The organism is Actinokineospora terrae, assembly GCF_900111175.1.
Classification (GTDB): Bacteria; Actinomycetota; Actinomycetes; order Mycobacteriales; family Pseudonocardiaceae; genus Actinokineospora; species Actinokineospora terrae.
This window is the reverse complement of sequence record NZ_FOGI01000022.1, coordinates 1-50,960: the sequence shown is the minus strand read 5'-3', so window position 1 is coordinate 50,960 and position 50,960 is coordinate 1. Positions and strand designations below refer to the sequence as shown.

Sequence of the window (50,960 nt, the reverse complement as noted above, 5' to 3'; positions counted from 1 at the left end):
GAGTAGTGGTAGAGCCCCGGCGGGACACCATCGACGTTGTAGACCGCCAGGTACGCCTCGACCTCGTGCCTGCCGCCCGCCGAGGCACTGACCCTGGCCTGCTGCGGACCGAACACACCGCCGTCGAGGAACCGCTGGGGACCGAACGCGTAGAACAGCAGGGTCCCGAGCTGGTCGAGGCTCACCGGCTCCGCGCTGAAACGGCGATGCGTACGCCGGGAGGTGAAAACAGTCTCGACCGGCATGCGCAACGGCAACGGCGCCCGAGGCAGCATCACCACCCTCGCGCCGGGGTAGTCCTTGAACACCGGCGGCGGCGCACCGTCAGCGGCGATCGCACTGGCCTCGGCATCGCGCTCAGGCGAATCGACCAGATAGTTCGCATCCCGCGCGTCAGTATGGAACCGGCGCGCCACCGCACCCCAATACCGCCACAACACCGGGGTCTCGACCTCCTCGGTGACCAGGATCCCGAGGTCGACCATCTTGTCCAAGGCCGCGCGCGCTTGGGAGGCGTCGGCGGCGGGCACCTTTGCACACACCGCGTCCAGGTCGGTCCACTCACCCGCACTGTCCAGCAGTCCGAACAGGGCAGGCGGGATCCGCACCCACTGGTGCCGGTCCGGCAACCCCACCTGCAACCCCTCCGGCTGCCACCGGCACACCAACCCCTCCTGGCGACGAACCTTCACCGCACCCCTTGAGTAGTCGCGCCGAGAGTCGGCGATAACAGCCGATGAGCCGTAGAACCGGGAGCCGGTCGCGGGGCGCCACATACACCCCGCGACCGGCTCGCCACTAGCGGGGCTTGTGGTGGAGCAGCATGGCTGCGTCCTCCACGATCTCGATGTCGTACATGGTTACCTCCCCCCGGGGGTTCCGTGTCGCCGTTACGCGAACAGGCTCATCAAAACACCGACCACCAGAGCTGTAAATCGTCCGGACGGCGTACTGAACCCCGTTCCGGGATCCGACCTATTGCGACGTCCGCAACCTGCGAGAACCCGAATCCATGACCTGATCGGCCGATATTCCCGCAGCTCCGAACATGTTCGCAGTGGACGTCGACAATCTCCGCCGAGCGGACGAGAAATCCGCAAATGGCGGGGAACTTCTCGCGCCCGCCAGCCGACGGAACCACCTTCTCGTCACCCGGAAACCCACCTCGACCTGGCGGGGCCACTTCGCGCGCATTGACCTCGACCTCGACCTCCTGATCGTCGATGAAGTCGACGCCAGCGCCGCGCGCTGACCCTCCACAGCGGACACATCAACCCCGGTCCCAGCAGGCCCGTGCGACTACTCCACCAGCGACGCCATGACCTCGGGCGGCAGCGACGGGTTGGCGGCCGCTGCCTGAGCCGTCCACTCGTCGTCGTCGGTGAGGAGTTCGGAGATGGTCTTGGGTGGCAGGGCGGGGTGGGCGGCGGCGAGCGGCCTTGCTCTGTCGTCAGCCAGGCAGGCCAGCAGTGCGGGTGCGGTGGCGTTGGGGTGTTCGGCGATCGCGCGGAGCGCCTTGCGCGACGGGGGCTGGTGCCGGGCCACGTCCTCCAGCAAGGCCGAGGACGCAGTCGGGTTGCGCACCACCGCGCCGAGGACCTGCGTGCCGTGGCGGTCGATCATCGCGCGGAGTTGAGCCTCGGACAGGCCGGGGTGCGGTGCGATGGACTTGGCCACCGTCGCGTCGTGGTCGGTGGCGAGGGCGTCCCGCACCTGGGCAGGCAGATCACGCCGTTGCGCCAGCAGCACCCGCAGCGCCGCGGTCGGGGACGCGGCCATATCCCGGGCCTCGGCGGGTGTCGCGGCGGCTATCCGGGGCACCAGGGTCGGCCCGATCCTGGTGGTCACGGCCAGGTCGGCGAGCACGTCGAGCGGGACACGGGGGTTGTGGGCGACCTGGTGCCGGACGTAGGTGTCGTCCCGGGCGAGTTGGCGGATCAGGGCGTCGCCGATCGCGGGGTTCTCGGCTAGGACCGACCGGACGCCCGGGATGGGGTCGTCGGCGAGTCGCCGGTACGCCTCAAGGGGCAGGTCGGGGCGGGCGGCCAGCCGTTCGCGGAACAGCCACGTGGGATGGTCGAGGAAGCCGATGGCGGCGTCGAGCGGCGTGGCCGGGTTCCCCAGCGCGAGCAGGTGCGTCTCCCAGACCGTGGACTCGTGCGAGCCGTCGCAGGAGGCGCCCGCCCGCAGGTCGCAATCGGTGCGCGGACACTCCCTGTCGTGCACGAACGGAACCGTCTCCCGATCGCACACCAGACACCCCGTCAACGGCGGGAGACCCTCGCCCGTGATCACCGCCGCCAACACCGCGGGAGGCGTCACCTCGTTGCCCGCCAACGCTTTGCGCACCTCGGCATGCGGATGTCCAGCGAGCCGCGTCACCACCTCCACCGAGGTCGTCGCCTCCGCCAGCCCCGCCACGACCGCAGCCTCGACGTCGCCCGCGAGCACCTCCACGACATCCTCGGGAAGTCCCGGGCAGGCCGCCAACCTCACCCTGTGCTCGACCGCGAGCCGCCGTGTCCACTCAGGATCGCCCACCCCCCTCCCCGGCAGGGCGAGCGCCACCGAATCGACACCGTCCACAGTGAGCACCCCAGCCCCGACAAGCGCGGCCTCCGGCTGCCTCTCGACCAACCTCAGCGCCTGCTCCGCAGTCAGGTCCCCGCGCTCCGCCAACGCCACAGCCATCTCGGCGTCCGCGATATCGATCAGCCGGTCGACCAGCGCGGCAGGCAGGGCAGGGTTGACGGCAAGCCCGTAGAGGAGGTGGTCCACGCCAACACCATGCCCCCGCTCCCCCGCGTCTGCCACTCAATAACGTCGCGCCCCCGTGGGAGACTCGGTGCCATGACAATCCTCGAAACCAGCCGCCTACTGCTCAGGCCGTGGCGGGTATCCGAGGCCGCCATCCAACGCGAACTGTGGACCGAACGCGACCCCCGAGTCCCACCACACCGCCGGATCGACGCCGCCGGTCACCCGACGATCGCCGAACTCGAGGACGCCATCCGCACCTCGTCCACCGACTTGCTGGCCATCGAGCGAAAAGCCACCGCCGACGTCATCGGCTACTGCGGCCTGATCGGCAGCGGATCCACAGAGGACCCCGAACTCGCCTTCGAACTCCTGCGCCGGACCTGGAACCAGGGCTACGCCACCGAAGCCGCCCGGGCGGTCCTCGACTGGGCCAGATCCTCCGGCCACCAAGGCCTCCGAGCCACAGTCTGGCCCTGGAACACCCCCTCCCGCCGCGTCCTGGCCAAACTCGGCTTCACCGAGACCGCCCCAACCCCGTCGGACCCCACCCGAACCCTGCTGACCACACTTCGCCTCTGAGCGTCGCGTGACGCCACCCTTCGTCGCATCCGGGGTGAGCAACAGCGCTGGCCGGACCGTGACGGGTCAGCGGAGGGTGTAGGCGTCGATGATGGTCAGGTCAAGCGGGTGGCCCGCGGGGTCGGTCGTCTTGGCGCGCAGGGAGACCGTGCCGGGGGTATCGGGGTGGCAGAGCAGGGCGGTGCCCGCCAGCACCAGCGCTCGGCTCCAGGTCTTGCCGCTGTCGTAGGAGACCTCGACCGTCGTCGACCTGTTCGCGCCGGCGATCGGGACCGGGAAGACGCGGCCGCGGGGGGCTGTGTTGTCGCCTGCCAAGCGGGGGGTGAATCGGATGGTCGGCAAGGGGATCGGCTGGGTCGAGTCCTGGTGGGTCGAGGTGAAGGTCCACGAGGCGGTGACGTGGGTGGAGAGCGTGGCGTCGGGGGTGCGGACCGCGTCGGCGACCAACCGGTAGGTGGACCGCCCGGCGGGGATGGTGAAGGTGGCGGTGGGGTCGGTCGACTCACCCACCTTCACGTCATCGCGGTAGAGGGTGGTGACGCGGCTCGACAGGGGGACGTCGCCCGCGTTGCCGTCCGCGTCGCCGAACAGGGGTAGAGCCGCGCTCAGGGTGTCCTTGGTGCGGCTGACGAACGACTGGCCCTTGGGCAGTGACGGGAAGGCGGGGCCGAAGACGCCGCGGTTGTACGTCTCGGTGTAGTCCCGACCGGGGCGGTAGTGGCGGACCGGGCTCAGCGCGGTGCCGTCCGGTTGTCCTGTCGCAGAACGTTGTACCAAGAGGGACGTCCACAAGGCGCCGTCGGCTTCCGTTGTGTAGTACTCGTCGCGTACCCGCGGCAGGACCGCGGTGTCGTAGCCGGGGCTGGAGTCGAGCACGCCGCCGGTTGTCGGGAACGGCACGGCGGCGCGCGAGCCGAGGCGGTCAGGGCCGGTGGCACGGAGGTCTGCCCGGACGTGCGCGAGGTCGCGGACGCTGGGCCGCTTGGTGAGCCCGTCCGGTAGGCCGCCGTGCCCGAAGTAGGCCAGTCCGTAGAAGGCGCCGTTCTCGGCCAACCACTGGGTGTGGACCTTTGTGGTCAACGCCGTGCCCGGCACGCGGGCGCCGGCCGTGCCGGTCGCGGTCCGCGTGATGTCAGTGCCGGCGATGCCGGTGGAGTAATCGCCGTAGGACAGGGCAACGTCCGCGAAGCGGCTGGTAGCCCGCACTGGCGGGGTGATGCTCAACGGCTTGGTGCGCCGGTAGTCGATAACGAGCTCGGAGTCCCCGCTGACCGTGAACGACGGTTGGAACAGCCAGTTCAGGTTGTCCCCGACCAACAACGAGTCGACCGAGTACTCGCCCTTCGGCAACCGGAGCCGTCCCGTGCTCGGCACCTGGTACTGCCGCGCGCCCGCCGCCCGCGACACGATCCGGGCGTACCCGCCGATCGCGGGGGTGCCGTCGAGGCCGAGTTGGCTGACCGTGATCTCGAAGGTCGGCTCGGACCGGGCGAACACGATCGGCGTGCGCACCCCACCCGCGACGACCATCCCCGCGTACAGACCCTGCGGCCCGGTCGCCGGGGCGGCCACGGAGTAGGTGGCGACGGCGGTGCCGCCCGCCGGGACGGTCATCCGGGCCGGTGACACGGTGACCAGGTTCGCCTGCTTGCCGTCCGGGCCGTAGAGCACCGCCTTGGGTTCGACGGTCGCCTCGGTGGTCCCGGTGTTGCGGTAGGTGACTTCACGGGTGAGGGTGCGGCCGGGGTCGGGGAGCCGCTGGGTGCCCAGGTGCACGGACGCGGGTTCGGTGGACAGGGTCTGGGTCATCGCGGCGGCGACGTCGACCCGGCCGGTGCCCTCCTCGAAGATGGTCTGGCCGGTGCCGGGGTGGGCGCCGGCCATCAGCACGTCCTTGAGCCGCTCCCCCGGCCAGTCCGGGTGCTGCTGGGCCAGCAGCGCGGCGGCCCCGGTCACGTGCGCGGCGGCCATCGAGGTGCCGAAGTCGGCGACGTACGGACCCTCGCCGGGCGAGGTGGACGAGCGGGCGGCGACGATCGCCATGCCCGGGGCGGTGATGTCCGGCTTGACGGCGCCGTCACCGACGCGGGGGCCGTGCCCGGAGAACGGCAGGATCTTGTCGGCGCGGTCCACCGCGCCCACGGTGAGGGCCGCGTCGGCGCTGCCGGGCGAGCCCACGGTGCCGCCGGTCGGGCCGTCGTTGCCCGCGGCGACCACGAACAGGGTGCCGTGCTGGGCGGAGAGGGTGTCGACGGCCTGCTCCAGCGGGTCGCTGCCCGGCAGGTCGGGTCGGGCCAGGCTCAGGTTCACCACCGCGGCGCCCGCCCCGGCCGCCCACTGCATGCCCGCGATGATCCACGAGTCGCGGGCCGACCCGCTGTCGTCGAACACCTTGCCGTCGAGCAGCCGTGCGCCGGGTGCGACGCCGCGGTACCGCTCGCCGTTGCCCGCGATGATCGACGCGATGTGGGTGCCGTGCCCGATCCGGTCCAGGCCGTCCGGGGCGTCGGAGAAGGTCCGCGCCTCGGCCACCCGCGACACCAGGTCGGGGTGGGTGCGGTCGATGCCGGTGTCGAGGACGGCGACGGTCACGCCGGTGCCGGTGTACCCGGCCTTCCAGGCGGCGGGGGCGCCGATCTGGGCGGTGCTCTTGTCGAGTTGGGGTTTGCGGACGCCGTCGAGCCAGATCTTGCGGACACCGGGGTCGGCCAGGGCGCGCATGCCGTCGCCGCGGACCGCGGTCGCGTAGCCGTTGACGGCGGGCAGGCTCGCCGCGCCCGCGGGCTCGACGGCGGCCACGCCGGGTTGGCGGGTGACGATCACCGGTACGGTGGCGCCGTCGTGGGCCGCGGCGAGCAGCGCGTCGACGTCGAAGAGCCGCTCGTCGAGGCGGTCGTCGGCCAGCGGGCGCAGCGCGTCGACCGGGACGACGAAGTGGTGGCCGTCGCGTTCGTAGTAGGAGAACGCGGTGCGCTCGCGGTCCGGTCCCGGGTGGATGGTGCGGTGCCCGAGGGTGTCGACCTCGACCCGGTCGCCGGTGAGCAGGACGACCGTGCGGGAGCCGGGCGGCACGGGGGTGGCGGCCGCGGTGGTCAGGTGCGTGCCGCTGAGCACGACGCCGAGCACGGCGGCGGTGGTGGTGGCGCTGCGCCACGGGGTTGTCCGCATCGTTCCTCCTACGCGAGTTCCGCGCGGAGGCACTCGGCCACGGCGGCGGGGGTGGGGTGGTCGAACACGAGGGTGGGTGGCAGGGCGACGCCGGTGGCGACGCTGAGCCGGTTGCGCAGTTCCACGGCGGTCAGCGAGTCGAACCCGAGGTCGCGCAGCGGGGTGCCGGGGGCGATGTCGCCGCGGTGGCCCAGTACGGCGGCGACGTGCGCGCGCACCAGGTCGAGCAGGTTCTCCGCGCGGACCTCGACCGGCGCGACGTGGGGCAGCAGGTGCCGCAGCGGGACCGGCACGGTGGGCCACACGCGCAGCGCGGCGGTGTCCCACTCGACGGCGACCTGGACCGGCTCGGGGATCCGCGCCGCGGCGACCACCAGCGCCCGCTTGTCCTCTGTAGACAGTCGGGTGATACCGAGGTGGCCGTCCTCATCCGGTCCCCACGCGATCGAGAGGGCGGGCAGGCCGAGGTCGGCGCGGCGGCGGGCGAGGGCGTCGAACGCGGCGGCGGGCACGGCGCCCGGGCCGCCCAGGACCCCGGCGGCGGAGCCGGAGAGCACGAACAGGCCGAGGTCGGCGGTGAGGTCGTGCAGCGCCAGCGCCTCGTCGTAGCGGTCTCCGGCGTAGACGACCCCGGCCAGCGGGTGCGCCTCGGCGACCGCGCCGGGCAGGTCCAGGTCGGCGAAGCGCACCGCGGGGACGTCGGCGAGGTCCGGCAGCGGGGCGCCGAGGACGAGGACGGCCTTCGCGCCGAGGTCGAGCACGGCGTTGGCGAACAGCGCCCGGTCGGCGTCGGTGCCGCCCGCGACCAGGACGGTGCCCGCCGCCAGGTCGGGCGCGGGGCTCGCACCCGTGGCGGGCACCAGCCTCGGCTCGAACACGCCGTCCTGGCCGACCACCAGCTGGTGTCCGGCGCCGACGACGGCGGCCACGGTCGCGACGGGCTCATCAGGTCCGATGTGGACGATGCGGATCCGGTCCGGGTGCGCGAGTTGCGCCGAGCGCACGTAACCCCAGACGGCGGCGCAGGCGGGGTCCGACGGCGAGGCGCCGCGCGTGACGACCACCGGGCAGGCGTTCGCCCAGTCGGGGTCGGTGCGCCACCGCGACAGCAGCGCCGAGACCTCGCGCAGCGCGGCCACCGTGTCGCGCCCGGTCACCGGCAGGGCGAGCGGCCCGGTCGGGGTCTCGCCGGGTGCCAGGTCGTCGAGCAGCCGCAGGTCGGCCGGGACCGGGTCCAGCCTCTTCCACCGCGGACACCACAGCTGACCGCGGGTCGCGCGCTCGGCGGGGATCCAGTACCGCGCGCGGTCGAACGGGTAGCCGGGCACCGGCACCGGGTCGTCGGGCAGGTGGGCGAGCAGGGCGGGCCAGTCGACGCCGACGCCGTGCGCGTGCGCGGTCGCGAGGTTGGTGAGCAGGCGCGTCGGCGAACCGTCGTCGCGCTGGATGCTGGGGATCACCGCCGAGCGCCCGGCGGCGCCGTGCAGGTTCTGGTGCAGGGCCGAGATCAGGATGGGGTGCGGGCTGCAGTCGACGAAGGTGGTGTGCCCGAGGCCGAGCAGCGTGGTGACGGCGCGGTCGAGCCGGACCGGTGCGCGCAGGTTGCGGTACCAGTACGCGGCGTCGAGCAGGTCGATCTCGTTCCCGGTGACCGTGGAGACCATGGGTGTGCGGGGCGGCAGCGGGGTGATGTCGCGCAGGGCGTCGAGCAGGTCGTTCTCGACGGCGGCGACGTGCGGGCTGTGCGAGGCGTACCCGATGGGGGTTCGGCCCGCGCGGACGCCTTGGGCGTCGCAGTGCGCCAGCAGGCCCTCGACCACTTCGGGCGTGCCCGAGACGACCACCGACTCCGGCGCGTTGACCGCGGCCAGCCACACCCCCGCGCACCCGTCCGGCGCGCAGTCCGACCCGGTGCCGTGCACCGCCGCGTGCACCCATCCCCACGACGCGTGCACCCACGCCATGGCGCCGCCGGTCAGCCCGGCGACGAGGCGGGAGCGGGTCACCACGACCCGCGTCGCGTCCGCCAGGGACAGTGCCCCGGCGACGACCGCGGCCGCCACCTCGCCCTGGGACTGCCCGGCGACCGCGTCCACCCGCACCCCGCACGCCTGCCACAGCGCGGCCAGCGAGACCATCACCGCGAACAGGGCGGGTTGGAGCACGTCGACGCGGTGCAGCGCGACCGGGTCGGACAACGCCGCGCGCACGTCCCAGCCCACGAGCCCGGACAGTTCCCCGGCGCACTCGGCCATCCGGTCGGCGAACACCCGGGACGCGCCGAGCAACCGCTCCCCCATGCCGACCCACTCCGAGCCCTGGCCGCCGAACACGAGCACCACGCCCGTGCCGCCGCGACCGACATCTCCGGGACCGCGGACCACCGCCGGGCCGTCGAGGGTGTCCAGTCCGTCCAGTGCGGACTCCGGGGAGTCCGCGAGCACCACCGCGCGGTGTCCCAGGACCGCCTGACGCGACAACGACACCGCGCATCCGCCGATGCCGTCGGACAGGTGCTCGCGGAGCAGGTTAGCCCGCGCGCGCAGGCGATGGGCCGACGCGGCGGACAGCAGCAGCGGCACCGTCGAGCCCACCAGACCCAGCCCGGGGTCGACCGGGGTGGGGCGCGGCACGGGTGGGGGTGCCTGTTGCAGCACCACGTGCGCGTTGGTGCCGCTGATCCCGAACGCCGACACCGCGATGCGCCGCGGTCCACCTGTCCGCGGCCACGGCACCGGCTCCCGCAGCACCGCCACCGGTCCCCACCGCACGCCCTGGCACAACTCGTCGACGTGCAGCGTGCGCGCGAGCACGCCCCGCCGCAGGCAGCCGATGGCCTTGATCACGCCTGCCACGCCGGCGGCGGCCTGGGTGTGGCCGATGCCCGACTTGACCGACCCGACCCACAGCGGCCGGTCCCTGCCGGGGCCGTACGCTGCGGCCAGCGCCCGCACCTCCACCGGGTCACCCAGCGGCGTCCCGGTCCCGTGCGCCTCCACGGCGTCCACATCGGACGGTGCGAGGCCCGCGTCGGCGAGCGCGGCGGCGATCACCGCGGCCTGCGCGCCCGCGTCCGGGGCGGTGAGCCAGCCCGACGCCCCGTCCGAGTTCACCGCGCTGCCGCGCACCAGCGCCAGCACGCGGTGCCCGAGCCGCCTCGCCCGCGAGAGCCGCTCCAGCAGCAGCGCGCCCGCGCCCTCCGAGGGGCCGAACCCGTCGGCGCCCGCGCCGAACGCCCGGCACCGGCCATCCGCCGACAGCGCGCCGAGACGGGCGAACTCGGTGAACGTGGTCGGCGTGGACATCACCGTCACCCCGCAGGCCAGGGCGAGCTCCGACTCCCCCCGCAGCACCGACTGCGCGGCCAGGTGCAGCGCCACCAGCGACGACGAACAGGCCGTGTCCACGGTCAGTGCCGGTCCGGAGAGCCCGAAGGTGTGCGCGACCCGACCCGACACGACGCTGGTGGCGCTGCCGAGGCCGAGGTGGCCCGCGAGCTCCGGCGGCACGGTGCGCAGCCGGGTGGCGTGGTCGTGGTGCGCCACGCCGACGAACACCCCGACCGACCCGCCCGGCGCGATCCCGGCGTCCTCGAACGCCGACCAGCACACCTCCAGCAGCACCCGCTGCTGCGGGTCCATGCCCAGCGCCGCGCGCGGGCTCACCCCGAACACCGCGGCGTCGAACTCCAGCGCGTGGCGCAGGAACCCGCCGCCGGTGACCCCGGCCAGGTCCCAGCCCCGGTCGGTCGGCGGGCCGGTGACGAGGTCGCGCCCGGCGGCCACGACGTCCCACAGGTCGTCGGCCGAGGCCACGCCACCGGCGAACCGGCACCCGGTTCCCACCACCGCGATCGGATCGTGCACGGTCTCCCCCACGGTCAGGCCGACAGCATCCGCTCGACAACCGACTGGAACGAGGCGGTGTCGTTGAGGTGCGGGAACGGGTCGTCCGGCACGGGCACGTCGAGGAACTCGCACAGCGGTTCCCAGCCCTGGCCGACCTGGTAGACCAGCAGCCGGTCGGCCGGGACGGCGGCGCGCACGACCGCGTTGTGCGCCTCGAACGCGGCGAGCACGTGGTCGCGGTCATCGATGCGGCCGTCGAAGGAGTGCTGGGCGATGGCGGCGACCAGGCGGCCGTACCACTCGAAGCCGGGTCGGGTGGACGCCGCGGCCATCCGCCACACCGGCAGCAGGGTGCGCGCCATGCTGGTGTACCAGCTCTGCGGGTCGCGCACGGTCAGCACAACCTTGGCCGCCGGGTACCTCTCCACCAGCTCCGGCCAGAACGAGCAGGCGGGCCAGTCCATCGTGGAGTCGAAGCCCGCGAACAACCGGTCCCAGTCGACCGGGTCGCCCGCGAACGCGGCCAGCCAGCGCTCGCCGTGCTCGGGCTGGGCGGTGACCTCGAACATGTGGTAGCAGGGGCCGAAGCCCAGCTGCTGCACCGCGGCCTTGACCGAGGCGGTCCCGGTGCGACCGAGTCCGGCGCCGATGAGCCTCATGCCCGTCCTTCCCTGGTTCCGGTGTGGGTGACCGAGACCGCGCGGACGGCGGCGAGCACCCGGTCTGCGTCGTCGGGCCTGCACACCAGCAGGTCCGGCAGCCAGGCGTCGGGGCGGCCGTAGACCAGCGGGGTGCCGTCGAGCCTGCTGGCGTGCAGGCCCGCGGCGAGCGCGACCGCGACCGGGGCGGCGGAGTCCCACTCGTGCTGCCCGCCGCCGTGCACGTACAGGTCGGTCTCGCCGAGCAGCACCGAGACGATCTTGACCCCGGCCGAGCCCATCGGCACCAGGTCGGCGTCGAGTTCCCCGGCGAGTGCCCCGGCCAGCGCGGGCGGCCGGGTTCGGCTGACCGCGATCCGGAACCGGCCGGGTTCGCGCGGGCGCGCGACCGCGTCGCGGGTGGTCAGCAGCAGGTCGCGTCCGGGTACCGCCACCGCGCCCGCGGCGAGCCTGCCCTCGCGCCACAGCGCCACGTGCACGGCCCAGTCGACGCGGTCGGGCTCGCCGAACTCGCGGGTGCCGTCGAGCGGGTCGACGATCCACAGCCGCGCGCCGGTCCCGTCGCCGGGGGCCTCCTCGGAGCGCAGCGCGTCACCGGGGCGGTGTTCGGCGACGCGGTCGGCCAGGAAGCGGTGCGCCAGCACGTCCCCGGCCGCGCGCAGCTCGTCGGGCGCGGCGAACCCGTGTTCGGCGCGCAGGTCGAGCAGTCGCCTGCCCGCGGCGGCGGCGAGGTCACCGGCGAGGATGTGGTCGCTGTCGGTGTCGGCGGGCGCGCGCAGCAGCGCGAGGAGCCTGGCCACGGCGGCGTCGGGGGTGCACCGGTCGGTGTCGATGACGAGGTCGGGGTGCAGCGGCGCCTCGTAAGGGTCGCTGATGCCGGTGAACCCGCTGATCTCGCCCGCGAGCGCCCGCCGGTAGAGCCCCTTGGGGTCGCGGTCGATCAGGTCCTCCAGCGGGGCGCGGACGTGGACTTCCAGGAACGGCGCGAGCCGGGCGCGCATCGCGTCGCGCGCCTCCCGGTACGGGGAGATCAGGGCGACGACGACGGTGACGCCGTGGCGGGCGAGCAGTCCGGCGAGGTAGCCGACGCGGCGCACCTGGGTGTCGCGGTCGCGTTTGGCGAAGCCGAGTTCGGTCGAGAGCGCGGCGCGGACCTCGTCGCCGTCGAGCACCTCGGTGGGGACGCCCTGGCGGTCGAGTTCGGCGGCGAGCAGCCGGGCGATGGTCGACTTCCCGACCCCGGACAGGCCGGTGAGCCAGATGACGGTTCCGGGGGCGTTCACCCGGCACGCACCTGGGTGACGGGCGAGGTGCCCAGCACGGCGCCGGTGGCCGACAACGCCCGCACGGCCGCGTACCCCGCGTCGCCGGGAGCGGTCAGCACGGTCTCGAACCCGCTGCGGGCCGCGTCGGCGGCCACCGCGAGGTGGGTGCGGTCGGGGCCGGTGAGCAGTTGCCAGCGGCTGACCTCGGTGGCACCGTTCCAACTCGCGTAGGCGGTGACGCCGCCGCTCGTGCGGCGGGCGAGGAGGGCGGGGGGTTCGGTGGGGGTGGCGTGCCAGTCGACCCGGTTGGCGACGTAGGTGTCGACGGTGGGGCTGGTGAAGCGCGCGTCGTAGATCATCGTGCCGTCGGCGTCGAACTCGCTGAAGCGGCCGCGGTCGCCCCAGCTGACGAAGGCGTGGCCGTCGGGCAGGGTCTGGTTGCTGCCCTGGGCGCCGGTGCCGAGTCCGTCGGGGGTGCTCAGCGAGCGGGTCATGGTCGCGGTGCGGGTGGCGGCGTCGGGGTGCAGCACGATCGCGCGGGACGCGGGGCGGGTGGGTGGGGTCGGCGGGAAGGTGGCGCCCTGTTCGTTGTCGAACATGCTGATGTCGCCGTTGGGGAGCACGCGGACGTTGTGCTGCCAGGCGAACACCGCTGCCGGGGGCAGGGTGTAGTCGGAGCGCTTGCCGCCCAGCCGCGACAGGACCCGGCCGGTGCCGCGGTCGAGGGTGTAGACGGTGTGGGTGTTGCGGCCGCTGACCACGATGTTGCCCGCCTGGTCGAGGTCGACGGCGTTCACGTGCAGGTAGTCCCAGGCGACGATGTCGTTGGAGCGCAGGTAGGACTCAGACACCGGGATGTGCTCAAGGCTCGACCAGGTCATCAGCACCCGGCCGGTGCCGATGTCGATCTCCCGCAGGACGTTCTCCACCACCGGGCGCAACGTGACCTGGCCGGGGACCGCGGTGGTGGTGCGGTAGGAGACGACGATGATGGTGTTCTGCGGGGTGATCCGGATGGCGTGCAGGTCGACGCCGCGGTCGAGGCCGACCTGGGCGATGGTGCGGTAGCCCTGATCGGCGATGGTCACGGTGCCCTGGCCCCACCCCAGCGGCACGAACGCGCCCTCCCACCAGACCAGCACCGGGCGGTCCCGGTAGGTCTGGACCTGGGCGTTCATCACCAGCCGCAGCTTGTCGCCGCGCGGGGCGAACCACACCGGGCTGCCGGTGTCGTCGACCAGCAGCGGGCCGATCTGCTCGTCGGCGGTGTCCTTGGGGGTCAGCAGGATCCGGCCGGGCGAGGTGGGCGCCGCGGCGAGGTCGACGGTGATCGCGGGCGGTACCAGGTCCGGGCGCGACAGGTAGCGCACCGGGGCTGCCGGGGCGGCGGTCGCCGCCGGTACCGGGATACCGGATAAAACGAAGGCAATAGCCAGGAAAACAATGCGGGAAGGACGCTTCGACTGCACACGCGTCACATTACTGACAAATTCAGGCAACATGGTCATTCCGACATCCATACGGCCGGGGGTGGCTGCCGACGGCGCCACCGGTGGGGACGGAATCCCAGTCAGGGTCGCACATGCCGAGACCGGGGCCAAGGTTGGGACATTCCCGGAGTTCATTACCAACCGACGTTATAGCGATTTCTTATAACGTCATCCGGGGCGCGGTGTGGCCATTTGCGCGACGTGCGGCTTATGGTCGGGCGGTGGACAACGGAACGCGGTTCGACCCGGTCGCGGTGATCGGCATCGGGTGCCGCTACCCCGGCGGCATCGGCTCGGCGACCGACCTGTGGACCGCGGTGGTCACCGGCGCCGACGGCATCGGGCCCTTCCCCGCCGATCGCGGGTGGGACCTCGCGGGGTTGCACGACCCACGACCGCGCCGCCCCGGGAAGACCTACACGCGCGAGGCCGGTTTCCTGCACGACCTGCCGCTGTTCGACGCGGACCTGTTCGGCATCAACCCCCGCGAGGCACTGGCGATGGAGCCGCAGCAGCGGCTGTTGCTGGAGGTGACCCGGTCGGCGCTGGCGCACGCCGGTGTCGACGCGATGTCGTTGTCCGGCAGCGAGACCGGGGTGTTCGCGGGAGTCGCCTACCAGGACTACGGGATGCCGCTGCACCTGAGCCCGCCCGCGGTGAGCGGCAGGCGCATCACCGGCGGCGTCGCCAGCGTGCTGTCCGGGCGCGTCGCGCACGTGCTCGACCTCGCCGGTCCGGCCATCACCGTCGACACCGCCTGCTCGTCGTCGCTGGTGGCCCTGCACCTGGCCTGCCAGTCACTGCGGACCGGGGAGTCGGAGCTGGCGCTGGCGTGCGGGGTGAGCGCCATGTGCACGCCCGGCGCGATCGTCGACTTCGCCCAGTTGCGCGGCCTGGCCCCGGACGGCCGCTGCAAGGCGTTCGACAGCCGCGCGGACGGCACGGTGTGGGCGGAGGGCGCCGGGGTGCTGGTGCTGCGGCGGTTGACCGACGCCCGCGCGCGCGGCGAACGGGTGCTCGCGGTCGTGCGGGGCAGCGCGGTGAACTCCGACGGCGCCACCGAGGGCCTGCGCACGCCCAGTGGTCCCGCGCAGGAACGGGTGATCGGCCGTGCCCTCGCCGCCGCCGGGCTCACCCCGGACGAGGTCGACCTGGTGGAGGCGCACGGCACCGGGACCCCGGTCGGCGACCGGGTCGAGGGCCGGGCCGTGGTGTCGGCCTACGGGCGGGACCGGACCGCGCCGTTGTGGCTGGGGTCGGTCAAGTCGAACATCGGCCACTCCGGCGCCGCGGCGGGCGCGGCCGGGGTGATCAAGGTGGTCGCCGCGATGGCGCACGGCGTCCTGCCGCGCACGCTGCACGTCGGCGCGGTGTGCGACGGGGTCGACTGGTCGGCGGGCCGCGTGGAGGTGTTGCGGGAGAACGTGCCGTGGCCGGATCGCGGCCGCCCGCGCCGGGCCGGGGTGTCGGCGTTCGGCATCAGCGGTACCAACGCGCACGTGGTGCTGGAGCAGGGCGACGCGTCCTGGCCCGCGGAGCCCCTGATCCCGGCAGGCCGCCGGACCCGGTACTGGCTGCCCGACCACGCGCCGCTGAGCACCGGGACCCGTCCCCTGGTGACCGGCGACGGCGCGGAGTTCACCGCCGCCCTCGACGCCCACCCGTGGCTGGCGGAGCACCGGGTCGCGGGGATCGCGATCCTGCCCGCGGCGGCGCTGGTGGAGTGCGCGCTGCGCGTTGGCAGGCACACCGGTCACCCGGTCGTCGCGGAACTGGTGCTGCACAGGCCCATCGCGGTGGGCGACCAGGTCCGGCTGACCGCCGGGCAGCCGGTCGGCGGCGCGCGCGAACTGCGGGTCGAGTCCCAGGACGACAGTTCACAGTGGAGTCTCCGGGCCACTGGCGTGCTCCGCGCCGACGAGGAGGAGCCGGGCGAGTCGCCGTGGGCCACCGCGTGGCCACCGCGCGGCAGGTCGATCGACCTCGGCGAGCTCTACCGGGCACTGGAGGACCGCGGTTACCACCACGGACCGGCTTTCCGCGCTCTTCGGCGCGCGTGGCGCGGAGCCGATGGGTGCCTCTACGCCGAGACCTCCGCGGACGAGACCCCCGTCCACAGGACGGACGAGGCCTTCTGCGTGCACCCGGCCCTGCTCGACGCGGCGCTGCACGTACTGGGTGACGGCGATCTGAACGGGGGCCTGCCGCACACCTTCGCCGACGTCCGGTGTCCACTCCCCGGCGCGCGGGCACTCCGGGTCCGGATCACGCCGCGCCCGGACGCCGCGGTCGCCGTCGAGGCGGCTGACAGCGGGGGGCGAACCGTGCTGGTCATCGGGTCACTCGGCCTTCGCCCGGTGGACAACGGGGTCGCGGGCCTGTTCCGTCCCGGATGGACACCCGCGGTGCCGCTGACCACACCGGACCGGGTCGCGGCACTGGGTGGCCCCGCCTGGGTCGGTGGCCCGACGCACCAGGACCTGGCCGCCCTGGGGCGCGCCGTCGACGCGGGCGACCCGGTGCCGGACCTCGTGCTCGTCGGCTGCCACGGGTCCACCGCGACAACGGCCGTGCTCCGGGCACTGGAGTCGATCCGCTCGTGGCTGGCGGACCCGCGGTGGCGGTCCAGCACCCTCGTCGTGGTCACCGGGCGGGACGACCTGGCCGGTGCCGCGGTGGCCGGGTTGGTCCGCTCCGCGCGGGCCGAGCACCCCGGCCGGTTCGCCCTCGTGCAGCGCGACGGCCCGCTCGAGGTCGCCGTGGTGGCGGCCGCCGCTGTCGGTGAGTCGAGGTCGAGTGGGGACACGGTCCTGGTACCGACGATGCGACCGCACACGGCAGGCGGGTTCACCCTGCCGGACGGACCGTGGCGACTGGCGCCCGGCGTGATCGGGTCGGTCGACGACGTCGCGCCCCGGCGGGCCGAGCGGCCCGCGCCGGGTCCCGGCCAGGTGGAGGTCCTGGTCCGCGCGGCCGGGATCAACTTCCGCGACGTGCTGCTCGCCCTGGGCGACTACCCGGGACCGGGGCTGCTCGGCGCCGAGGCGGCAGGCGTGGTCAGCCGGATCGGGCAGGGCGTGTCCGGGTACGCGCCGGGCGACCGGGTCTTCGGCCTGGTCCCCGGCGCGTTCGGCGGGCACGCGGTGACCGACCGGCGACTCCTGGCGCCGATGCCCCGCGGCTGGTCGTTCGCCACCGCCGCGTCGGTCCCGGTCGCGTACCTGACCGCCCGGCACGGCCTGTTCGACCTCGGTGGGTTGCGCGCCGGGGAGACCGTCGTCGTGCACGCGGCGGCGGGCGGTGTGGGTTCGGCCGCGGTGCGGTTGGCGCTGCGCGCGGGCGCCCGGGTGCTGGCCACGGCGGCACCGGACAAGCACGGGTTCGTGCGGTCCCTCGGCGTCGACGCGGTCGCCTCGTCGCGCGACACCGGGTTCGCCGACAGCTTCCGCGGCGCCGACCTGGTGTTCAACTCGCTGACCGGTCCCCTGCTCGACGCCTCGCTCGACCTGCTCGCGCCCGGCGGCAGGCTCGTCGACCTCGGCAAACTGGACGTGCGCGACCCCGAGCGGGTGGCGGCCGAGCGCGGCGTCACCTACCGGGCGTTCGACCTGCTCGACTCGGCCGGGCCCGACCGGATCGCCGAGATGCTCGCCGACGCCGCACTGCTCGACCCGCTGCCGCCGCGGGTGTGGGACATCCGCGAGATCGCCGAACCGCTGCGCCGCATGCGGGCGGGCGCGCACACGGGCAGGCTCGTCGTGTCGCTGCCCGGGTCCAGACCGGGCACGTGGCTGATCACCGGCGGGCTGGGGGCGCTGGGCCGGGTCCTGGCGCGGCACCTCGTCCGCGCACACGGGGTGCGGCACCTGGTGCTGCTCGCCCGGCACGCCCGTGCCGACGACCCGCTGGTCGGCGAACTCCGCGCGGACGGCGCCGAATCGGTGCTGGTGCGCGCTTGCGACGTCGCCGACCGGGCCGCGCTGGCCACCGTGCTCGACGACATCGACACCGCGCACCCGCTCGTCGGTGTGGTGCACGCGGCCGGGGTGCGCGCCGACGGCCTGGTCGACTCCCTCACCGACGAGCAGGTCGAGCGGGTGCTGCGGCCCAAGGTGACCGGGGCGTGGAACCTGCACGAGCTGACCGGCGACCTGGACCGGTTCGTGCTGTTCTCCTCCGCGGCCGGGGTGCTGGGCGCGGCGGGTCAGGGCAACTACGCCGCGGCGAACGCGTACCTCGACGCCCTCGCCCGACACCGCGCGGCGTTGGGCCTGCCCGCGACGGCCCTCGCGTGGGGCGTGTGGGAGCGGCGCGGCGCGATGACCGCCGACCTCGACGCCGCCGACCTGGCCAGGATCGCCCGCTCCGGCGTCCTGCCGCTGTCCACTGTGGACGCGCTGGCGTTGTTCGACCTGGCGCTGGGCGATCCGGAGCCGGTGCTGGTCCCGATGCGGCGCGGCGCTGTCCCCGTCGCCGCCGTCGAGTCGCCGTCGGCGCCGCACGGGGCGCTCGCCCTGGTGTGCCGGGAGGTCGCCACGGTGCTCGGGCACCGCGACGCGGGCGCGGTCGACCCGACCCGCCCGTTCCGGGAACTCGGTTTCGACTCGCTGGCCGCGGTGGAACTGCGCAACCGGCTGGGCGCGGCCACCGGTCGGGCGCTGCCGCCCACCCTCGTGTTCGACCACCCCAGCCCGGCCGCCCTCGCCTGCCACCTCGACGTCCCGGCCGGTGTCGAGGTGGTGGGTACCGGGTCGGCCACTGTGCGGGTGACCACGCCGGGGGTGGACCCGGTCGGGACGGACGCGGCGAGGGCGGGCACGGGCTCGGTGGTGGAGGCCGACATCACCAGCGGATGGGACTACCCCTTCCCGTGACCCCGGCCCACCGCGAAGGAGGACCCGTGCCGACACCACGCCCGACCGCACCGGACCGCTCGCCGTCCGGCCCAGGCGCGCCGCCGGGGTCGGCGCGCGTCGAGGTCGTGGACCTCGGGAAGAGCTACGGGCCGGTGACCGCGCTGGCCGGGGTGAACCTGCGGGTGGCCGCGGGGACGGTGGTGGCGGTGCTCGGGCACAACGGGGCGGGGAAGACGACGCTGGTCGACATCCTCGCCACCCGCACCAGGCCGACCACCGGGACCGCGGCGGTGTGCGGGTTCGACGTGCGCGCCGACGGCCACGAGGTGCGCAGGCGGATCGCGCTCACCGGCCAGTCCGCGTCCGTCGACGAGACGCTCTCCGCGCGCGGCAACCTCGTGCTGGTCGCCCGGCTGCTCGGCGCCCCGGCGCGCGCGGCCAGGGCCAGGGCCGAGGAACTGCTCGCCGCCTTCGGCCTCACCGACGCCGCGGACCGCCCCGCGATGACCTACTCCGGCGGCATGCGGCGCAGGCTCGACCTGGCCGCCTGCCTGGTCGGGGCACCCCAGGTGCTCTTCCTCGACGAACCGACCACCGGCCTGGACCCGGTCAGCCGCACCGGCCTGTGGGACACCATCCGGTACCTGGCGAGCACCGGGACCACCGTCGTGCTGACCACCCAGTACCTGGCGGAGGCCGACCACCTCGCCGACCGGGTGGTCGTCCTGGCGGGCGGCACCGTCGTGGCCGACGGCACCCCGCGCGACCTCAAGGCCCAGGTCGGCGCCCGCACCGCCGCCATCACCTTCCCGGACACCTGGTCCGCCCACTGGGCCGTCGGGCAGTTCCACCGGATCGGCCTGCCCCCCACCCTGACCGCGGACGCGCGCACCGTGACCGCGCCGCTGCCGAACGCGGCGCTGGTGGTCGACCTGGTGCGCGCCATCGACGGCCACGGCCTGTCCATAGTGGACCTCACAGTCACCGAACCCACCCTCGACGAGGTCTACCTCGCCCTGCACGACACCGGCTGGACCCCCCGATGACCCTCCCCCCGGACCACCCGCCGGTGGCGGGAGGTGGTGTGCCGGGTCACCGCGCCTCCGATGGGGAGCGGGCCCGGTGGTCGGGGAGTCCGCTGCGCACCCAGGTCTGGGTGTTGACCACCCGGTCGTTGCGGGCCGCGTTCGGCGACTACCGGCTCGTCTGCCTCGGACTGCTGCAGCCGGTGGTGCTGCTGGTGCTGTTCAGCCAGGTGTTCGCGGGCGTCGGCGCGCTGCCCGGGATGGTCGGCTACGACGGGTACGTCAACTACCTGATGCCCGCCACGCTGGTGAACATCGCCATGATCACGGCGATGGGCGCGGGCGCCGGGTTGCTCGCCGAGACCTACACCGGGGTGGTGGGGCGGCTGCGGACCCTGCCGATCAGCCCGGTGTCGGTGCTGGTGGCGCGGACCCTGGCCGACACCGCGCGGTTGGCGGTGCAACTGGTCGCGATCGTGGTGGCCGCGGTGCTGGTGCTGGGGTTCGACCCGGACGGCGGCGTGGTCGGGTTGACCGCGGCCGTCGCGCTGACCCTGGTGGTGGGCTGGGGGTTGAGCTGGGTGTTCGTCGCCATCGCCACGTGGGGCCGCGACATCGAGCTCATGCAGGCGGTGTCGTTCATCGCCGTGTACCCGCTGATGTTCACCAGCAGCGCCTACATGCCGCTCGAGCACATGCCGCTGTGGGTGCGGGCGGTGGCCGCCGCCAACCCGCTCACCTACGCCATCGACGCCACCCGCGCGCTCGCGCTGGGCAGGTCACCCGGGTGGGCGCTGCCGTGCGCGGTCCTGCTCGCCGGGGTCGCCGCGCTCGCCGGGAGCGCCGTCGCCGCCCGCAACTTCCGCCGGTCGGCCTGAACGGGGAACACCATGACCATCCGGATCGAGATCGTCGGCGCGCTGCGCGCCCACCTGCACGGCACCCCGGTCACCCCGTCGCAGCCCAAGCTGCGCGCCCTGCTCGCGCTGCTGGCGGCCACCCCGGACGCGGTGGTGCGGCACGAGACGATCGCCGAGGAGCTGTGGTCGGAGCCGCCGTCGACCAAGCGCGCCCGGATCGTGCAGACCTACGTCTCGCAGCTGCGCAAGCTGCTCGGCGCCGCGGGGGTGTGCGCGCACACCCCCAAGGTCGGCTACCGGCTCGACCTCGGCGCGGCCGACTACCTCGACACCGCGCACCTGCTGCGCCTTCGCGACACCGCCGAGGCGCACCTGCGCGCCGGAGACCCGGCCACCGCCGCCGAGGTGCTGGGCGCCGCGGTGGACCTGTGCCGCGGCGAGGTCCTCTCGGACGTGTCGCTCGGTACGGTGCTGCGCCTGGCGAAGGCCCGCCTGGACCTGGTGCGGGTGGGGGTGCTGGAGCGGTACCTGCGGGTGCAGCTCGACCTCGGTCGCCCGGACGCGGTGCTCGCGCAGGTCGACCGCGTCGTGCGCGAGGACCCCCGGCACGAGCAGCTCTACGCGTCGCTGCTGTTGGGTTTCGCGGTCGCGGGGCAGCGCGCGCGGGCCACGGACCTGTTCCACGACGTGCGCGCCAGGCTGGCCAGGGAGTCCGGGCTGGAACCCGGGCTGGCCCTGCGGTCGGCGTTCGAACGGGCGCTGAGCGACGACCCCACCGCCGGGCGGGCACCGGTGGCGGCCGTGCGGCGGTTGCGGGAGCACCAGCGGCCGGAGCAGGTCCTGCCGGTCGGCACCGTCGTCGGGTACGGCCCGCAGGCGGAGTTCGCGCGGGTCGAGCTCACGCGGCGGCCCCGCGCGACACCCGCCGTGCTCGCCGTCGTCGGGGCACCCGGCGCGGGCACCACCACGTTCTGCGCCCGGCTGGCCGACGAGACCCGGGCCGCGTACCCCGACGGGCGGGTGCTGGCCGACCTGGCGCGCCTGGACACCGCCGAGGCGTTGGCCGGTTTCCTGCGCGCGGTGCGCCCGGGTGCGGCGGTGCCGGACGGGCTGGCCGAACGGGCGCGGTTGTGGCACCGGCACACCGGTGACGCGCGGCTGCTGGTGGTGCTGGACAACGTGACCAGCGCGACGGACCTGGCGGCGTTGTCCCCCGCCTCGACGGGGAGCGCGGTGCTGCTCGGCTGCGCGGAGCGGCTCACGACCCCGGTCGCGGCGGTGTCGCTGCCGGGGTTGGCGACGGAGGACCTGGTGGCGCTGCTCGCCGCCCGCGTCGGCCGGACCCGGGTGGATCGCGAACCCCGGGCGGCGGACGCGCTGATGTCGCGCTGCGCGGGACTGCCCCTGGTCGCGGCGATCCTGTCGGAACTGGTCCGGCTCCGCCCCCACTGGTCCCTCGGCCGCCTGGCCACCCGGCTGGGCACGGACCTGCCCATGGCGGCGGGCGGACTCGACCTCGCGCGCAGCGTCTCCCGCGCCGCGGCCGGACTGGACCCGGTGCAGTGGGCCGCCCTGGTGGGCCTGGCCCACCGCGACGACCGCCCGGACATCCTCACGGCCGAGTGGACGACCCGGACCCTCTCCCTGCCCCGCGCCGAGTCCTTCCTCTGGCGCCTCACCACCCTGCGCCTGGCCGAACCCGCCCCCCGAACCCGCCAAGGCGGCCCACCGCGCTACCGCGTCGCCCCGCTGTACCTGCGCGCGGTCCGCGCGCTCGCCGCCAGACCCCGCCCCACCCTCGGCTGGCACGCCCCCGAACCCCACCCCCGCAGAGCCGTGTCCACCTAGGTGGATCACCCGGCGGCTCGCTCGGTGGTCCGGGTCGCGCCCTCGTGGCCGCTCGCCAGTCGTGCGCCACCCGCGTGCTAGCGGGCGGGCGAGCGGTGGCGGTGGCGGGCGCCGCCCGCTGGTCGAGCGCGTGGGCGTGGTGCGGGCTAGCGGGATGGGGCGATCAGGTCTTCCAGGCGGGAGACGACGGCGTGGGCGCCACCCGCCTGGTGGAAAGAGGTTCGCACCCGGGTCGCGCCCCGGGTGAAGGCCGGGTCGGTGAGGACGGTGCGCAGGGCGGCGGTGATGTCCTCGGCGCGGGCGTGGTCGAAGCGCAGGCGCAGGCCCGCGCCCGCGGCGACCACCTGGTCGGCCAGGGCGGGCTGGTCGTCGCGGATCGGGGCGACCACCAGGGGGACGCCGTGGGCCAGGGTCTCGCACACCGTGTTGTGCCCGCCGTGGCAGATCACCGCGGCGGTCAGCGGGAGCAGGTCGAGCACGGGCGCCGAGGCCACCACCACGACATCCCCCGAGGCCGCCAGGCACCCCCCGGGATCGACGACCACCCCCTGCACCGCGGGGAAGTCCCCGAGGGCCAGCGCGCACTCGGCGAGGAACCGCCCGCCCGCCTCGGAGTTGGTGGTGCCCAACGTGACCAGCACGACCGGTGTGTCCGGCCGCAACCGCGCCCACGGGAACTCCACCGGGCGCCGCGCCGCCAACGACGGTCCCACGTACCGCGGGTCCGCCACCGCGACCACCGGCTCACCCGCCAACTCCACGGTGCTGAACACCACCACCGAGTAGGGCGAGAACCGCAGGTCGTCATCTCCCTCGACGCCGTGGCGCACCCGCAACCCGCGCTGCTGCTCCCGCACCCACGCCGCCACCCGCGGCATCCCCGCCAACGGATCGGCCAACTCCGCCGACGTGCTCGCCGACGTCACCCACGGCAGCCCCACCTCCTGCGCCACCAACGCCCCCGCGAACGCCTGCTGGTCGACGACCACCACATCCGGGTCGAAGTCCGCCACCGCCGCCCGAACCCCCGGCACCATCGCGTCCGCCAACGGCACCAGGAAACCCGCCCACAGGAACCGCAACGCCGCGAACGCCCGCAACCCACCCGGCCTGCGCCACGCAGTGGACCCGGCCGGGTACACCCTGCCCCCCACCAGGTCCCGCACCACCGGGCACGGCCCGACCCAGGCCACCTCGTGCCCCCGCTCCCCCGCCACGGCGGCGACCCCCACCAACGGGTGCACATGCCCCGCCAACGGCGGCACCACGAACAACACCCTGCTCATCGCACCCGACCACCCGTCCTCATCGCCGCGGCCCACCCGATCCGCTCATCCCGACCCACCCACCCGATCCGCTCATCCCGACCCACCCACCCGTCCTCAACACCCCCGCGACGTTCGCCCCCCGCGTCCGTCCTCAACACCCCCCGCCACCGTCACCCACCCCCATGCCGCCGAACCCACTCGACCAGCAGCCCCCGCACCGCCCGGTGCCGCTCCACCAGCACCGAGTGCCCCTGGTCGTCGAACACGAACGCCTCCCCACCCGGCAGCGACGCCGTGACCGCGCCCAGGTCGTCGGCCTGGTAGCCGTGGCGGCCGAGGATGGACAGGACCGGGCAGGTGATGGCGGCCACCTCGCGGGCGGTCATCATCGGGCCGGTGGCGACCTCGTCGGCCATGGTGGTGGCGGTGAAGCGGGCGGCGGCGAGGCGGGCGAGGCGGCGGTGGTGGGCACCGAAGGTGGCCTCGATCCACTCGTAGTTCTCCTCGACACCCAGCATCCGGGTGGTGGCGGCGAGGATGCCCGCCATCTTCGCCGCCCAGACCTCGGTCGGGGGTTCCGACTCGATGGCCACCACGCTGCGGACGCGGTGGGGGTGGGCGGCGGCGTACGCGTAGGCGATGGTGCCGCCGAAGCTGTTGCCGACCAGGTGCACCGGGTGGGTGACGGTCAGCGCGCACAGCAGTTCGTCGAGGTCCGCGACGAAGTCGGCCAGTGCGTAGCCGCTCACCGGGCGCTCGGACCGGCCGTGGCCGCGCAGGTCGTAGCTGATCACGTCGATGCCCGCGGCGGCGACCGGCGGTGCCAGGGTCAGGTAGAAGCTGGCGAGGCTGTCGGTGCCCATGCCGTGGATGAACACGACCGTCTCGTTGGCCCGCCACGGGTCCGGGCCGACCGCGCCGGGCAGCAGCTGGTAGTTGGTGCGCAGGCCGTTGACCTTCAGCTCCGGCACGTCACCGCTCCCCGAGGGCGGCGGCGACGTAGTCGGCGATCCGGCCGACGGTCAGGCCGATCACGTCGTCGAGCTCGAACTCGGCGAGGTGCTCGGCGAGGTTGACCCGCGGGCCGTACCGGTCGGCCAGCAGCCCGCCGAGGGTCACCAGGTCGACGCTCTCCAGGCCGAGGTCCTCGTGGAAGGCGGTGTCGCGGCGCACCTCGACACCGAGCAGGGCCAGGTCGTCGCCGACCAGGGCGCCGATGAGGTCGACGACCTCGTCGAACACGCTGTCCGGTGCGGTGGTCGTGTCAGACATCTCCAGTGGTCCTCTCCACTCGAGCGGACACCGCCGCCGCGCCGCGCGCGAGCTCGACCCGCAACCGCGGCAACGACGGGGTGTGGTGGCCGCGAACCAGAAGTCGGTCGCCGTCCCCGGTCACCCGGATCTGGGCGGGGAAGAGCCGGTCGGGCAGCAGGTCGCGCACCGCGTCCTTGGCCGCGATCCGCCCGAGCAGCCAGGTCCGCCGCTCTCGTGGCGGTACCTCCGCGTACTCGGCGCGTTCCGGCGCGTTCAGGTACACACCGGCGAAGACGTCGCGGGAGGCGACCGTCGTCCACCGGTCCTGGGCCGACCACCAGCCGTCGGCGAGCGGCCGCGACAACGCGTTGTCCCTGGGGAAGGCGTACACGGCGTGGTCGGCGTGGTCGCAGTCGAGCCGGATGTCGTGCCAGCCGGTGATCCGCGCCCACACCCGATCGCCGTGGCGGACCTCGGCGTCCATCTCGACGGCGGTGTCGTCGGGGACGCGCGGTCGCACCACGCAGTCCACCTCGGCGCCCACCGGCGGGGGCGGGCCGTGGAAGGTGATCGCCGCGACGCGCACCGGGAACGCGAGCACCCGGCGGTCGGCGCGGGTCTGCAACCAGCACCCCAGCAGTTGGCCGACGTTGTCCAGGACGGCTCCCGGCGCCGGGAGCACGGTGACGCGACCGCTGGCGAGCCCACCGTCGTGCGAGGCAATCCCCGTCAGACCCTGGAAGCGCGGACCGTGGAACATCTGCCTACCGCCGTAGATCGTCGACGGGGTCAGCACCTGGCCCACGACGGGCCCCGGCTCCAGCGGCGACCCGGTGGCGCGCGGGTAGCTCGCGGCCACCTCGACCGACATCGTGGCGAACTCGCCGATGCGCACCGAGATCGAACCCCCGGCGACCGCCCGCTCCAACCGGATCTCCACCTCCCGCGCGGGGGCGGCGACCAGCCACCGGGTGAACCTGATGTCGCGCACCGCGATCACGACCTCCGCGGGCCACTCCCGCTCGGCCGCCTGCCGCGCCCACTCGACCAACGTCGTCGCGGGCACCACCGGCCGGTAGTCGCTCTCGTCGGGCCAGTCGGGGCGCTGCCGGAAGAACCGGTGGCCGCGCAGGTACGGCATGTCCCGCACCGACACCCGCGTCCGACCCACTCGCGCGTCAGGACCAGCCCCAGCCGCAGCGCCGGTGCCGGTGCCGGTGACCGCGGCAACGGCGGGCGGCGCGGTCGTGGCGGCGACCACCGCGCGCACCGCGCCCTCGGTCTCGGCGACCAGCGCCGACAGCTCGGCGGCGACTCCCCCAGGCGCCGCCGGAACGGCCCGCCGGTCGAGCAGACCCCGCGCGGACTCCGCCACCGTCAGCACCGGCGCGCTCACCCGGACCGGAACCCCGGACCGCGCCGGTGAAACGTCCACAACGGACTCGTCGGGGTGCGCGCCGTGGACCCACAACGCCGTGGTCAGCCTGCGCAGCTGGGCGATGCCGGGGCGGGTGGCCGACGCGGCGTTGATCACCAGGTGCGGCCGGTCGCCCAGGGTGTCGGCGACGAAGGACCCGAGCTGACCCGCTCCCATGTGGACGAACACCCGGTAGCCCTCGGCGTACATCCGCTCGACGAGCTCCCGGAAGCGGACCGGGCGCACCAGGAAGTCCTCGGCCAGCGCGAGCAGCGCGGCCGGGTCGTCCGGGTAGCGGTCGACCGTGGTGGCCGACCACACCGGCAGCGCGCCGGGGCGGGTCCCCGCCTCGGCGATGGCGGTCAGGTACGGCGCCAGGTAGGGCCGCATCATCGGGGTGTGGAACCCGGTCGCGAACGGCAGCGGACGGGCGATGACACCCGCGGCGCGGAACCTGGTGGCGAGTCGACCGAGCGCGGCCCGGGGCCCGCACAGCACGGTCTGGCGGGGCGCGTTGTCGTGCGAGACGACGACGTGCGGCTCGTCGGCGATCCCGGCGGTGGCGTCGTCGATCGAGCACCCCAGCGCGAGGTAGTCCACCTCGGGCATGGGGAAGCCGTCCAGGCCGATCACCGGCCGCGCACCGGCCCGGGTGTCGGAGGCGACGGCCGCGGTCCACTCGCCGATGCTGTGCCCGGCGACGCCGTCCGGTCGCACCCCCAGCGCGGTCAGCGCGCGGTGCAGCAGCATCCCGACGTCAGCCACCGCGGCGACGTGCCGGGCGACCGTCGCGGTGTCGGTCGACGGGGCCGTCTCGCCGAGCAGCGCCGCGATGTCGTCGACCTTCGGCGCGAACCCGGCCTCCAGCCCCGGGTACACGAACGCGGTCTTGGCGCCCGGCTCCCGCAGCAGCGGTGTCCCGGTGAACCAGACGTCGCCGGTTCCCCAACTCCACCCCGGTCGACCCGCGCGGGTCAGCAACCGCCTGGCCAACGAGATCCGCCGCTCGGTCGGCCCGACGAGCCCCAGCCGGAAGCGGCCCCCGGTCGGCGCGACCCGTTCGCCGCGCTCGACCGCGTCGAGGAGCCGGGTGAGCTCGGCCGGATCGTCGGCGGCGAGGCGCAGCACCGGCTCCGAGGTGTCCACCCGCACGGCCCCGGCCACCCGGGCCGGGGCCGCTCGACGGGGTGGGACGTGCTGCTCGAGCACGACGTGGGCGTTGATGCCGCCGAAGCCGAAGGCGTTGACCGCCGCGCGGCGGGGCTCGACGCCCTCCCAGGGTTTCGCGGTGTCGATGGTGTGGAAGCGGGTGCGCTCCAGCAGGGGGTTGGGGTCGGCGCAGTGCAGGGTGGGGAGCAGGACGCCGTGGTGGATCGCGAGAACCGCCTTCACCAGGCCCGCGATGCCCGCCGCGGGCATGGTGTGGCCGATCATCGACTTGACCGAGCCGATCACGGCGCAAGCGCCCGGGGGTGCGCCGAAGACCTCGGCGAGCGCGGTCAGTTCGGCGGCGTCCCCGACTGGGGTGCCGGTGCTGTGCGCCTCGACCATGCCGACCGCGTCCGGCGCCGTGGGGTCCAGTCCCGCCGCGGACCATGCCCGCAACAGCGCGGTCCGCTGGCCCGCGGTGTCGGGGTTGAACAGGCTCTGCGTGCGGCCGTCGCTGGCCGAGCCGACGCCGCGGATGACGGCGTAGACGCGGTTGCCGTCGCGTTGGGCGTCGGCGAGCCTGCGCAGGACGACGACACCGGCGCCCTCGCCGATCAGCAGTCCGTCCGCGGTGGCCGACAGCGGCCGGATCCGCTGGGACGGCGACAGCGCCCGCAGTTGGCTGAACACGGCCCAGAAGGTGTCGTCGTGGCCGTGGTAGACCCCGCCCGCGAGGACCGCGTCGCAGCGGTTCGCGGCCAACTCCCCCACCGCCTGGTCCACGGCCAGCAGCGAGGACGCGCACGCGGCGTCGACGGTGTAGGCGGGGCCGCGCAGGTCGAGCCGGTTGGCGATGCGGGACGCGGCCAGGTTGGGCACCAGGTTGATCATGGACTCCGGCCGCACCGGCCCGAGCGGCTCCAGCAGCGCCGCGCGCACCACCTCGAGTTCCGCCGCGCCAAGGCCGGGGCTGAGTTCGGCGAGCACCCGCAGTACCGTGCGGACGGTGCGGACGCGGTGCTCGAGGCCGACCATGCGTGGCCCGATGTAGCCGCCACGGCCCAGGATGACCCCGACGCGGTTCCGGTCGCCCAGTGCGCGCGCGCCGCCCGCGTCGGCCACCGCCGCGGCCGCGACCCGCAGCGACAGCAACTGGTCGGGTTCCACGGTGTCGACCGCGTTGGGCACGATGCCCAGCCCGGCGGCGTCGATGGTGAACGGGGCGAGGAACCCGCCGCGGTGGCAGTAGGTCCGGTCCGGCGGCGGTGTCGCGGTGGGGTCGGGCACGCCCGCGTGGAAGTGGGGGTCGCGGCGATCGGCCGGGACGTCGGTGATGGCGTCGTACCCGGTGCGCAGGTTGTGCCAGTAGGTGTCGAGGTCGGGGGCGCCGGGCAGCATCACCGCCATCCCGACGACCGCGACCGGCTCGCGTTCGGCCTCGGTGACGGGCATCCCGGTCACACCCACGCCGTGTACACGACCGCGCGGGAGCCGCCGTCGGCGAGTTCGCGCAGCAGGCAGTCGGTGGCCGCGTCCGGGTCGATCAGGCCGATGCCGCGCCGGTCGAGGTCGCGGGCCAGTTCGCCGGACACCATGCCGCCGTGCTCGCCGACCGGCGCCCACGGTCCCCAGTGGACGGTCAGGACCCGGCACCCGGTGTCGGTGGCGAACGCGGTGCCGAGGGTCTCCAGCGCGTCGTTGGCGGCGGCGTAGTCGACCTGGCCGCGGTTGCCGAACACGCCTGCCACACTGCCGAACAACACGGTGACCGCCGGTCGGATCCCGGCCCCGGCCAGCCCGTCGAGCAGGGCCCGCGCCCCGTCGACCTTGGTGGCGAACACGCGCTGGAACGAGGCGTCGTCCTTCTCGAGCATGAGCCGGTCGTCGAGGACCCCGGCGGCGTGGACGACGCCGTCGAGCCTGCCGTGCCTGGTGTGGACGTCCTTGACCAGGCTGCGCACCGCGGCGCCGTCGCGCACGTCGACCTGCCGGTACTCCACCCGCCCGCCCGCCGCGCGGACCTGGGCGACGGTCGAGGAGATCTCCCGCTGGGCCAGCAGGAGCCGGGCTGTGCGGTCGACGTCGGCGAGTGACCGACCGTCGGCGGCGAGCGCGGCCCTGAGCCCTGTCTCGTCCAGGTTCGCGAACTCCGGCGGCGGCGCCGACTCCGGGGGCCACGGTGTGCGACCCGCGAGTTCCAGGTGGCAACCCGAGGCGGCGGCCAGCGCCGCGCTGCACCAGGCGGTGATCCCCCGGGCTCCGCCGATGACCAGGACGACGGAGTCCCGGTCGAAGCCGAGCGCGCCGCCCCCGGCCAGTTCCGCGGCCACGACGTCGAAGCCGAGCCGGTCACCGCGGGCGTACCGGACGACGGGCAGTTCGGCGTCGTCGGACAGTTCGACGGCGAGGGTGTCCGCGAGCGCGGCCGGTGTGGTGTCCGGCGCGAGCTCGACCAGCCGGACCTGGCGCTCCGGGTGTTCCTGGCACACCGCGCGGACCAGGCCGCGCAGCCCGGCCGCGTGCGCGGGTGCCTGGCCGTCCTCGTGCGGGGACACGACCAGGACGGTGCGCACCCCGGCGGCCACCGCGTCGCGCACGGCGGAGAACACCCGGGGCGCGACCGGTTCGTCGGCGGGGGTGAGCGGGGTGAGCAGGACCAGGGTGTCGGCGGGTTCGTCCGCTCCGGCAGCGTCGGCGCCGTGGCTGGTCACCATGGCCAGCACGGCGTCCGCGTGCCGGGTGCCCGCCGGGTCGTGCACCACGCGGACCAGCCTGCCGGTGAGGTCCGGGACCCCACCGACCGGTGCCGCGGGGACGGTCCGCGCCAGGAACCGCCGCGGCCGCGTGCCCGCGACACCGCCGGTCGGGACCGGCGCGGGATCGGTGCCGACGCCCAGGCGTTCCCGCAACCAGTCGGCCATGCCCCGGGCGCTGCGCCTGCGGTGCAGTTCGTCGTGGACGGTGCCCTCGGCGCTGACACCGAGCCGCGCGATCAGGGTCCCGGCGATCTCGGTGCGCTTGATGGAGTCGATGGACAGGTCGGCTTCCAGGTCGAGGTCGCCGTCGATCATCTCCGGCGGGTAGCCGGTGCGGGTGCTGATCACCTCGACCACGGCGGCCAGCACGTCGGTCGGCCGGTCGATCGACACCTCGGCCGGGGGTCGCGGTTCGTCGGCCACCGGCAGCCGCACCACGACCGGCTCGGGGGCGGCGGGGGCGACGGCAGGGACGGGCGCGGGCGCGGCGTGCCCGAGGTAGCCGAGCAGCACGTCGCGCTGGGCGGCGACGATCTCGCGGTTGGTCCGCAGGAACACGGAGACGACCTCGTCGCGCGCGGTCTGCGGCGGGCCGGGCGGGTGCGGTGACATGGAAGACCTCGTGATTCGTCTGGCGGGGACCAGCGCCCCGCGGGGGATGGTGCCGTCGGCCAGCCGGACCAACTGCCCGTCGACCGTCCACGGCGCGGCCGCCGACCGGGTCCCGGCCCGCCCGCGCACCAGCCAGTCGGTGTCGACCGGCACCCCGGCGACGGCCAGTCGCGCGAGAGCGGTGAGCACGCCGCGCACCCCAGGTGCCCCGGGGTCGCACGCCACGGCGGTGTGCGACCGCCCACCGGCGCCCGCGGTGCCGGGGTCGGGGCCGAGGATCGCGTCGACGAGGCCGGTGAGGACCGATCCGGGGCCGATCTCGACGAAGGTCCTGGCACCCGCGGCGTGCATGGCGCGGATCTGGTCGACGAAGCGGACCGGGGCGGCGAGCTGGGCGGCCAGTTCCGCCCGGACGTCCGATGTGGACGTGTAGGCGGTGGCGGTCCGGTTGGCGTACACCGGGAGCCGGGGTGGCCGGATGTCCTCGGCCGCCAGTGCGGTGGCGAACAGCCGGGCCGCGGGTGCGACGACGCTGCTGTGGAAGGCGCAGGCGACCGGGATGCGCTTGGCCGACACCCCGGCCGCGCGCAGCCGGTCCACCGCGGCGAGCACCTGGCCGGTCGGCCCGGAGAGCACTACCTGGTCGGGCGCGTTGTGGTTGGCGACGACCACGTCGGTGTCGCCGAGCAGACCCGCGACCCGGTCGGCGTCCGCGCGCACCGCCGCCATCGCGCCGGGATCACCCGCGGCCGCGGTCATGATCGCGTCGGCCCGGCAGGCACTGAGCCGCGCCAGGGTCGCGCGGTCGAACGCCCCGGCCAGTGCCAGTGCGGGCAGTTCGCCGTAGCTGTGGCCGCCCAACAGGTCCGGCCGCACGCCGACGCGGTCGAGCAGGTCCGCCACGGCGACGGCCGCCATGCCCAGGGCCGGTTGCGCCACCCGGGTGTCGCGCAGCGCCGCGTCGTCGGCCACCACCGCGTCGGGGTGCCACGCCGCGGGTGGGAACACCGCGGCGGCGACCGGGGAGTCCAGGCCCGAGCGCAGGTCGGGGAAGGTGACGAACAGGTCGGCGAGCATGCCGGTGCGCTGGCTGCCCTGGCCGGGGACGAGGAACGCGATCCTGCCGGGGTCCGCGTCCGGATCGGCGGTGAACAGCGCCCGGTGTGCCGTGCCGTCGAGGGCCGCGCGCAGCGCGTCGGCGAGTTCGTCGTGATCGCGCGCGACGACGGCGTGCCGGACGGGACCCGTGTCGGGCCACCCCGAGACGTCGGCGGCGAGGTCGACCAAGGTGTCCCCGCCGTGGGCGGCCGCGAGCAGGTCCCGGACCGCGTCGGTGGAGCGCAGCAGGAACAGCTCGGCGTCCCAGTCGCGCAGCGTGTGCCGTCCCAGGGGCGCGCCGGGGCCGGTGGTCAGCACGGCGTGGTAGTTCGTGCCGCCGAACCCGAACGCGCTGACCCCGGCCACCCGCTCGCGGCGGGGCGTGAGCCACGGCCGCGCGGTGGTGTCGAAGGTGAACGGGCTGCTCGGGTCCCATGCGGCGATCGGCTCGGACAGGTGCAGCGTGGGCGGCAGGACGCCGTGCCACAGCGACAACGCGGCCTTGATCACCCCCGCGAGACCGGCGGCGCACTTGGTGTGCCCGATCTGGCTCTTGACCGACCCGAGCGCGCACCTGCCCGCTCGGGCGCCCGCCGCGGTGAAGAACTCGGTGAGGCTGGCCAGTTCGGTGCTGTCGCCGACGACCGTCCCCGTGCCGTGCGCCTCGACCATCCCCACGGCGGACGGGGAGATCCCGGCGGCCGCGTAGGCGCGCTCGAGCGCGCGCCGCTGGCCCTCGGGGCGGGGGGCGGTGAGGCCGAGCGACCGGCCGTCGCTGGAGGCGCCGACGCCGCGCACCACCGCGTACACCCGGTCGCCGTCGCGTTCGGCGTCGGCGAGGCGTTTGAGGGCCACGCAGGCCACCCCCTCGCCGAGGGCGATCCCGTCGCCGTCGCGGGCGAAGGGCCTGCACCGGCCGGTCGGCGAGAGCGCGCCCGCCGAGGCGAACATCAGGTAGTCGTTGATGCCGTTGTGCAGGTCCACCGCGCCGCACAACACCATGTCGGCGCCGCCGTGCGCGAGGTCGCGGCAGGCCAGGTCCAGCGCGGCCAGCGACGACGCGCAGGCGGCGTCGACGGTGAAGTTGGCGCCGCCGAGGTCGAGCCGGTTGGCGACCCGACCGGAGATGACGTTGGTGAGGGTGCCGGGGAACGAGTCCTCGGTCAGGCTCGGCAGCAGGTCCAGCAACTCCTCGGGCACCTCACCGAGCCACGACGGCAGCAGCGATCGCACGACGGTCGCGTTCGCCAGGTCACCGCCCGCCTCGGCGCCGAAGACCACCCCGGTCCGCTCGCGGTCGAACTCCCGGTCGAGGTAGCCCGCGTCGGCCAGCGCCCGCCTGGCCACCTCGAGCGAGAGCAACTGCGCCGGGTCGATGCTGCCCATCGACGCGGGCGGGATGCCGAAGGACACCGGGTCGAACCCGACCTCGGGCAGGAACCCGCCCCACTTCGACGGTGTGGTGCCCGGTCCGCCCCCGCCGGCGCGGAAGTACACCGACGGGTCCCAACGCCCCGGGGGCACCTCGGTGACCTCGTCGCGGCCGCGCAGGACGCCGGACCAGAACCCGTCGAGGTCGTCGGAGCCGGGGAACACGCAGGCCATGCCCACGATCGCCACGTCGACCGGTGCGGGCCGGAGCCGGGGCGCGGTGCCTGCCGGGCGGCGGCCGCGCGACAGCGCCGCGGCGCCGTCGGTGACCGCGTGGTGCAGGGTCGCGATGTCGGTGCGGTCGTCGCGCAGCACGGCGGCCTGGCCGACCATGTACATGCCGTCGGCGAACTGGCCGTCCTCGTCGACGGCCACCAGGTCGGGGCCCTCGCGGCGCAGCCCCTTGCTGGCCACCCGCAGCCTGCCGACGTTGAGCGCCTCCAACGCCTGCCAGCGGTCGCGGGCCACGACGCCGCGCGCGGTGAGGTCCTCGGCGGCGGCCTCGAACTGGGTGACGAACGGCGTGGGCAGGCACCGGGTCTCGTGGCCGGGTGCGGTGCGGACGGTGACGGTGCGGACGGCGGACATGACCTCGCGCTGGTACCGGTCGGTGATCGCACCGTGCCGCACGGCCTCCTCGGTGAACAGGTACGCCGTGCCCATCACCACCCCGACCCCGACGCCGCGCCCGGCTTGCGGCGCCGCCATCGCCGCGACGGCCGCCGCGGACACCTCGTCGTGCACGCCGCCCGCGAACAGGACCTGCACGCCGTCGACGTCGGGCCGCTCGGCGAGCACGCCCAACTGGGCCTCCCACAGGGAGAAGCTGGTGCGCGGACCGATGTGGCCGCCGCACTCGGCGCCCTCGAAGACGAACCGGCGGGCACCCTGGTCGAGGTACTGGGCGAGCAGGGTCGGCGACGGCACGTGCAGGAAGGTCGCCACGCCCTCGGCCTCCAGGGCGGCGGCCAGCGCCGGGGTCCCGCCCGCGATGAGGACGCTGCGGGGGCGCACGGCGCGGATCGCCGCCAGCTGCGCGGCGCGCAGGTCGTCGGGGACGAAGCCGAGGATGCCCGCGCCCCACGGGCGCTCACCGAGCAGGTCGGCGGTGCGGCGCAGCATGTCCTCGGTGCGGGGGCCGTCCGCGAGGGCCACCGCCACGTACGGCATGGCGCCCTGCTCGGCCACGGCCAGCGCGAAACCCGGCTGGTCGCTGACCCGGGTCATCGGGCCCTGGGCGATGGCGTGCCGCACGCCGAGGGTGCGGCGCACCGGCGCGCCCTGGGGGCGGGGATCGGCACCCGCGTCGGCGTCGACCAGGGCCCGGACCAGCGCTGTCGCGGACGGGTAGCGCCGTGCCACCGTCGCGGCCAGGTGCGCGTCCTCGCCGAGCGGCAGGTCCGTGCCGCGCAGCAGTCGCCGCCCCGCGTGGGGCCCGGTGTCGGTGCCGTCGGCGACGGCCAGCCGGGACCGCAGCGCGGCGGGCAGGTCGGACTCGGGGAACAGGCCGAGTTGGCTGTCGAGCACGACGCCCGCCGCGCCCGCGGCGAGGGCGCCGAGCGCGGTGTGCGGGCCGATGCCGCCGCGCACCCAGACCGGGGCGCCGAGCCGCAGGAGCCGCTGCAGCAGGACGAACGAGGACAGCTCGCCGACCGTCCCCGCTGCCTCGCTGCCGACGGCGACGACCCCCAGCGCGCCCGCGTCGAGAGCGGCCCGTGCCTGCTCGACCCCGGTGACCTCGACCAGGCACGGCAGGTGTGCGGCGGTCTCGCGGATCGGCGCGTCCGGCCCGAGCAGGGCCAGTTCCACTCCGTGCGCGGCCAGGTCGACCGGGGTCAACGGGCAGTCGGCGCCCACCCAGGCGCCGACCCGGTCGGTCAGCGCCCCCGCGCGGGCCAGGACGGCGGCCGCGTCGGCACCGAGTTCGAGAACCCCCAGCCCACCGCCGCGGCTCACCGCGGCGGCCAGCCTGGGGTCGGGCAGGCCGAGTGGGCCGCGGCCCAGCACGCGCCACCGGGCACCGACCTGCGCCTGGGACATCGTTCCTCCTGATTCTCCGGTCGGGCACGACCCGACCCGTTGCCAATTCGGGAAATGTGAACGCTCCCTCGGCTCCTCGGCCGACAATGCCCGCGCCCGGCCGGCGCCGCCAGATTCCAAGAATGGGCTTGAGTGCCGCTTGAGCGAGATTTCAGCGGCCCGACCCGGCGCTCGGGACCGTGTTAGCGTCGATCGATCGGAACGCATTCCGCGGCGGCTTTCGCCGCCCGGCGGGAGCCGACATCGCCGCAGGTGCGGCGCGAGGGGGGACGACCATGGAGTTGACCGGCCGGGTGGCCGTGCTCACCGGTGCGGGCCACGGGATGGGCGCGGCGATGGCCGCCCGGTTCGCCGCGGCGGGCGCGCGCGGGATCGTGGTGTCCGACGTCGACGGCCGGGCCGCGGACGCCGTGGCCGCGGCGATCACCGCCGCGGGTGGGCGGGCGGTCGCCAGGCGCGCCGACGCCGCGTCGCGCTCCGACCTGCGCGCACTGGTCGAGGTGGCGCTGACCGAGTACGGACGGCTGGATGTGTTCTGCAGCAACGCGGGCGTGGCGTTCGGCACCGGCGTGCACGCCTCCGACGAGCACTGGCGGCGTTCGTTCGACCTCAACGTCCTGCAGCACGTCTACGCCGCGCAGGCCGCGTTGCCGACGATGCTGGCCGCCCGCGACGGCTACCTGGTGATCACGGCGTCCAGCGCGGGTTTGCTGAGCCTGCCGGGTGACGCGCCCTACTCGGTCACCAAGCACGCGGCGGTGGCGCTGGCGGAGTGGCTGGCGGTGACCTACCGCACGCGCGGGATCCGGGTCAGCGCGTTGTGCCCGCTCGGTGTGCGCACGCCGTTCCTGGTCGACGGTGTGCGCGCCAACCACCCGGCGGCGAACGCGGTGGTGGCCATGGGTCCGTTGATCGAACCGGAGGAGGTGGCCGAGGCGGTGGTCACGGCGATGGCCGAGGAGGCGCTGCTGATCCTGCCGCACGCCGACGCGGGCGACGCGTACGCGCGCAAGGCGGCCGACCCCGACGGGTGGCTGCGCGAGACGGTGGCGGGGTTGCCATCGGTGCGTTCCGCCGCGCCGAACGGGGGGCGATGACGCCGTGCGGTACCGGAACCTGGGGGCCAGCGGCCTGGTGGTGAGCGAGATCGGGTTCGGCAACTGGCTCACCCACGACACCCGTGACGTCGCGCAGGAGTGCGTGCGCACCGCGGTGCGGGCGGGGGTGACGCTGTTCAACACGGCCGCGGCCTGGGGGCGTGGCGCCGCGGAGGAGTCGCTGGCGCGCGGGCTGGTGGGAACGCCACGCGACGACGTGGTGATCAGCACGGGGGTCCACTGGCCGCGGGAGAACGGCCAGGAACCGGGCGGGTTGAGCCGCAAGAGCCTCTTCGCGTCCCTGCACGGGTCGTTGCGCAGGCTCGACACCGACCACGTCGACCTGTTCCACCTGCTGCGGTTCGACTACCGGACCCCGCTGGAGGAGACGTTCGTCGCGCTGTCGGACCTGGTGCGGCAGGGGAAGGTGCACTACGTCGCGACCTCGGAGTGGACGGCGGCCCAGATCCAGGAAGCGGCCGGGTTGGCCGAGCGGCACCGGGTCCCGCTGGTGGGCAACCAGCCGCAGTACTCGATGCTGTGGCGGGTCCCGGAATCGCAGGTGATCCCGGCCTGCGAACGGCTGGGGATCGGGCAGTTGGCGGCGGTGTCGCTGGCCCAGGGCGTGCTCGCGGGCCGCTACGCCGACGGGGTGTTCCCGGCCGGTTCCCGTGCCGCGGGCGGGGAACTGTCGCGCGCGCTGGTCTGGCCGCTGCTGCACCACGACCTGCTCACCCGGATCGAGCCGCTGCGCGGGATCGCCGCCGCGTGCGGGCTGACCATGGCGCAGCTCGCGCTGGCGTGGGTGCTGCAGAACCCGCTGGTGGCCACCGTGGTGGTGGGGGCGTCGCGGCCGGAGCAGGTGCTGGAGAACGCGGGCGCCGCCGGGGTGGCGCTCGACCTCGACGTGCTCGGCCAGATCGATCAGCTATTGGGAAGTTTCGTGCAAACTGACCCAAGGCTGACATTCACGCCACCGCAATACCGCGCAACCGACCCGCTGCCGCTATAGCGGGCGACTATGCAAAAGTGGGATAGACCATTGTGCGGCGACCGGCCCTATAGTGGACCGGCGGTCCGACCGACCGCTCTTTCTTTCGGCGAGCGGTGAATCCGCCGCCCCGCGCCTGCGGCGGGGTGCGCGCTGGCGGAGGCGGCCGTTCCTGCCAGGGGTGCGCCGTGCCGACCGGACCTCGGCGGGTGGCGTCCCTGCCCTGCGGACGGAGACAACACATGGAGGTCGAGATCCGCCACCTGCGCGTGATCGTGGCCATCGCCGAGTCCGGCAGCCTCAACCGCGCCTCGAAGGTCCTCGGGCTGTCCCAACCCGGGCTGACCAGCCAGTTGCAGCGGATAGAGCACAGCCTGGGCGGACAGCTGTTCTTCCGCGCCGAGGGGGGCTCGAGCCCCACCCCGTTCGGCCACAACGTGCTCACCGAGGCCCGCGCCGTGCTGCGCGGCCTGCAGGGCATCCGCAGCCGGGCCGAGTCCCAGGCCAGGCACCGCACCGCGCCGCCGACCAGGGTGGGCGGCAACGCCGGGTTCGTGCACCTCGCGCTGAGCCGTTGGCTGGCGGGCAGGGCGTGGGTGCCCGGCGTGCGGCTCACCGAGGAGACCGACCCGCGCGCCAGCATCGAGATGGTCACCAACGGCGCGCTGGACCTGGCGGTCGTCTACGAGTGGCCCGGCTTCAGCCACCGCCTCGACGACAGCGTCCGCGCCCAGGTCGTCGTCCGCGACGAACCGGTCCTGGTCATGCTCTCCCCCACCCACCCCCTGGCCGCCGAGCACACCCTGCGCCTGGACACCCTCGCCGAGTACCCGTGGGTCGACGAACCGCCGCAGATGAGCCAGTGGCCGGTGTACCTCAGCCAGACCAGCCACCGCTTCGGGGTGAGCATGGACCAGCAGCACGAGGTCCTCTTCGCCCCCACCGCCCACGACCTGGTGGCCACCCGAGCCGCCCTCGCCCCCGCCCTCATCACCGGCCGCGACATCGCGGGCAGCATCACCCTGCGCCCGCTGACCGACAACCCACTCCGCCAGCGCCTGCGGGTCGTCTACCGCCCCGACACCCTGGTGGGCGCGCACATCGAGGAGATCACCGCCGAGGTCGTCACCCTGTACCACGACCACGGCGCCCGCAACGCGCACTTCCGTGCCTGGTGGGCCGCGGAGGGCAGGCACACGACCCCGACGTTCTGACCGCCACCCGCCGCGGCCACGGGTCAGCTGCTGCGCAGGAAGCGGTCCAGCACCCGGGTGCCGAACTTCAGCGCGTCCACCGGCACCCGCTCGTCCACCCCGTGGAACAGCGCCGAGAAGTCCAGGTCCGCGGGCAGGCGCAACGGTGCGAAGCCGAAGCAGCGGATGCCCAGGGACTGGAACGACTTGGCATCGGTGCCGCCGGAGAGCATGTACGGCAGCGTCACCGCGCCCGGGTCCTCGGCGATGATGGACGCGGTCATGGCGTCGACCAGGGCGCCGTCGAAGGTGGTCTCGACCGAGGGGAGGTTGGTGATGTACTCGCGCTCGATGTCCGGGCCGAGGATCTCGTCCAGCTCCCGCTCGAACGCCTCCCGCCGCCCCGGCAGCACCCTGCAGTCGACCACGGCCTCGGCGACCGACGGGATCACGTTGGCCTTGTACCCGGCGTTGAGCATCGTCGGGTTGGCCGTGTCCCGCAGCGTGGCGCCGACCATGCGCGCGACGGCACCGAGCTTGGCCACCGACCCGTCGAGGTCGGCCTCGTCGAACTCCATGCCGGTGAGCTCGGTGACCGCGGCGAAGAACTCCTTCACCGAGTCGGTCAGCACGACCGGGAACTTGTGCGTCCCCAACCGGGCGACGGCCTGGGTGAGCTTGGTGACCGCGTTGTCCTCGTGCACCATCGACCCGTGCCCGGCCCGCCCCCTGGCCCGCAGCCGCAACCAGGCGATGCCCTTCTCGGCGGTCTCGATCATGTACGCCCGGACGCCGTCCTTGACGGTGATCGAGAACCCGCCCACCTCGCTGATGGCCTCGGTCGCCCCCTCGAACAGGTCGGCCCGGTTCTCCACCAGCCACTGCGCCCCGTACTCGCCCCCGGCCTCCTCATCGGCCAGGAACGCGAAGATCAGGTCCCGCGGCGGCACGATCCCGTCCCGCTTGAACCGCCGCGCGGTCGCCAGGGTCATCCCCAGCATGTCCTTCATGTCGACCGCGCCACGACCCCACACGTAGTCGTCCTGCACCGCCCCCGAGAACGGGTGCACCGACCACTCCGCCGGATCAGCGGGCACCACGTCCAGGTGCCCGTGCACCAACAACGCCCCCCGCGACGGATCCGCCCCCGCCAACCGGGCGATGACATTGCCCCGCCCCTTGGCCCCCGACTCCACGTAGGTGGTCTCGTACCCCACCTCAGCGAGCTTCTCGGCCACGTACTCCGCCGCCGCCCGCTCCCCCACCACGGTCGCCGGATCCCCGGTGTTGGTCGTATCGATCCGGATCAACTCACTGGTAAGCGCGACCGCCTCCTCCTCAGCCACCAAGGTGTCATGGGACTCGGCCAACGCACTCTTCTGCTCACTCACCCCGCCTTCCTACCACTCCCCGCCACCGGTGACAGCCCCGGTTTGGGACCGTCCCACAGCATCGGATAAGGTATGCCCACACCACGCGGGGCTGGTCCCCGCGAGTCCGGGTGGCGGAATGGCAGACGCGCTAGCTTGAGGTGCTAGTGCCCTTAACGGGCGTGGGGGTTCAAGTCCCCCCTCGGACACCGAGACGTAGCACACGTGCGACATGTTCGTGTGCATGTGGGTTAGATTAGCCGACATGGCGCCAGTTGCGCAGCGTGGTCGGCGATTTTTCGTGTCTAAGTACCGTCGGTGCAGGTCAGTGGAGGTTCAACCTGCGGAGCCAGCGACTGGCGCTGTGGCGTGTCGATGCTGACATCGGGGCGTGCGGGGCTCGAGGGTCGGCGCTCTCGCTGAGCGGATTTCGTCGTGTCGTGCCGTGAGGCGGCTAACCGCTAGGTTTCGGAACCGACGCCCCTCGGCAACCCCTGACCACGTGCCGCGCGAGTGGCGTCAGACCCCGGGGCCGGGCTCGTCAGCGGAGTGGACCCACCAGTTGGCGGCCGATACCTCGTGCTACATCGGGCTCGTCGCCGCCCACGCATCGCCACCACTGCCCCTCGACATCGCGGAACGCGAACGTGATGACCGAGTTGCCTTGGGACCCCGGCGTCCAGGGCCACACTCGGACCTACCCTGACCTGAGCCAACGTGCGAGTCGTAACGGACCCGTCGGACACCACCGCGGCACAAAGTCAGTTCTGCGGGACGATGTGTTTGCCCAGCGTTCAGTCGAAGGGTCCGTTGAGCCAGTATTTGATCCGGCCTGAGTAGCTGTCGATGACGAGGTACCAGTAGTCGTCGTAGGGCACCTCCAAGGCGACGGGGCTCGTCTCCCAAAACCCGCCGTACAGTTCATACTCGTCCCCGTCAAGGTACGCTTGGTAGTTGTCGGCATCCATGAGGCAGACCCTCGCGGTTGAGCCGCGGAGCTCCAACTCGAAGCGGGCACCACCCGCGCAAGACCCGATCTCTGTCCATATGTGTTCCATACGCCTATTTGTAGCGGTGACCGATCGACGGCGAACGCCTGGCTCGACGATACACAGTGTCGAGTGATGACCAGGAGAGTCCAGGCCGCTCGGGCAAGCGCAGACGGCTTCGGACTCCTCTCAACGGGAGCCTGCCGACGTGCCGATACCCCGGGCGCACGGCAACACCTCCTCGGCGGCGGCATGCGCTGCATCAACGCACCTGCGCCCCGTCCAGCGGAACCACGCGCGGTGCCCCAACTTTGGCAGCAGTCGCCGCCGTGCCAACACTGCCTGAGCGCCACGCAAAGTTCGCGCGCACCAGCGCCACTCAATCCCCTGCGATCACTGAGGCGCGATCGCGGTAGAGGCGATGGCCTCGTTATCTACGGCGGCCATTTAGCGACGGTCGACAGATTCGGACGAGTCAACCCAACGTTCGTCGTAGGACAATCGAGTCAATGGTCGGGTCGGCCGCGCAAAGATGACTACCAAAAGTAGGTGTCGCCCGCCACGTTGTGGGCAAAAGGGGTGACAGGAAGTCGCTCAATGACTCGAATGCCTCGACGGTATAGTCACACGGCATGGTCGATGAAAACAATGACGAAGACACGGGGCGCGGCGGACGGATTGACGCCACCTTTTCTCAGCTAGCGCGGCGCTTATTGGCGACTACGCTAGCCATAGTCATGATGTCCATCTATAGCTTTATCTCAGACACGTCTCAAATTGTATCGCTGGTTGTCGACGGTGGCCCGCAGGTAATTTGGGTCGGGTGCGTGGTAGCCGCGATGTTCGTCGGCATCATCATTGCCTGGAGGAGGCGAGCGAACAACCACACCTTTGGCTGGGCCGCTGTTCGAATGGCGACTGTCGCATTGTCGGCTTTTGTCGTTATGTTCAACGCGAACTGGATCTGGCCGGAGACTTCAGAGAATCCCGATCGCGCGCGTGTGGAAGTGGCTCCGCTAGTATCGACACCTACCTCGCAGCGTTCCGCTCCGAGTACGACGATCAGTGCCGCACCTGTCCGCACACGTGAGATGTGGGCTGCAGACATCAATGCGGTATGTCGACACCACCTCACGGAAGCGGGGATCAGCATCGACGCCATGCATCGTACTGACAACAACCTGAAGGCGCTTGCTCAAAAATACGACATCCTTGACCCTGCTCAGCGCGAGCAGTATCTCGCCGAGTTTACAAACGACATCGAGAAGATGCGGACCTCGATGACATCCTTGAATATGGCATACCTGGTCATTAATGACAGTGCCGCTAGTATCGCTTTACCGAGTAATGCGTCCGACAGAAGTGCTGCACAGAGCTGGCGAGAGCGGTACAAAAATCGCGCGCACATGTTTTCCGGGCTTCTGGAATCGTTTGACGAGTTCCTGCAAGAGGAAGGCCGATTGTCGCAGGCGTGGAGCCTAATAAAAACCGCCGGAAGTTCCCAGACTTTCGGCTACGTCAACGACGATGTACTTAACGAAGGGGAGAATATCGGAATCGTCTCGTGCCCGTAGCTCGTGCGATCGACAATGCAGCTGCCAATTCGGCCACGCCCCGTCGTCCGCAAGAGGGCGGTCGGAACCACTAGATGAAAGCGTGCGCACGCACGCGCAGCACGAGATCGGCGGTGGCGGCTGTGACCCCGTCATCGATCTCGCCGTGGCAACGGAACCGCTGATCGGCCGTACGTCGATGAGCCCGGGAACGGTGCGCGGGTCGAACTCGGCCACGGCGGTGGCGGCGGTGCCGATGAATGCGTAGAGTCCTGCCACGGCTCGCTGGGGGTCGCCGCTGGCGGTTGTGGCGACCAGGCAGAGAGTCGCCTCGGCGGTGATTCGGGAGGGTTGCGTCGGCCGGGCGCCAGGGCCACGGGTTCGATCTCAGTTTCGACCCTGTCGCCGAATCACACGCCGTTGATGCGGGCAAGCCTGCCGGGATCGGCGTAGGCGACCTGTGTTCCGGTGGTGTCGAACGTGGCCTTGAGGGGGTCGAACAGGGCGATTGTCGTGGTGTGGCACGGCGGGTCGCTCAGCCGAAGGCGGCGCTGACGCACCAGCGGTCGAGCACGGCGTTGACCTCGGGCAAGCTCGTGGGCCGCCAGGGGCCGCCCGCCTGTGCCAGGTTGGTCTGTCCGAGTTCGGTGGTGACGTCGTCGACCGTTTGTCGAATGCCGCCCCGGGGGTGCAAGAGCTGTCGATCACCGGATCAGCGAGGATCGGTACCCCCGCCGCCACTCGTGGCGGCCGACGGCAGGGAGTACCGACCGATGACATTCCAGCCGGCCGCCCTTGAGGCGTGGAACGAGGCCCTGCACGCCAAACCGGGCTCGGTGTTCGCCACGCCCGACCAGTTCCGCGACGTGGTCCACCAGAACCGCGTGCGCGGGTTGGTCAAGCTCGTTCTGGTCGAGGCGCTCGCCGACGCGGCCGACGCGGACGGGGTGCTCGCGGATTTCGACCAAGAGGAGTTTTTCACCGCGCACTTGGCTCCCGAGCTGGCCGACACCGACGCTGGGGAACAGTTCATCGCGGCGTCTACGACCGGTTCACCGCGATGGCGATGATGGACTACCTGTCCTCGCTGGCGGTCGACGACGGGTTGCTGGCCAACCGCGGTAAGGGTGACTCCCACGACTACCGCCTCACCCTGCCGCCCGACATGCGCCGGGGCTGACCTGGCCGCGCACCTCACGCTGCACTGGGCACGCCGGGAGCCGTGTGCAGGACGGCCGGTGCCGGGTCGATGTTCCGCTCGATGGGGTGACGGGGGCATGTGGGTGTGCTTCGCGTGCAGGCTCGTCCTCCACCATGCGGTGCCATGTCCAAGACTCGGGGAACGCGCCGCGGCGGTCTGGCGGCCGAACGCGCTAGGCGGCAGCGTGCCGGGCGGAATCGGCCCATAGCGCGCGTCGGCGTGCTGGTCACCGACGTCCTATCCGCTCGGGGCTGGGTCGAGGAGGCCGATACCAGCCTGTGGGTCTTTCCCCCGTCCGCGATTGCCGATGCCCAGCGGTTCCCGGACACCCTGACGGCCACCAAGATCGGCATCACCGGGCGGGCCGCGGTCGTGATGCTCGCCGGGTTCTTCCTAGGCGACACGGTCGCGGCGAACCCGCTGGTCGACGCCTCCACCGCACTGGCGCGGCGTACCCGTGACGACTGGCTGGTGGATCGCCTGAAGGAGATCGAGGCGTGGCGGCACGGGCGTGATCTACTGGCCAGCGCGATCTCCGAACCGCACGACGTCCTTACCGGGCGCGGCTGGGGCCTGCCTGCCGCCGGAGACCGGACCGCGATGGATGGGCTGCTGGTCGAGCCCGAAGCCGAATGGGTCTACCCCGCGCCGGGTGCGGTGTCCGGTCCGGGCATGGTTCCGGCGCGCGTCACGATCAGCTTCCATGGCATCCACACCACGGGCAGGGGCGGGCGCGGCGGATGCGCGCTGCACAGCCCCTCCGCGCCGCGCGGTCCCTTGCTCCCCGGCGGGCAGGGAGTTCGGCAGCCGCGCGGATTGCTCCAGGACATCGAGAACGGCCATCTCGGCCTCGACGACCTTTCCGAGTGCGGCGACCGCACGCGGGCGGGCCGGCTCTGCTCGGCCGCCCGGGTTGTCGAACACGCCGACGGCGTGGAGGAGCGCGACCTCGCTGGCGGGGTGTGCACTGCGGACGAGCACGAACTGGTGGGCAAGGACTGCTTCGAGGTCGCCCCGGCCGTACTGGCCCACGACTGCGGGGCCTGCTGGTCCTCCGGGACCACCGGCCCGGTCGGTACGTGACGACGCGCCGACCGTGGAACAGCGGCCGGGCGGTGGGCTCGCCGGTCGAGTGGTCTCTGCGGCGGGACACCCTGAAGAACGCCTTCGACCCGTTGGTGCGCCCGATCCTCGCGGCCCAACCGTTCCGCTACTACGACGAGGCCAGCATGGTCAGGCACCTGGAGCGCGTGCTGGCGAACGCAGGCATCCCCACCACCCGCGAGGCCCGACTGAGGATCTTCGGGCGAATCGACCTGCGCACAACTGGCCGCTGGCCGGTCGGCATCGAGGTGAAGGCACGGGACAACGGCCGCTACGCCATCGAACAGCAGCTCGCCTGCTACGCCCGGTCCGGCCTGCTGCACGGGCTGATCCTCGTCACCGCCGTCGAGCGACACCTCCGACTGGGGGACATCGGCCTCGGTCTGGCGTTCCTGGTGGTCCACCTTTCCGGCGCGGTGCGGGCGCCGACGCTGGCGACACGACTGTGAGGACCAGCGCGAGCCCTGTCGGACCACGGGCGCGATGCTGAACCAGGTGCGGATGTCACGACGGAGGTTCGCATCAGACCATGTGGGTCTGATAAACGAGCACGTCGATGTTCTGGCCCTCGATCCAGACAGTTCACCGCGTTCTCAGCTATTGATGTCGAGCGTTGGTCGTCACGCCGCGATGCGGAGCAGGGCGACCTGGTGGGCGAGGTCGCGGACGTCGCCATGGTCGGCGTGGCTGCGGGCTTCCTCTTGGAGGGGCGCGAGGTGATCAAGCAGTCGGGTCGAGATGTACGGGGAAGGCTCCACAACATCGCCCGCCCGGTCATCCCGGCGATCACCGCCAACGCACCCGCGCCGCAGCAACCTCGACCCCACCACCACGACCCGACCTGCCACCACAGCACCGACCACCACAACGACTCGAACACCCACCAGGGAACCCATCCCCCCCGCCGTGCCCACCCAACACCATCTGCTGACCACCATGACCGCGTCCCCGGTGGGGGAATCCCGGCCATGCCCTGCTCTTCCCCCGATCGGCGGGCTCACCCGACCGAGGGTCGCCGCAGCGCGCCCGAGCGGTGCGGTAAGGGTGCTGTGGGTGAGCGGTCGGGCCCCGATGTGGTGAGAACCCACTGCGTCCGGCGGAGCGCGCCTGGGAAACGTTGTGGGACACAGAAGCAGTGGCCACGCTGGGCGGGCACGAATCCGTCGGTGTGGGGAGACCAGGATGCGGTACAGGTGGAGAACCGGTGTGGTCGGCGCGGTGCTGGCGGTGGTGGCCGGGGTCTGCGGCGCGGTCACGGCCTCCGCTGATCCCAACGCCTACACCTACGCCACCTGGAACATGCAGGGCAGCAACAACGACAAGTGGGCCGACGGAGTCAAGGACCTCGCCGAGGACTACGACATCGTGGCCTTGCAGGAACCCGGCACGCTGGGGTTCATCGACAACACTCCCCTGTTCGACTCCTGCGGCACCGCCACCAAGGGCGGGCGCCCCGCCCGACGCTGCCGCTGGAACGACGGCGACGACTACAAACGCGTTGTCTACTTCGTTGCCATCCACGACGGCAAGAACAACCTGGCCCTGGTCGTCGACCCCGACACCGTCAACGTCACCGGCTGGGACTACCTGCCCACCCGCCAAACCGCCACTTTCGACAACGGCGACCGCGGACTGCTCCAACTACGGCTGTCCACCGGCGACACCGTCTACAGCGCCCACATGAGTGCCGACCCCCTCGGGTTCAACGTCGGCTACCTCCTCGCCGCCGCCCGCACCGCAGGCGGCACCTGGCTCGTCCTCGGCGACTACAACCTCACCCCACCCAAAACCAAGCCCGCGTTGCAAGGCACCGAAACCGCCTACGCCCCCACCCAGCCCACCCACGGCACCCACATCTACGACTACCTCATCACCTCCCGCACACTGGCCACCACCTTCACCACCACCCGCCTATCCACCCACGGCAGCGACCACCACGCCGTCGCCTTCGGCAACCCCTGACCAAATGCGCTGCGGGTGATGGGCGCTGGGCATCCGCCAGATCCGGCCTCGGACCGCTCCGCGTGCGGAGTGCGCGGCATGGACTACACCCGGGACTTCCACGCCCGGCGGGCGATCGAGGAGCATCTCCGTGAGCAGCTGCGCCTGGTCCTCGACGCCGCACGAGAGCACCTAGACCACCCCGCGGCCCTGCGCTGGTGCCCACACCCCACCTGTCAGTCCTCCATACCCTGGGCAGCACACCGGATAACCACGCCCAAGACGTCAGGCATCCTCTGCAGGGTGTGAACGACGAGCTCGGGCGACGTAGTCACTGGACATGGACTGTCGGGGATTCGCCGTAGGTGGCCGTCGCGGTGCGTGGCGGGTTGCTTCCCGTGGTCCAGAGCGGCTGGTTGACAGGGGCGGCCGAGCGTTCGCACGACGGATCGGGTCCCGGGGGATACCCGGGGTTACCCCCGGTCCGTCGTGCGGCGGTGGGGCAGACCGCGCCAACGGTGCTGCCCCGGGGGCGTCTCGGAAGGCTTGTCCGGACCTGACCCGTGATTGCCCGACCCATGAACACCTGCCTTTCCCAGACGGTCCATGAAACCCGCCCTAGTAGACGTTCGCGTGGATCTGTCCCTATTCGGGAGAATCCAGCGGCTACGCGGCAAGTTTCCTCGGAAAGCGTCATTCGCGGCAGCGCATTAAGGTTGACAGTTCGCGGACACTACCCTGACAAAGTCGAACCCGCATGTCAGACAGCACATCAAGCGCTCGTCTGGTACGCAGGTCATACGGATCGGTACGCCAGCCGGACGTCCCGGCTCACGTTCCGGCCATAGCGGAACGCCACCACGAGAAAGGCTGATTTCCGCCAGGCCGCTCGGATCGAGTGGTTCATTTCCGGGATTTCCCGCGCCGACGGAGATGTTGTTCTTGGACTTGGATAGGGGCAAAATGCACGGTGGGGGACTCTCATTTCATCTGCTCGCCCGCGCCAACGGGCGAGCAGATGACCGAGGGTCCCCGCGCGGGTGGGCCCGGCAGGGCGCGCCCGGTGGACCTGACCCGTGACTGCCCGACCCCTGGACGCCTGCCGTGAACAAGCACACCCCGCAACCGTCGCCCGCCCCCGGCGGGCTCGACGGCGCCCGTGCCCGGCGCCCGATCGACCCGACCGCCGGTCCCCGGTTGACCGAGCTGGTCCTGGCGCTGCGCCGCCGCCGTGATCACCTCGGGTACAGCCTGGACCGGTTGTCGCACCACACCGGGATCTCCACTAGCACGCTGCATCTGGCCGAGTCCGGGCAGGCGATGCCCACCCGGGCGACCCTCACCCGCGGCTACGAACCCGGCTGCGACCGCGAGCAGGTCGCCGAGCTGCGCCGGTTGTGGTCGGCCGCCAAGGCCGAGCAACAACAGCTGCCCACAGACGCCGCCCCCGAGGACATCCGCGACCTGCCCGGCTTCGGCCGCCAACTCGCCGCGCTGCTGCTGGCCACCCTCGGCACCACCTCCCGACGCCGCATCGCCGAGCGCACCGGGATACCGAACACCACCGTGCAGCGCGCCCTGGCCTGCGTCGACGGCCCGCCCACCGCCACGGTGCTGCGGGCCCTGCTCGCCGCCGCCAAGGCCCTTCCCGACCTCGACCGCTGGCTCACCGCTCGGGGTCGCCTGCTCGGCGAGCCCGCCACCAGCGTCGTGTCGGAGGACAACGTCATCGTCGACAGCCGCATCTCCCGGGGACACCACCCCGGAAGCCGCGGTCTACCCGCCGCCGGGGGTGACCCCGCGCCCCGACCGATCACCGTGGTGATCCCCACCCCCGACCGCCACACCCTCGAGGTCAACACCACCCTGCTCACCGACAGGATCCGCGACCACCTGGCCAAGCTCTGCCAGGGAACCGGCGTCCACGCCGTGGACCTGCGCCTCGACGCCGTCCTGCTCGCCGTGTGCGACATCCCACCCGGCCTGGACACCCACACCACGCGCACCGCCCTGTGCAAAGCCCTGCTCAATACCGCGGAAGAGTTCCCCGAGAACGTGATCCTGCCCGCTCTGGTCGCCCTCAACCTCGGCAACGCGACAGCCGGAGGCCGCTCGTACCGCAGGCAGCGCTTCGACACCCTCACCGGCCGCCTCGACGCACTGGCCGACCACATCGAACGCGAAGCCCGCACCGCCCGACGCCGCGCCAACGACTCCCTGCTCCGACTCGCCCAAGCCCTCACCGCCGCCTACCTCACCCGCACCACCCACCAGGACGGAGGCGACGCCCATGCGCAATGCGCCGCCCACCGCTGACCCCACCCCCGAACCCGAACCCGGCCACGGCCCCCGGGCGAAGGAATGGCGGGAGATCATCGACGGCTGGGTCACCAAGGACTCCATCCGCCGCGACGCCATCATCACCGCCGCGATCATCCTGACCATCCTCATCACAGGCATCGCCACCGCAGCCAACGCCCTACCTCTCGGCGCCATCACCCACTGGCTCACCACCACCCTGCCCGGCTGGATCACCAGCGGCGGCGTCCTCACCGCGAGCGGCGCCACCCTCCACCACCGCCGCAAACACCGACACCTCCCCACCAACACCCCCACCCCGCCCGCCGACACCACACCCCCACCCGACACCCACAACAGCGGCGACGACCCGGTGCAACCGTGATCCCCACCCCGCACGATGGTGGAGAAGCCAGGCCGCCCACGCGGCCAACCCAGGCGCGGCGGAAGGGAAGCCAGACACACGGTCGTTCGCGCCCGGAATGATGTGGTCGGCGAAGGCGCCGGGGACACGAGACGATCTCGGCCGCGTCGGCGATGATCACGGCGACGGGCCAAAGGCGGTGAAGGAGGCGCGGTATCGATGGCCGACGACACCGAACGCGACCACGCCGGGGCGTCACGCTCCCGGTGGTGGCTCACCCCAGGCTCCGCATCGTCGCGGCCGGATGCGCGACAGTCACCTCCAGTGCTGATCAGACCGCGACGCCCACGCGTGCCGATCGACGACGGCACGCGGCGGGCGATCACCTCCTCGTTCCGATGACCCGCCCCCAAGGCGGGACATCCATCAACGCGCATGTCGCTCGCCTCGCCGCACTTGGCATAACGGCCGAACGCGCACACGCGATAGTGGTCGCACTCGCCGACGAGGTGACCGCTGTCCTGGCCGACGTCGAGCACCTGCTGGGCGACGCCGCGCGGGCCACAGCCATCCATCACGCGCTGGGCGACGCCGAGCAGCACCTGCGCGACCTCGACAACCTGATCGATCTCCTCGAGGAACGTCTGCGCGCCGCGGTCCGCCACCACGGCGGCGCTCTCGTCCCGGCACGCACCACACCACCTGGCAAGCCCACCGCGCCGTCATCCGCTGACTGGCTCACCAGTGCCCGCGCGGAACTGCCCGCCGACGTCGTCACCGTTGATCAGCGTGAACCCGGGGCCCCGACGCCTAAGACCCACGGCCGGTGGGTCGCCGACGACGGCCTCGTCCACGCCGAGACCAGCGGCAAGGACGACAAGTACACCGCCGCGGTGGACTACTTCCGCTCCCTGCCCGGGCGCAGGGTCCCGCTGCGCGCCCCCGACGTCGAGATGAAACTGGCCGTCCACATGCGACTCAACGGCATCACCACCGCCACCCTGGTGATCAACCACGTCCCCTGCTTGCGACACGATGTCGCATGCGTCAAGTGGATGCACCGATATGGAGGTCTGATTATGTCGGAGGTGTAGTCCCGGCTTTGTGTCCAACAAGCTGTCCCCGCTTTCGACGTGCGTTGCTGGTAACGGCAGGGTGCGAAGCTCGAATGGAAGCCGAAGGGTTCCTGTTCCATCCGGGAGCTACGGGCGAGGGGAAGGTCGGACGGGTGAATGCAGTGAACCCTCAGTGATGCCGCGTTAGGTGGACCCTCGCCGGTGGGAGATATCAGGCGGGGTATAGGGCTGGCCGTTGAGAAGCGGCAGGTGCCGGTCATGGAGCAAGGGTTGACCGGGTGGACATCACCGCCCCGCGGTCCAGGGGGCACCCACCCCGACCGTTTCTTGCGCATGTGGAACGTGGTAACCCCGTCGAGGTCCATGAGGACTCCCTCGTGGTAGGCCGACCGCGAGGGAA

At 73.0% G+C, this 50,960-nt stretch carries 32 protein-coding genes, 1 tRNA gene and 2 pseudogenes; 19 read left to right on the top strand and 16 right to left on the bottom strand.

The features are described from left to right. Positions 1–692: nitroreductase family protein (locus tag BMY07_RS32575; protein WP_483860469.1), on the bottom strand; the 692-nt coding region annotated here is incomplete at its 3' end. 365 nt (positions 693–1,057) lie between these two features. Here BMY07_RS32575 and BMY07_RS32570 point away from each other — a divergent pair. Further along, entirely contained in the window at positions 1,058–1,252 is a 195-nt protein-coding gene (locus BMY07_RS32570; RefSeq protein ID WP_143073757.1) for a hypothetical protein, read from the top strand. Positions 1,253–1,299: 47 nt separating this feature from the next. Here BMY07_RS32570 and BMY07_RS32565 read toward each other — a convergent pair whose 3' ends face one another. Beyond that, positions 1,300–2,778, bottom strand: a complete 1,479-nt coding sequence (locus BMY07_RS32565) for a hypothetical protein (RefSeq protein WP_092787049.1) — start codon at positions 2,776–2,778, stop codon at positions 1,300–1,302. Positions 2,779–2,850: 72 nt separating this feature from the next. Between BMY07_RS32565 and BMY07_RS32560 the strand changes: the two genes are divergently transcribed. After that, positions 2,851–3,339, top strand: a complete 489-nt coding sequence (locus BMY07_RS32560; RefSeq protein WP_092787047.1) for a GNAT family N-acetyltransferase — start codon at positions 2,851–2,853, stop codon at positions 3,337–3,339. A 66-nt stretch (positions 3,340–3,405) separates the two neighbouring features. Here BMY07_RS32560 and BMY07_RS32555 read toward each other — a convergent pair whose 3' ends face one another. The 5 genes and pseudogenes from BMY07_RS32555 to BMY07_RS32535 form a co-directional block, all read right to left on the bottom strand. Beyond that, a complete protein-coding gene (locus BMY07_RS32555; protein WP_092787045.1) occupies positions 3,406–6,507 on the bottom strand; it encodes a S8 family serine peptidase in 3,102 nt (1,033 codons plus the stop codon). 8 nt (positions 6,508–6,515) lie between these two features. Continuing rightward, positions 6,516–10,367: pseudogene (locus BMY07_RS32550) on the bottom strand (type I polyketide synthase); the annotation flags it as partial. Positions 10,368–10,387: 20 nt separating this feature from the next. Next, complete coding sequence (locus BMY07_RS32545; RefSeq protein ID WP_092787041.1) at positions 10,388–11,014, bottom strand: sulfotransferase family protein; 627 nt, start codon at positions 11,012–11,014, stop codon at positions 10,388–10,390. Beyond that, positions 11,011–12,297, bottom strand: a complete 1,287-nt coding sequence (gene cysC / locus BMY07_RS36115; protein ID WP_143073755.1) for an adenylyl-sulfate kinase — start codon at positions 12,295–12,297, stop codon at positions 11,011–11,013. Before cysC ends, BMY07_RS32545 begins: the two co-directional genes overlap by 4 nt. Continuing rightward, positions 12,294–13,748: an arylsulfotransferase family protein gene (locus BMY07_RS32535; RefSeq protein WP_177215933.1), complete on the bottom strand. Its 1,455-nt coding sequence runs from the start codon at positions 13,746–13,748 to the stop codon at positions 12,294–12,296. The genes cysC and BMY07_RS32535 overlap by 4 nt, the downstream gene beginning before the upstream one ends. A gap of 263 nt (positions 13,749–14,011) precedes the next feature. Between BMY07_RS32535 and BMY07_RS32530 the strand changes: the two are divergent. The 4 genes and pseudogenes from BMY07_RS32530 to BMY07_RS36015 all read left to right on the top strand — a co-directional run. Then, positions 14,012–18,643, top strand: a pseudogene (locus BMY07_RS32530) (SDR family NAD(P)-dependent oxidoreductase); the annotation flags it as partial. Between the two features lie 107 nt (positions 18,644–18,750). Then, positions 18,751–19,671 carry an ATP-binding cassette domain-containing protein gene (locus BMY07_RS32525; RefSeq protein WP_245782788.1) on the top strand — a complete coding sequence of 307 codons (921 nt, stop codon included), beginning with the start codon at positions 18,751–18,753 and terminating at the stop codon, positions 19,669–19,671. Then, the gene (locus tag BMY07_RS32520) at positions 19,668–20,528 is read left to right on the top strand and encodes an ABC transporter permease (protein WP_092787031.1); all 861 of its coding nucleotides are present in this window, start codon (positions 19,668–19,670) and stop codon (positions 20,526–20,528) included. Before BMY07_RS32525 ends, BMY07_RS32520 begins: the two co-directional genes overlap by 4 nt. Before the next feature lie 12 nt (positions 20,529–20,540). After that, positions 20,541–22,358, top strand: a complete 1,818-nt coding sequence (locus BMY07_RS36015; RefSeq protein ID WP_092787029.1) for an AfsR/SARP family transcriptional regulator — start codon at positions 20,541–20,543, stop codon at positions 22,356–22,358. 146 nt (positions 22,359–22,504) lie between these two features. Here the strand turns inward: BMY07_RS36015 and BMY07_RS32510 are convergent, their stop codons facing one another. From BMY07_RS32510 to BMY07_RS32490, 5 genes are all read right to left on the bottom strand, one after another. Continuing rightward, a complete protein-coding gene (locus BMY07_RS32510) occupies positions 22,505–23,644 on the bottom strand; it encodes a glycosyltransferase (RefSeq protein ID WP_092787057.1) in 1,140 nt (379 codons plus the stop codon). Positions 23,645–23,796: 152 nt separating this feature from the next. Beyond that, entirely contained in the window at positions 23,797–24,597 is an 801-nt protein-coding gene (locus BMY07_RS32505) for an alpha/beta fold hydrolase (RefSeq protein ID WP_092787027.1), read from the bottom strand. 1 nt (position 24,598) lies between these two features. Further along, a complete protein-coding gene (locus BMY07_RS32500) occupies positions 24,599–24,898 on the bottom strand; it encodes an acyl carrier protein (protein ID WP_092787024.1) in 300 nt (99 codons plus the stop codon). Continuing rightward, positions 24,891–28,898 carry a beta-ketoacyl synthase N-terminal-like domain-containing protein gene (locus tag BMY07_RS32495; RefSeq protein WP_092787055.1) on the bottom strand — a complete coding sequence of 1,336 codons (4,008 nt, stop codon included), beginning with the start codon at positions 28,896–28,898 and terminating at the stop codon, positions 24,891–24,893. The genes BMY07_RS32500 and BMY07_RS32495 overlap by 8 nt, the downstream gene beginning before the upstream one ends. 5 nt (positions 28,899–28,903) lie before the next feature. Next, on the bottom strand, positions 28,904–35,383 hold the full coding sequence (locus BMY07_RS32490) for a type I polyketide synthase (RefSeq protein WP_092787021.1): 6,480 nt from the start codon (positions 35,381–35,383) through the stop codon (positions 28,904–28,906). A 275-nt stretch (positions 35,384–35,658) separates the two neighbouring features. Here BMY07_RS32490 and BMY07_RS32485 point away from each other — a divergent pair, with 275 nt between their 5' ends. The 3 genes from BMY07_RS32485 to BMY07_RS32475 all read left to right on the top strand — a co-directional run bounded on the left by BMY07_RS32485 (position 35,659) and on the right by BMY07_RS32475 (position 38,685). Beyond that, the gene (locus BMY07_RS32485; protein WP_092787019.1) at positions 35,659–36,480 is read left to right on the top strand and encodes an SDR family oxidoreductase; all 822 of its coding nucleotides are present in this window, start codon (positions 35,659–35,661) and stop codon (positions 36,478–36,480) included. A 4-nt stretch (positions 36,481–36,484) separates the two neighbouring features. Further along, positions 36,485–37,492 (top strand): aldo/keto reductase, encoded by a 1,008-nt coding sequence (locus BMY07_RS32480; protein ID WP_092787017.1) that lies wholly within the window; start codon positions 36,485–36,487, stop codon positions 37,490–37,492. 221 nt (positions 37,493–37,713) lie between these two features. Beyond that, entirely contained in the window at positions 37,714–38,685 is a 972-nt protein-coding gene (locus BMY07_RS32475; RefSeq protein ID WP_092787015.1) for a LysR family transcriptional regulator, read from the top strand. Between the two features lie 23 nt (positions 38,686–38,708). Here the strand turns inward: BMY07_RS32475 and BMY07_RS32470 are convergent, their stop codons facing one another. After that, a complete protein-coding gene (locus BMY07_RS32470) occupies positions 38,709–40,055 on the bottom strand; it encodes a M20/M25/M40 family metallo-hydrolase (RefSeq protein WP_245782787.1) in 1,347 nt (448 codons plus the stop codon). A 104-nt stretch (positions 40,056–40,159) separates the two neighbouring features. Here BMY07_RS32470 and BMY07_RS32465 point away from each other — a divergent pair. Then, a tRNA-Leu gene (locus BMY07_RS32465) sits at positions 40,160–40,243 on the top strand. 585 nt (positions 40,244–40,828) lie between these two features. On the opposite strand, the gene BMY07_RS32460 is transcribed toward BMY07_RS32465, so the two are convergent. Continuing rightward, positions 40,829–41,092: a DUF1883 domain-containing protein gene (locus tag BMY07_RS32460; protein ID WP_092787013.1), complete on the bottom strand. Its 264-nt coding sequence runs from the start codon at positions 41,090–41,092 to the stop codon at positions 40,829–40,831. 563 nt (positions 41,093–41,655) lie between these two features. Here BMY07_RS32460 and BMY07_RS33980 point away from each other — a divergent pair. Next, positions 41,656–42,597 (top strand): hypothetical protein, encoded by a 942-nt coding sequence (locus BMY07_RS33980; protein WP_143073754.1) that lies wholly within the window; start codon positions 41,656–41,658, stop codon positions 42,595–42,597. Positions 42,598–42,679: 82 nt separating this feature from the next. Further along, positions 42,680–42,844, top strand: a complete 165-nt coding sequence (locus BMY07_RS34715; RefSeq protein ID WP_177215931.1) for a hypothetical protein — start codon at positions 42,680–42,682, stop codon at positions 42,842–42,844. 142 nt (positions 42,845–42,986) lie between these two features. On the opposite strand, the gene BMY07_RS34710 is transcribed toward BMY07_RS34715, so the two are convergent. Next, entirely contained in the window at positions 42,987–43,136 is a 150-nt protein-coding gene (locus BMY07_RS34710) for a hypothetical protein (protein ID WP_177215930.1), read from the bottom strand. A 213-nt stretch (positions 43,137–43,349) separates the two neighbouring features. Here BMY07_RS34710 and BMY07_RS32455 point away from each other — a divergent pair, with 213 nt between their 5' ends. From BMY07_RS32455 to BMY07_RS32445, 3 genes are all read left to right on the top strand, one after another. Then, positions 43,350–43,646, top strand: a complete 297-nt coding sequence (locus tag BMY07_RS32455; protein ID WP_143073753.1) for a hypothetical protein — start codon at positions 43,350–43,352, stop codon at positions 43,644–43,646. A 350-nt stretch (positions 43,647–43,996) separates the two neighbouring features. Next, entirely contained in the window at positions 43,997–44,860 is an 864-nt protein-coding gene (locus tag BMY07_RS32450; protein WP_092787009.1) for a hypothetical protein, read from the top strand. Continuing rightward, positions 44,857–45,330: a hypothetical protein gene (locus tag BMY07_RS32445; RefSeq protein ID WP_143073752.1), complete on the top strand. Its 474-nt coding sequence runs from the start codon at positions 44,857–44,859 to the stop codon at positions 45,328–45,330. Before BMY07_RS32450 ends, BMY07_RS32445 begins: the two co-directional genes overlap by 4 nt. A gap of 171 nt (positions 45,331–45,501) precedes the next feature. Here BMY07_RS32445 and BMY07_RS32440 read toward each other — a convergent pair whose 3' ends face one another. Further along, positions 45,502–45,777: a hypothetical protein gene (locus tag BMY07_RS32440; RefSeq protein WP_143073751.1), complete on the bottom strand. Its 276-nt coding sequence runs from the start codon at positions 45,775–45,777 to the stop codon at positions 45,502–45,504. A gap of 286 nt (positions 45,778–46,063) precedes the next feature. Between BMY07_RS32440 and BMY07_RS32435 the strand changes: the two genes are divergently transcribed. The 4 genes from BMY07_RS32435 to BMY07_RS32415 all read left to right on the top strand — a co-directional run bounded on the left by BMY07_RS32435 (position 46,064) and on the right by BMY07_RS32415 (position 50,578). Beyond that, on the top strand, positions 46,064–46,843 hold the full coding sequence (locus tag BMY07_RS32435) for an endonuclease/exonuclease/phosphatase family protein (protein WP_092787003.1): 780 nt from the start codon (positions 46,064–46,066) through the stop codon (positions 46,841–46,843). Positions 46,844–47,926: 1,083 nt separating this feature from the next. After that, a complete protein-coding gene (locus BMY07_RS32425) occupies positions 47,927–49,138 on the top strand; it encodes a helix-turn-helix domain-containing protein (protein WP_092786999.1) in 1,212 nt (403 codons plus the stop codon). Beyond that, the gene (locus tag BMY07_RS32420; RefSeq protein WP_092786997.1) at positions 49,113–49,505 is read left to right on the top strand and encodes a hypothetical protein; all 393 of its coding nucleotides are present in this window, start codon (positions 49,113–49,115) and stop codon (positions 49,503–49,505) included. Before BMY07_RS32425 ends, BMY07_RS32420 begins: the two co-directional genes overlap by 26 nt. 488 nt (positions 49,506–49,993) lie before the next feature. Then, positions 49,994–50,578 carry a DddA-like double-stranded DNA deaminase toxin gene (locus BMY07_RS32415; RefSeq protein WP_218150860.1) on the top strand — a complete coding sequence of 195 codons (585 nt, stop codon included), beginning with the start codon at positions 49,994–49,996 and terminating at the stop codon, positions 50,576–50,578. Positions 50,579–50,960: the final 382 nt, after the last annotated feature.

Bases quoted from the DNA above. Each gene is read 5' to 3' on its own strand.
- BMY07_RS32560 (WP_092787047.1), top strand. From the start codon at position 2,851: ATGACAATCCTCGAAACCAGCCGCCTACTGCTCAGGCCGTGGCGGGTA.
- BMY07_RS32555 (WP_092787045.1), bottom strand. From the start codon at position 6,507: ATGCGGACAACCCCGTGGCGCAGCGCCACCACCACCGCCGCCGTGCTC.
- BMY07_RS32545 (WP_092787041.1), bottom strand. From the start codon at position 11,014: ATGAGGCTCATCGGCGCCGGACTCGGTCGCACCGGGACCGCCTCGGTC.
- BMY07_RS32520 (WP_092787031.1), top strand. From the start codon at position 19,668: ATGACCCTCCCCCCGGACCACCCGCCGGTGGCGGGAGGTGGTGTGCCG.
- BMY07_RS36015 (WP_092787029.1), top strand. From the start codon at position 20,541: ATGACCATCCGGATCGAGATCGTCGGCGCGCTGCGCGCCCACCTGCAC.
- BMY07_RS32510 (WP_092787057.1), bottom strand. From the start codon at position 23,644: ATGAGCAGGGTGTTGTTCGTGGTGCCGCCGTTGGCGGGGCATGTGCAC.
- BMY07_RS32500 (WP_092787024.1), bottom strand. From the start codon at position 24,898: ATGTCTGACACGACCACCGCACCGGACAGCGTGTTCGACGAGGTCGTC.
- BMY07_RS32495 (WP_092787055.1), bottom strand. From the start codon at position 28,898: ATGCCCGTCACCGAGGCCGAACGCGAGCCGGTCGCGGTCGTCGGGATG.
- BMY07_RS32490 (WP_092787021.1), bottom strand. From the start codon at position 35,383: ATGTCCCAGGCGCAGGTCGGTGCCCGGTGGCGCGTGCTGGGCCGCGGC.
- BMY07_RS32485 (WP_092787019.1), top strand. From the start codon at position 35,659: ATGGAGTTGACCGGCCGGGTGGCCGTGCTCACCGGTGCGGGCCACGGG.
- BMY07_RS32475 (WP_092787015.1), top strand. From the start codon at position 37,714: ATGGAGGTCGAGATCCGCCACCTGCGCGTGATCGTGGCCATCGCCGAG.
- BMY07_RS32460 (WP_092787013.1), bottom strand. From the start codon at position 41,092: ATGGAACACATATGGACAGAGATCGGGTCTTGCGCGGGTGGTGCCCGC.
- BMY07_RS33980 (WP_143073754.1), top strand. From the start codon at position 41,656: ATGGTCGATGAAAACAATGACGAAGACACGGGGCGCGGCGGACGGATT.
- BMY07_RS32455 (WP_143073753.1), top strand. From the start codon at position 43,350: ATGACATTCCAGCCGGCCGCCCTTGAGGCGTGGAACGAGGCCCTGCAC.
- BMY07_RS32440 (WP_143073751.1), bottom strand. From the start codon at position 45,777: ATGGGTTCCCTGGTGGGTGTTCGAGTCGTTGTGGTGGTCGGTGCTGTG.
- BMY07_RS32435 (WP_092787003.1), top strand. From the start codon at position 46,064: ATGCGGTACAGGTGGAGAACCGGTGTGGTCGGCGCGGTGCTGGCGGTG.
- BMY07_RS32420 (WP_092786997.1), top strand. From the start codon at position 49,113: ATGCGCAATGCGCCGCCCACCGCTGACCCCACCCCCGAACCCGAACCC.